General features: G+C 61.0%; 55 protein-coding genes (1 of these 55 running past the window's edge). 22 read left to right on the forward strand and 33 right to left on the reverse strand.

The features are described from left to right. Nucleotides 1–575 precede the first annotated feature (575 nt). The gene (locus KGB29_RS09075) at nucleotides 576–863 is read left to right on the forward strand and encodes a DUF6124 family protein (protein ID WP_150815374.1); all 288 of its coding nucleotides are present in this window, start codon (nucleotides 576–578) and stop codon (nucleotides 861–863) included. 180 nt (nucleotides 864–1043) lie between these two features. Here KGB29_RS09075 and ilvD read toward each other — a convergent pair whose 3' ends face one another. From ilvD to KGB29_RS09090, 3 genes are all read right to left on the reverse strand, one after another. After that, entirely contained in the window at nucleotides 1044–2885 is a 1842-nt protein-coding gene (gene ilvD / locus KGB29_RS09080; RefSeq protein ID WP_102670604.1) for a dihydroxy-acid dehydratase, read from the reverse strand. Between the two features lie 356 nt (nucleotides 2886–3241). Continuing rightward, complete coding sequence (locus tag KGB29_RS09085) at nucleotides 3242–3700, reverse strand: REP-associated tyrosine transposase (protein WP_150814807.1); 459 nt, start codon at nucleotides 3698–3700, stop codon at nucleotides 3242–3244. Between the two features lie 205 nt (nucleotides 3701–3905). Further along, on the reverse strand, nucleotides 3906–5102 hold the full coding sequence (locus KGB29_RS09090) for a class I SAM-dependent rRNA methyltransferase (protein WP_057712894.1): 1197 nt from the start codon (nucleotides 5100–5102) through the stop codon (nucleotides 3906–3908). 153 nt (nucleotides 5103–5255) lie between these two features. On the opposite strand from KGB29_RS09090, the gene KGB29_RS09095 reads away from it, so the two are divergent. Continuing rightward, on the forward strand, nucleotides 5256–6125 hold the full coding sequence (locus tag KGB29_RS09095) for an HDOD domain-containing protein (RefSeq protein ID WP_218544051.1): 870 nt from the start codon (nucleotides 5256–5258) through the stop codon (nucleotides 6123–6125). Nucleotides 6126–6167: 42 nt separating this feature from the next. Continuing rightward, complete coding sequence (gene mutM, locus KGB29_RS09100) at nucleotides 6168–6980, forward strand: bifunctional DNA-formamidopyrimidine glycosylase/DNA-(apurinic or apyrimidinic site) lyase (RefSeq protein WP_150814810.1); 813 nt, start codon at nucleotides 6168–6170, stop codon at nucleotides 6978–6980. Nucleotides 6981–7106: 126 nt separating this feature from the next. Here the strand turns inward: mutM and KGB29_RS09105 are convergent, their stop codons facing one another. From KGB29_RS09105 to KGB29_RS09125, 5 genes are all read right to left on the reverse strand, one after another. Beyond that, on the reverse strand, nucleotides 7107–7358 hold the full coding sequence (locus KGB29_RS09105; protein WP_003195146.1) for a YfhL family 4Fe-4S dicluster ferredoxin: 252 nt from the start codon (nucleotides 7356–7358) through the stop codon (nucleotides 7107–7109). Nucleotides 7359–7555: 197 nt separating this feature from the next. Then, complete coding sequence (coaD, locus tag KGB29_RS09110) at nucleotides 7556–8035, reverse strand: pantetheine-phosphate adenylyltransferase (RefSeq protein WP_046039203.1); 480 nt, start codon at nucleotides 8033–8035, stop codon at nucleotides 7556–7558. A 115-nt stretch (nucleotides 8036–8150) separates the two neighbouring features. Continuing rightward, nucleotides 8151–9746, reverse strand: a complete 1596-nt coding sequence (locus KGB29_RS09115) for a GMC family oxidoreductase (protein ID WP_150814812.1) — start codon at nucleotides 9744–9746, stop codon at nucleotides 8151–8153. A 152-nt stretch (nucleotides 9747–9898) separates the two neighbouring features. Then, nucleotides 9899–10444 carry a twin-arginine translocation pathway signal protein gene (locus KGB29_RS09120; RefSeq protein ID WP_150814813.1) on the reverse strand — a complete coding sequence of 182 codons (546 nt, stop codon included), beginning with the start codon at nucleotides 10442–10444 and terminating at the stop codon, nucleotides 9899–9901. Between the two features lie 28 nt (nucleotides 10445–10472). After that, on the reverse strand, nucleotides 10473–11903 hold the full coding sequence (locus KGB29_RS09125; protein WP_150814814.1) for a coniferyl aldehyde dehydrogenase: 1431 nt from the start codon (nucleotides 11901–11903) through the stop codon (nucleotides 10473–10475). 145 nt (nucleotides 11904–12048) lie between these two features. On the opposite strand from KGB29_RS09125, the gene KGB29_RS09130 reads away from it, so the two are divergent. Further along, complete coding sequence (locus tag KGB29_RS09130; RefSeq protein WP_150814815.1) at nucleotides 12049–12720, forward strand: TetR/AcrR family transcriptional regulator; 672 nt, start codon at nucleotides 12049–12051, stop codon at nucleotides 12718–12720. Between the two features lie 32 nt (nucleotides 12721–12752). Further along, nucleotides 12753–13607, forward strand: a complete 855-nt coding sequence (locus tag KGB29_RS09135) for a sulfurtransferase (RefSeq protein ID WP_150814816.1) — start codon at nucleotides 12753–12755, stop codon at nucleotides 13605–13607. A gap of 121 nt (nucleotides 13608–13728) precedes the next feature. On the opposite strand, the gene KGB29_RS09140 is transcribed toward KGB29_RS09135, so the two are convergent. From KGB29_RS09140 to KGB29_RS09165, 6 genes are all read right to left on the reverse strand, one after another. Then, nucleotides 13729–14568: an AraC family transcriptional regulator gene (locus KGB29_RS09140; RefSeq protein WP_150814817.1), complete on the reverse strand. Its 840-nt coding sequence runs from the start codon at nucleotides 14566–14568 to the stop codon at nucleotides 13729–13731. Between the two features lie 3 nt (nucleotides 14569–14571). Next, on the reverse strand, nucleotides 14572–15558 hold the full coding sequence (locus KGB29_RS09145; protein WP_150814818.1) for a hydrolase: 987 nt from the start codon (nucleotides 15556–15558) through the stop codon (nucleotides 14572–14574). A 208-nt stretch (nucleotides 15559–15766) separates the two neighbouring features. Beyond that, entirely contained in the window at nucleotides 15767–17020 is a 1254-nt protein-coding gene (locus KGB29_RS09150) for a M16 family metallopeptidase (protein ID WP_150814819.1), read from the reverse strand. Nucleotides 17021–17161: 141 nt separating this feature from the next. Further along, the gene (gene rsmD, locus KGB29_RS09155; protein WP_150814820.1) at nucleotides 17162–17776 is read right to left on the reverse strand and encodes a 16S rRNA (guanine(966)-N(2))-methyltransferase RsmD; all 615 of its coding nucleotides are present in this window, start codon (nucleotides 17774–17776) and stop codon (nucleotides 17162–17164) included. Next, nucleotides 17776–19266: a M16 family metallopeptidase gene (locus KGB29_RS09160; protein ID WP_090451958.1), complete on the reverse strand. Its 1491-nt coding sequence runs from the start codon at nucleotides 19264–19266 to the stop codon at nucleotides 17776–17778. Before KGB29_RS09160 ends, rsmD begins: the two co-directional genes overlap by 1 nt. Then, nucleotides 19259–20614, reverse strand: coding sequence for a M16 family metallopeptidase (locus KGB29_RS09165; protein ID WP_057712905.1), 1356 nt, complete (start codon nucleotides 20612–20614; stop codon nucleotides 19259–19261). The genes KGB29_RS09160 and KGB29_RS09165 overlap by 8 nt, the downstream gene beginning before the upstream one ends. A 342-nt stretch (nucleotides 20615–20956) precedes the next feature. Here KGB29_RS09165 and ftsY point away from each other — a divergent pair, with 342 nt between their 5' ends. From ftsY to rpoH, 4 genes are all read left to right on the forward strand, one after another. Further along, nucleotides 20957–22498, forward strand: a complete 1542-nt coding sequence (ftsY, locus tag KGB29_RS09170) for a signal recognition particle-docking protein FtsY (protein WP_223511023.1) — start codon at nucleotides 20957–20959, stop codon at nucleotides 22496–22498. Then, complete coding sequence (gene ftsE, locus KGB29_RS09175) at nucleotides 22495–23166, forward strand: cell division ATP-binding protein FtsE (protein WP_007975383.1); 672 nt, start codon at nucleotides 22495–22497, stop codon at nucleotides 23164–23166. The genes ftsY and ftsE overlap by 4 nt, the downstream gene beginning before the upstream one ends. After that, entirely contained in the window at nucleotides 23163–24185 is a 1023-nt protein-coding gene (ftsX, locus tag KGB29_RS09180; protein WP_057712907.1) for a permease-like cell division protein FtsX, read from the forward strand. The genes ftsE and ftsX overlap by 4 nt, the downstream gene beginning before the upstream one ends. A gap of 120 nt (nucleotides 24186–24305) precedes the next feature. Further along, nucleotides 24306–25160 (forward strand): RNA polymerase sigma factor RpoH, encoded by an 855-nt coding sequence (rpoH, locus tag KGB29_RS09185; RefSeq protein WP_007975386.1) that lies wholly within the window; start codon nucleotides 24306–24308, stop codon nucleotides 25158–25160. A 202-nt stretch (nucleotides 25161–25362) separates the two neighbouring features. On the opposite strand, the gene mtgA is transcribed toward rpoH, so the two are convergent. Next, complete coding sequence (gene mtgA, locus KGB29_RS09190) at nucleotides 25363–26085, reverse strand: monofunctional biosynthetic peptidoglycan transglycosylase (RefSeq protein WP_057712908.1); 723 nt, start codon at nucleotides 26083–26085, stop codon at nucleotides 25363–25365. 74 nt (nucleotides 26086–26159) lie between these two features. On the opposite strand from mtgA, the gene KGB29_RS09195 reads away from it, so the two are divergent. The 4 genes from KGB29_RS09195 (at nucleotide 26160) to trmB (ending at nucleotide 28402) form a co-directional block, all read left to right on the forward strand. Next, nucleotides 26160–26540, forward strand: a complete 381-nt coding sequence (locus tag KGB29_RS09195; RefSeq protein ID WP_057712909.1) for a DUF423 domain-containing protein — start codon at nucleotides 26160–26162, stop codon at nucleotides 26538–26540. 71 nt (nucleotides 26541–26611) lie between these two features. Beyond that, nucleotides 26612–26812, forward strand: coding sequence for a sulfur carrier protein ThiS (gene thiS / locus KGB29_RS09200; protein ID WP_007953386.1), 201 nt, complete (start codon nucleotides 26612–26614; stop codon nucleotides 26810–26812). A gap of 60 nt (nucleotides 26813–26872) precedes the next feature. Then, nucleotides 26873–27667 carry a thiazole synthase gene (locus KGB29_RS09205; RefSeq protein WP_007975390.1) on the forward strand — a complete coding sequence of 265 codons (795 nt, stop codon included), beginning with the start codon at nucleotides 26873–26875 and terminating at the stop codon, nucleotides 27665–27667. Nucleotides 27668–27676: 9 nt separating this feature from the next. After that, complete coding sequence (trmB, locus tag KGB29_RS09210; protein WP_057712910.1) at nucleotides 27677–28402, forward strand: tRNA (guanosine(46)-N7)-methyltransferase TrmB; 726 nt, start codon at nucleotides 27677–27679, stop codon at nucleotides 28400–28402. A 132-nt stretch (nucleotides 28403–28534) separates the two neighbouring features. Here trmB and KGB29_RS09215 read toward each other — a convergent pair whose 3' ends face one another. The 10 genes from KGB29_RS09215 to KGB29_RS09260 form a co-directional block, all read right to left on the reverse strand. Then, entirely contained in the window at nucleotides 28535–28858 is a 324-nt protein-coding gene (locus KGB29_RS09215) for a DUF3392 domain-containing protein (protein ID WP_102670623.1), read from the reverse strand. Nucleotides 28859–28867: 9 nt separating this feature from the next. Continuing rightward, nucleotides 28868–30073 (reverse strand): radical SAM family heme chaperone HemW, encoded by a 1206-nt coding sequence (hemW, locus tag KGB29_RS09220; protein WP_150814822.1) that lies wholly within the window; start codon nucleotides 30071–30073, stop codon nucleotides 28868–28870. Beyond that, complete coding sequence (gene rdgB, locus KGB29_RS09225) at nucleotides 30070–30666, reverse strand: RdgB/HAM1 family non-canonical purine NTP pyrophosphatase (protein WP_007987823.1); 597 nt, start codon at nucleotides 30664–30666, stop codon at nucleotides 30070–30072. Before rdgB ends, hemW begins: the two co-directional genes overlap by 4 nt. Then, nucleotides 30663–31097: a DUF4426 domain-containing protein gene (locus KGB29_RS09230; protein WP_057712913.1), complete on the reverse strand. Its 435-nt coding sequence runs from the start codon at nucleotides 31095–31097 to the stop codon at nucleotides 30663–30665. The genes rdgB and KGB29_RS09230 overlap by 4 nt, the downstream gene beginning before the upstream one ends. Nucleotides 31098–31123: 26 nt before the next feature. Continuing rightward, nucleotides 31124–31744, reverse strand: coding sequence for a methionine biosynthesis protein MetW (gene metW / locus KGB29_RS09235; RefSeq protein ID WP_056726485.1), 621 nt, complete (start codon nucleotides 31742–31744; stop codon nucleotides 31124–31126). 7 nt (nucleotides 31745–31751) lie between these two features. Beyond that, complete coding sequence (gene metX, locus KGB29_RS09240) at nucleotides 31752–32891, reverse strand: homoserine O-succinyltransferase MetX (RefSeq protein WP_150814823.1); 1140 nt, start codon at nucleotides 32889–32891, stop codon at nucleotides 31752–31754. 181 nt (nucleotides 32892–33072) lie between these two features. Beyond that, a complete protein-coding gene (locus KGB29_RS09245; RefSeq protein ID WP_090451949.1) occupies nucleotides 33073–33369 on the reverse strand; it encodes a DUF167 domain-containing protein in 297 nt (98 codons plus the stop codon). A 4-nt stretch (nucleotides 33370–33373) separates the two neighbouring features. After that, nucleotides 33374–33964: a YggT family protein gene (locus KGB29_RS09250; protein ID WP_057712914.1), complete on the reverse strand. Its 591-nt coding sequence runs from the start codon at nucleotides 33962–33964 to the stop codon at nucleotides 33374–33376. Between the two features lie 10 nt (nucleotides 33965–33974). Continuing rightward, a complete protein-coding gene (gene proC / locus KGB29_RS09255) occupies nucleotides 33975–34793 on the reverse strand; it encodes a pyrroline-5-carboxylate reductase (RefSeq protein ID WP_090451947.1) in 819 nt (272 codons plus the stop codon). A gap of 35 nt (nucleotides 34794–34828) precedes the next feature. Next, nucleotides 34829–35515: a YggS family pyridoxal phosphate-dependent enzyme gene (locus KGB29_RS09260; protein ID WP_057712916.1), complete on the reverse strand. Its 687-nt coding sequence runs from the start codon at nucleotides 35513–35515 to the stop codon at nucleotides 34829–34831. Nucleotides 35516–35571: 56 nt separating this feature from the next. Between KGB29_RS09260 and KGB29_RS09265 the strand changes: the two genes are divergently transcribed. Continuing rightward, nucleotides 35572–36606, forward strand: a complete 1035-nt coding sequence (locus KGB29_RS09265) for a type IV pilus twitching motility protein PilT (RefSeq protein ID WP_090451945.1) — start codon at nucleotides 35572–35574, stop codon at nucleotides 36604–36606. A 131-nt stretch (nucleotides 36607–36737) separates the two neighbouring features. On the opposite strand, the gene KGB29_RS09270 is transcribed toward KGB29_RS09265, so the two are convergent. Beyond that, a complete protein-coding gene (locus KGB29_RS09270; RefSeq protein WP_057712918.1) occupies nucleotides 36738–37358 on the reverse strand; it encodes a C40 family peptidase in 621 nt (206 codons plus the stop codon). 251 nt (nucleotides 37359–37609) lie between these two features. Here KGB29_RS09270 and KGB29_RS09275 point away from each other — a divergent pair, with 251 nt between their 5' ends. Next, complete coding sequence (locus tag KGB29_RS09275; protein ID WP_057712919.1) at nucleotides 37610–38038, forward strand: NINE protein; 429 nt, start codon at nucleotides 37610–37612, stop codon at nucleotides 38036–38038. 115 nt (nucleotides 38039–38153) lie between these two features. On the opposite strand, the gene KGB29_RS09280 is transcribed toward KGB29_RS09275, so the two are convergent. From KGB29_RS09280 to gshB, 7 genes are all read right to left on the reverse strand, one after another. Further along, a complete protein-coding gene (locus KGB29_RS09280; protein WP_150814824.1) occupies nucleotides 38154–39425 on the reverse strand; it encodes a dihydroorotase in 1272 nt (423 codons plus the stop codon). Continuing rightward, nucleotides 39422–40441, reverse strand: a complete 1020-nt coding sequence (locus KGB29_RS09285; RefSeq protein ID WP_046039254.1) for an aspartate carbamoyltransferase catalytic subunit — start codon at nucleotides 40439–40441, stop codon at nucleotides 39422–39424. Before KGB29_RS09285 ends, KGB29_RS09280 begins: the two co-directional genes overlap by 4 nt. Before the next feature lie 27 nt (nucleotides 40442–40468). Continuing rightward, nucleotides 40469–40972, reverse strand: coding sequence for a bifunctional pyr operon transcriptional regulator/uracil phosphoribosyltransferase PyrR (gene pyrR / locus KGB29_RS09290; protein WP_102670634.1), 504 nt, complete (start codon nucleotides 40970–40972; stop codon nucleotides 40469–40471). Between the two features lie 79 nt (nucleotides 40973–41051). Next, nucleotides 41052–41489, reverse strand: a complete 438-nt coding sequence (gene ruvX, locus KGB29_RS09295; protein ID WP_056726497.1) for a Holliday junction resolvase RuvX — start codon at nucleotides 41487–41489, stop codon at nucleotides 41052–41054. Next, on the reverse strand, nucleotides 41489–42061 hold the full coding sequence (locus KGB29_RS09300; protein ID WP_057712922.1) for a YqgE/AlgH family protein: 573 nt from the start codon (nucleotides 42059–42061) through the stop codon (nucleotides 41489–41491). Before KGB29_RS09300 ends, ruvX begins: the two co-directional genes overlap by 1 nt. Nucleotides 42062–42242: 181 nt before the next feature. Beyond that, a complete protein-coding gene (locus KGB29_RS09305) occupies nucleotides 42243–43142 on the reverse strand; it encodes an energy transducer TonB (protein ID WP_057712923.1) in 900 nt (299 codons plus the stop codon). 64 nt (nucleotides 43143–43206) lie between these two features. Beyond that, on the reverse strand, nucleotides 43207–44160 hold the full coding sequence (gene gshB, locus KGB29_RS09310; protein WP_150814825.1) for a glutathione synthase: 954 nt from the start codon (nucleotides 44158–44160) through the stop codon (nucleotides 43207–43209). Nucleotides 44161–44508: 348 nt separating this feature from the next. On the opposite strand from gshB, the gene pilG reads away from it, so the two are divergent. From pilG to mdcA, 7 genes are all read left to right on the forward strand, one after another. Continuing rightward, on the forward strand, nucleotides 44509–44913 hold the full coding sequence (gene pilG / locus KGB29_RS09315) for a twitching motility response regulator PilG (RefSeq protein ID WP_090451937.1): 405 nt from the start codon (nucleotides 44509–44511) through the stop codon (nucleotides 44911–44913). A 57-nt stretch (nucleotides 44914–44970) separates the two neighbouring features. Next, nucleotides 44971–45336, forward strand: a complete 366-nt coding sequence (pilH, locus tag KGB29_RS09320) for a twitching motility response regulator PilH (protein WP_007897961.1) — start codon at nucleotides 44971–44973, stop codon at nucleotides 45334–45336. 10 nt (nucleotides 45337–45346) lie between these two features. Beyond that, nucleotides 45347–45886, forward strand: coding sequence for a chemotaxis protein CheW (locus KGB29_RS09325; RefSeq protein ID WP_150814826.1), 540 nt, complete (start codon nucleotides 45347–45349; stop codon nucleotides 45884–45886). 153 nt (nucleotides 45887–46039) lie between these two features. Beyond that, nucleotides 46040–48100 carry a methyl-accepting chemotaxis protein gene (locus KGB29_RS09330; protein WP_150815085.1) on the forward strand — a complete coding sequence of 687 codons (2061 nt, stop codon included), beginning with the start codon at nucleotides 46040–46042 and terminating at the stop codon, nucleotides 48098–48100. Nucleotides 48101–48137: 37 nt separating this feature from the next. Continuing rightward, nucleotides 48138–54158 (forward strand): Hpt domain-containing protein, encoded by a 6021-nt coding sequence (locus KGB29_RS09335; protein WP_150815084.1) that lies wholly within the window; start codon nucleotides 48138–48140, stop codon nucleotides 54156–54158. After that, a complete protein-coding gene (locus tag KGB29_RS09340; RefSeq protein WP_090451931.1) occupies nucleotides 54151–54612 on the forward strand; it encodes a chemotaxis protein CheW in 462 nt (153 codons plus the stop codon). Before KGB29_RS09335 ends, KGB29_RS09340 begins: the two co-directional genes overlap by 8 nt. A 225-nt stretch (nucleotides 54613–54837) precedes the next feature. After that, on the forward strand, nucleotides 54838–55778 hold the 5' portion of the coding sequence (gene mdcA, locus KGB29_RS09345) for a malonate decarboxylase subunit alpha (protein ID WP_150815083.1). The gene runs 730 nt beyond the window's last position; only the first 941 of its 1671 coding nucleotides appear in the window; the start codon lies at nucleotides 54838–54840; its stop codon lies off the right edge, out of view.

Genomic DNA, 55778 nt, shown 5'->3' on the forward strand with positions numbered 1-55778 from the left:
TCAAGCACCATGCTGGCAGCATGCAGCTTGAACTCGCGGGTATAGACCTTTCTTTCGTTCATGGAACCTCCAAGTTGGCGAAATCATATCGCCCTTAAGAGGTGTCCGGAATTATTAGGCCAGTTCAAGCTCGCTCCTACAGTTTGATCAGTGTTGTTCCCCAATCCAGTGATCAAAGCAGATCCCCTGTGGGAGCGGGCTTGCTCGCGAAGAGGCCAGTCGGTGCAATGAAAGCCTCTGTTTGATCGCCATCTCCTGACAGTCGCAACCTACGCTTTCTTGCGTAAGGGACTACGACTACGCCAGAATCCGCCGGCTTGTGCGCCTTACTCCCGGACTCTACCGTCTACCTGTCGCTGAACATCAGCGATCGGGTTTGGTAGCCCGGACATTCGGCGCATTGCGTCACCTCATATAGGGTTTCTTTGAAGCCCGTGATTTATGGTGGCCATGCGTAGGGCGCCTTCGGGTGCGCCGGTTTCCAAATGTCCGGTCTACCAACCTGCGTATGGCCATCACCCTTCGTTTGGTAGCGAGGTCGATGGCTCCTCTTTATACATTTGGGAGTTTCATCAATGCTGAAAATCACCCCCGATCCGCCGGACACCAACAACCTTTCCACCCAAATCAACGCCACCCCACGAAAACCCAGCCGAACATTCCTCATCGCACCGGGCCTCGACACCGAAACCCTGTTGGCCCACGCCTGCGAATCCCTCGCCTCGGCCAATGTCATGGCCAGCGACTTCGCCGGCCTGCTGGAAGGCTCCCAACGCAGCACGATGCTGGGGATTGCGCAGGTCATCATGCTGGGCGAGCTGGCGGTGAATCAGGCTCTCGATAATCTCGATCCGCAGGAATAGTTCTGCCCTTGTAGGAGCGAGCCTGCTCGCGATGGTCGTCAACGATAACGCTGGAAGCCTGACACCCAGCGGCGTTCTCCAGTCCATCGCGAGCAGGCTCGCTCCTACAGGTGAAAGGTGACCGGCAGAAACAAAAATGCCCCGCACTTGGCGGGGCATTTTTTGTTCAACGGTTAAGCCTTACAGCCCGTCGAGCATCGCCTTGTTACGCACAGCACCCTTGTCGGCGCTGGTGGCCAGCAGGGCGTAGGCTTTCAGGGCGGTGGTCACTTTACGTGGACGCACTTCCACCGGTTTCCAGCCTTTCTTGTCCTGCTCGACCCGGCGTGCCGCCAGTTCTTCGTCGCTGACCAACAGGTTGATCGAGCGGTTCGGAATGTCGATCAGCACTTTGTCGCCGTCCTGCACCAGGCCAATCGCGCCGCCGGCAGCCGCTTCAGGCGAAGCGTGGCCGATGGACAGACCGGAAGTACCGCCGGAGAAACGACCGTCGGTGAGCAGGGCGCAGGCTTTGCCCAGGCCTTTGGATTTCAGGTACGAAGTCGGGTAGAGCATTTCCTGCATGCCCGGGCCGCCTTTCGGGCCTTCGTAGCGAATGATGACGATGTCGCCTTCTTTCACTTCGTCGGCGAGGATGCCGCGTACGGCGCTGTCCTGGCTTTCGAAGATCTTCGCGTTGCCTTCGAACACGTGGATCGATTCGTCGACGCCAGCGGTTTTCACCACACAGCCATCCAGAGCGATGTTGCCGTAGAGGACGGCCAGGCCGCCTTCTTGCGAGTAGGCGTGCTCGACACTGCGGATGCAGCCGTTTTCACGGTCGTCGTCCAGGGTTTCCCAACGGGTCGACTGGCTGAACGCGGTTTGCGTCGGGATGCCCGCAGGACCGGCCTTGAAGAAGTGGTGCACGGCTTCGTCGGTGGTCTGGGTGATGTCCCACTTGGCGATGGCTTCTTCCATGCTGCGGCTGTGCACGGTCGGTAGCTGGGTGTGCAGCAAGCCACCACGGGCCAGCGAACCGAGGATGCTGAAGATCCCGCCGGCACGGTGCACGTCTTCCATGTGGTACTTCTGGATGTTCGGCGCGACCTTGCACAGTTGTGGCACGTTGCGAGAAAGACGGTCGATGTCGCGCAGGTCGAAATCGATCTCGGCTTCCTGGGCGGCAGCCAGCAAGTGCAGGATGGTGTTGGTGGAACCGCCCATGGCGATGTCCAGGGTCATGGCGTTTTCGAATGCCTGGAAGTTGGCGATGTTGCGCGGCAGTACCGACTGGTCGTTCTCGCCATAGTAACGCTTGCACAGCTCGACGATGGTGCGGCCGGCCTGCAGGAACAGCTGCTCGCGGTCGCTGTGGGTGGCCAGGGTCGAACCGTTGCCCGGCAATGCCAGACCCAGAGCTTCGACCAGGCAGTTCATCGAGTTGGCGGTGAACATGCCGGAGCACGAACCGCAGGTCGGGCAGGCGCTACGCTCGTACTCGGCGACTTTCTCGTCAGAAGCGCTGGAGTCGGCGGCGATCACCATGGCGTCGACCAGGTCGAGGCCGTGGGAAGCGAGTTTGGTCTTGCCGGCTTCCATCGGGCCGCCGGAGACGAAGATCACCGGGATGTTCAGGCGCAGTGACGCCATCAGCATGCCAGGGGTGATCTTGTCGCAGTTGGAGATGCACACGATGGCGTCGGCGCAGTGGGCGTTGACCATGTACTCGACGGAGTCGGCGATGATCTCGCGACTCGGCAGCGAATACAGCATGCCGTCGTGGCCCATGGCGATGCCGTCGTCCACGGCGATGGTGTTGAATTCTTTTGCCACACCGCCAGCGCGTTCGATCTCGCGGGCGACCAGTTGGCCCAGGTCCTTGAGGTGGACGTGGCCCGGTACGAACTGGGTGAAGGAGTTGGCAATGGCGATGATCGGCTTCTTGAAGTCGTCATCTTTCATCCCCGTGGCGCGCCACAGAGCGCGGGCGCCGGCCATGTTGCGGCCGTGGGTGGATGTTTTCGAGCGGTAATCAGGCATGAAGCACTCCGGGCGGCTAATCAGGTATCAAAAGGGAAGTGAGCTTCTATTGACGTCTGGAACACTCAGAAATGGCCGCGTGTCCGGAAGTTGCCGATAACTTTGCGGGATCGCCGCGCGCTTCAGCTTGAGCTCATAAACCCGCCGGGGATGACTGGCGATGAATGTTCGCGATTCTACACGGCTGGCGGCTGGAGGGAATGGCTGCAAGCATTCACAAGACGTTCGGCGACCACCCCTGTAGGAGCGAGCTTGCTCGCGACGAACCCGAGAACGCTGCGGGGTGCCAGGCTTCCCGCGTCATCGTTGACCACCATCGCGAGCGAGCTCGCTCCTACAGGGATTAGCGTTGTGCATCAGAGCCAGATGGCGTCCCACAGTGGGTAGTCTCCAACCCGAGTCACAAGCCCGGCACGCAAAGGGTTGGCGATGATGTATCGGGCTGCTGCTTTCAGGTCTTCCTCGCGGCGCAGGGCCCGGTCGAAGTAGCCTTTTTGCCATACAGCGGCACAATGGCCTCGCTTCTGATTAATGAGTCGAGTGCAACGAGATTTGGTGGATTGCACCAGCTTCGGCAAATCACCGCTGTGCAATTCAACCAGCCAGTGAAAGTGATCGGGCATGACCACCCAAGCTATAGACGTGGCAAAGCCGGCCTCCTGAGCCCTTCTGAACTCGTGCACCAAAAAGCGGCCAGTGCGCCAATCCTGGAAGATCGGTTGTCGTTCATGGGTGACTGCGGTCAGGTGGTAGATCCGACCGGGTTGCGAGAAACGGCCTGCGCGTAATCGATGGGCATTTGGCGTGTTGGACATTCCGTTGTCCTCTTCGAAGATATGAAGAGAAAACGGTAGGCGTGGGGCGAGCGGTTGTCGTTTTGACAGTGGAACAGAATGTGTCCTGCACCTGTAGGAGCGAGCCTGCTCGCGATGAACCCGAGAACGCCGCGGGGCATCAGGTTCCCCGCGTTATCGTTGACGACCATCGCGAGCAAGCTCGCTCCTACAGTGGTCTGTGTTGTTAGCTGTTTGGCAACAACCGGCAGGTAATGCTCTTGATGTAGCGGGTTTCCGGGATGGCCGGATGCACCGGATGATCCGGACCCTGGCCGCCGCGCTCTAGCATCTGGATATTGCGGTCCAGGTGGCGGGCGCTGGTCAGCAGGATGTTCTGCAGGTCGTCTTCCGGCAGGTGCATCGAGCAGGATGCGCTGACCAGGATGCCGTCCTTGGTCAGCAGGCGCATGGCTTGCTCGTTCAGGCGGCGGTAGGCGCCTTCGCCGTTTTTCATGTCTTTCTTGCGTTTGATGAACGCCGGCGGGTCGGCCACGATCACGTCGAAGCGTTCTTCGCTGGCTTTCAGCTCTTTGAGGGCTTCGAACACGTCGCCTTCGATGCAGGTCATTTTTTCGGCGAAGCCGTTCAGCGCGGCGTTGCGCTCGACGCCGTCGAGGGCGAAGGCCGACGCATCGACGCAGAACACTTCACTGGCGCCGAACGCGGCAGCCTGCACGCCCCAGCCACCGATGTAGCTGTAGAGGTCCAGTACGCGCTTGCCCTTGGCATAAGGCGCCAGGCGTGCGCGGTTCATGCGGTGGTCGTAGAACCAGCCGGTTTTCTGACCCTGGATGACTGGCGCTTCGAATTTCACGCCGTTCTCTTCGAGGGCAACCCACTCCGGCACCAGGCCGAACACGGTTTCGACGTAGCGGTTGAGGCCTTCGGCGTCACGGGCAGCGGAGTCGTTCTTGAACAGAATGCCGCTTGGCTTGAGCACTTGGGTCAGCGCCGCGATCACGTCGTCTTTATGGGCTTCCATGGTCGCCGATGCGATCTGCACCACCAGGATGTCGCCGAAACGGTCAACCACCAGGCCTGGCAGCAGGTCGGAATCGCCGTAGACCAGGCGATAGAACGGCTTGTCGAACAGGCGCTCGCGCAGGGACAGGGCCACGTTCAGGCGGTGCACCAGCAGCGATTTGTCCAGCGGCAGCTTGATGTCGCGCGACAGCAAACGGGCGCAGATCAGGTTGTTCGGGCTCATGGCGACGATGCCCAGAGGCTTGCCGCCGGCGGCTTCGAGGATCGCCTGGTCGCCGGCCTTGAAACCGTGCAAAGGCGTAGCGGCTACATCGATTTCGTTGCTGTAGACCCACAAGTGACCGTTGCGCAGACGACGGTCGGCGTTGGCTTTGAGGCGCAGGCTAGGCAGGGACATGTCGTCGCTCCGGAAAAAAGAGCGGGAGTATAGCGTGTTGAGGCCCCGGATTGGCCTGCAAGTGGACATGTGGCGAGGGTTGTCTTGCGATTTGGTATGTCGGATCCAACTTCATAAAGGTTAGAATCGCCGTCTGACCCAGAGTGTGCACACATGTCCCAAGAGCTGACTTCCGAACAGATCCAACAAGCCCTGCAGGGCATCAGCGTACCGGCCCAGCCGCAAATCATGGTGGATTTGCAGATGGAGCAGTACATGCCCGACCCGGATCTGGAAGTCATCGCCAAGCTGATCTCCCAGGATCCGGGACTTTCCGGTTCCCTGCTGAAGATCGTCAATTCGCCGTATTACGGGCTGAGCAACAAGATTGCTTCGATCCAGCGCGCGGTGAACCTGCTGGGCAGCCGTTCAATCATCAACCTGATCAATGCGCAGTCGATCAAGGGCGAGATGAATGACGACACCATTGTCACCCTGAACCGTTTCTGGGACACCGCTCAGGACGTGGCCATGACCTGTCTGACCCTGGCCAAGCGCATCGGCATTGAAAATGGCGATGAAGCGTATGCCCTGGGCCTGTTCCACGACTGCGGCGTGCCCTTGATGCTCCAGCGTTTCCCCGACTACATGGGCGTTCTGGAGCAGGCCTATGCCAACGCCAGCGCCGAATGCCGGGTGGTGGACACGGAGAATCAGGTGTTCAATACCAATCACTCGGTGGTCGGGTATTACACGGCCAAGTCCTGGCGTCTGCCGGAACATGTGAGTGCTGCGATCGCCAATCACCACAATGCCCTGGCGATATTCAGTGATGAATCTTCGCGCAACAGTTCGTTGAAGAACCTGCTGGCGATCCTGAAGATGGCCGAGCATATTTGCGCGTCGTACCGGGTGCTGGGCAATCAGGCCGAAGATCACGAGTGGAGCAGCATCGCGCCGCTGGTGCTCGATTATGTCGGCCTCTCGGACTACGACTTCGAGACCCTCAAACAGACGATCCGCGACCTCGGCACTCATCGCTGAGTGTCGGAACCTTCCAGGCCATGCGCCTGATCCGAGAGCACCATGCCTGAATTGCCAGAAGTCGAAACCACCCGTCGCGGTATCGCGCCGTTCCTGGAAGGCCAGCGGGTCAGCCGGGTGATCGTGCGTGAACGCCGCTTGCGCTGGCCAATTCCAGAGGACCTTGATGTGCGGTTGTCCGGGCAGCGCATCGTACTGGTGGAGCGTCGCGCCAAGTACCTGCTGATCAATGCCGAAGTCGGCACCTTGATCAGCCATTTGGGCATGTCAGGCAATTTGCGTCTGGTGGAGGCCGGGCTGCCGGCGGCCAAGCATGAGCATGTGGACATCGAACTGGAGTCGGGTCTGGCCTTGCGTTACACCGACCCACGGCGTTTCGGCGCAATGCTCTGGAGCCTCGCCCCGCTCAATCACGAATTGCTGATCCGCCTGGGGCCGGAACCACTGACCGACCTGTTCGACGGCGAGCGCCTGTTCCAGCTGTCCCGTGGACGTTCGATGGCGGTCAAGCCGTTCATCATGGATAACGCGGTAGTGGTGGGCGTCGGCAATATCTACGCGACCGAAGCGTTGTTCGCTGCCGGGATCGACCCGCGTCGCGAAGCCAAGAGCATTTCCCGTGCGCGTTACTTGAAGCTGGCCATCGAGATCAAGCGCATCCTGGCGGCCGCTATCGAGCGCGGTGGTACCACGCTGCGGGACTTTATCGGTGGCGACGGTCAGCCTGGTTATTTCCAGCAGGAACTGTTCGTGTACGGCCGTGGTGGTGAGCACTGCAAGGTCTGTGGCACGGGCCTTCGGGAAGTGAAACTCGGGCAGCGTGCCAGCGTTTTTTGCCCGCGCTGCCAGAGCTGACAGTCAGTTACAGCTTCAGTGAGGCTGATGACGCCTTCGCGAGCAAGCCCGCTCCCACAGGGGGAACGCATTCCAGATGTGGGAGCGGGCTTGCTCGCGAAGGCGGCCTGAAAGTCGCCGAATGACTTAAGCCTTGCCGGTAATCTTGCGGTACTTCTCCATCAACTGTTCTTCAGTCTCCGGATGAGCTTCGTCCAGTGGAATGCAATCCACCGGGCAGACTTGCTGGCACTGCGGTTCGTCGTAGTGGCCGACACACTGGGTGCACAGGTTCGGGTCGATCACGTAGATCTCTTCGCCTTGGGAAATGGCGGCGTTCGGGCACTCGGGTTCGCAGACGTCGCAGTTGATGCAATCGTCGGTGATGATCAGGGACATGCTAACTCCAGCCGGGGCGGCAGGCCCGGGCGCAATAAACCAATGCGTCTAATTGTGCCGCATTGGCGCCTGCGTTGCACGCAGGTGCGACGTACTGTAGGAGCCAGCCTGCTGGCGATGAAGCCGAGAACGCCGCGGGGTGTCAGGTTTCCCGCGTTATCGTTGACGTCCATCGCGAGCAGGCTCGCTTCTACAGATTACTTCTTGAAGCGTTCGGTCAGTGCGTCCGCCACCACAGGGTGCACGAACTTGGTGATATCGCCGCCCAGGGCTGCGATTTCACGGACCAGCGTCGAGGAAATGAACGAATAACGCTCGGACGGGGTCAGGAACAGGCTTTCCACGTCCGGCGCCAACTGGCGGTTCATGTTGGCCAGCTGGAATTCGTATTCGAAGTCCGACACCGCGCGCAAACCACGCAGGAACACGTTGGCATTCTTCTCTTTGGCGAAGTGCGCCAGTAGCGTCGAGAAGCCGACGACTTCAACGTTCGGCAGATGTTTAGTCACCTCGCGCGCCAGTTCTACCCGTTGTTCCAGAGGAAACAGCGGGTTTTTCTTCGGGCTCGCGGCGACGGCGATGATCACGTGATCGAACAGGCGCGAGGCGCGTTCGACCAGATCGCCATGGCCCTTGGTAATAGGGTCGAAGGTACCTGGGTACAACACTCGGTTCATCGCGTCGTCCTGGCGGGAATCCGTTGGGGAGTCGGATGGTATCGCAGCCTTCCCGGTCGGCCAAGTCGCCTGTTGGGTAAGAAAGCACTATAGACGATGGGAATAATCGTTATTTTCATGGGTTTTTTAAACGTTCAGCCAGGGATGTCGCCAGTTGCGCCGTCAGTCCATAGACCGACAGCTGCGGATTGGCGCCAATGCTGGTGGGGAACAGCGAGCCGTCGTGGATCGACAGATTGCCCAGTTGATGATGCCGGCCGAGGCTGTCGGTCACTGCGATTGTCGGGTCTTCACCCATGGCGCAACCGCCCATCACATGGGCACTGCCCAGGCGTGTGCGATACAACTCCAGGCTCAGGCCGTCGATCAGCGTGCGCGCTTCGGCGAGGGTCTTCACGTAGCGGGCGTCGGCGTGCATCGGCATCACGGCCTTGGCGCCACCGGCAAACTGGATCTCGGCCATGGTATGGAAGGCCCGGCGCAATCCATCCCAGGCGTAAGGCGAGAGCTGATAATCCAGCACCGGCGTGTCATCGCTGCGCAATTCGACGCTGCCACCGGGGCTGTCCGGGTGAAAACCGTCCCGCAGCAACGCCAGCATGGCGTGGGTATGGGCCAGATTGGCCATGTGTTGCGAGTTTTCCTGGCCGAAACCACCGAGCAATGTCGTGGCCAGCGCCGGGTGCAGAGGCGGGACTTCCAGTTTGTAGGACATTTTGCCCGTGGTGCCGTCCTGCCATTGGAAATGGTCGGAATAGATCGACTGCGGCGCGCCGTAGAAGGGGTTGACCACTTCGTCGAACAACGCGGCGGACATGTTTACCGGGTGCAGGAATGTGCGTTTGCCCAGGCGCTTGTGCGGGTCGGGTGCCCCGGAACGCATCAGCAAGGCCGGGCTGTTGATGCCGCCACCGGCCAGCACGAAATGCCGCGCCTTGACCGTGATGGTGCGTCCGGTCGGTGCGACGCAGCGTTCATCCATCGCCGAACATTGCAGGCCGGTGACCTTGTCGCCGCTGATCGTGAGTTTTTCGGCGCGGGCCAGGTAAAGCAGCTCACCGCCTTTTTCCAGTGTCGCCGGAATGGTGGTGACCATCATCGATTGCTTGGCGTTGGTCGGGCAGCCCATGCCGCAGTATCCGAGGTTCCAGCAGCCGCGAACGTTGCGCGGGATGACGTGCCATGAGTAATTCAGTGCTTCGCAGCCCTTGCGGATCACATCGTTGTTGGCGTTGGGCGGCACCATCCACGGCGCGACGCCCAGGCGTTGCTCCATTTTCTCGAACCACGGCGCCATTTCCGCCGGGCTGTGGCCCTTGACGTTGTGCTCTTTGGCCCAGTGTTCCAGGGTCGGCTCCGGGGTACGGAAACTTGAGGTCCAGTTGATCAGCGTGGTACCGCCCACCGCCCGGCCCTGGAGGATGGTGATCGCGCCGTCCTTGCTCATGCGGCCAATGCCTTCCTGATAAAGGTTGGCGTAGGCCTCATCTTCGAGCAGCTTGAAGTCGCTGCTGGTCTTGAGAGGGCCTTCCTCGATCAGCAATACCTTGTATCCGGCTGCGCTGAGGATTTCGGCGGTGGTGCCGCCGCCGGCACCGCTGCCGATGATCGCCACGTCCGCTTCGAGTGTAAGGTCCTGGGTCAGTTGCGAGCCGTTGTAGGTTTTCCAGCCTCGGGCCATGCCTTCGCGGAACGGATCGGGTACGGGCATTTTCGGATTCTCTTTTTATTGTTGGAGTAGGCGGTGAAGCGGCTGACGCTATCGCGGGCAAGCCCGCTCCCACAGGATCGAGTCGTTCACAAAAGGTGCGGCCACCTCAAACCTGTGGGAGCGAGCTTGCTCGCGATGGAGGCGACTCGGTATCAGACGGTTGGCGGCCCGGGATACCCGCAATGCGCCCACGATTCCTTGCGGCCGTACCAGGCCATCATCACCAGTTGCAGCAAGGAGCTGTGGCCCATGCGCAACAGGCTCAACGAGCTGTTTTCCCAGCGATCGAGAAAGGCTCGGATGTCGTTGGCACTGGCGTTTTCCCAGCTGCCCCAGATCCCGGTCAGCGGTCCGCGGGTCACGGCCATTCCCAGCACATCGAACAGTTGTTGAGTCAGCTTGAGCATTTCCGGCGACAGGTGGGCCAGGCTGTAATCCAGGCTTTTCAGCGTGCCATCGACAGCCTCGGGCATCCGTTCGGCGGTCACGGCACCCTCGAGCATGACCGGGATCAGCGCCCGCAAAAACAGCAGGTCGCCGCTGCGTAACGTGACGAAGCCATTGGCCGGGACGCTCGACGAACATCCGCTGAGGCTGGCTCCGAGTCCGGCGGTGGCGAGGAAAGCTGTGGCGCCGAGGCTGAATTTAAGCAACCCGCGCCGTGACAGCGCGGGTGTATCGGACAGGCTGGGGGTCATTATTGTTATTACCCGACGGTGATTATCGTTAGCGGATGAACAGCTTCTGGATCAGCTTCTGAATCGACTTGCCGTACGGCGGATAGATCAACTTCGCGGCGTTGAACCGTTGTTTGATCAACACGCCCTTGGCTTTGCTGAAGGTCAGAAACCCTTCATGTCCGTGATAGTGGCCCATGCCCGAGGCACCAATGCCACCAAACGGCATGTCGTCCTGGGCGACGTGCAGCAGGGTGTCGTTCAGGCACACGCCGCCGGAATGGGTTTCGTGCAGCACGCGCTGTTGTTCGCGCTTGTCGTAGCCGAAGTAATACAGCGCCAGTGGGCGAGGGCGCTGGTTGATATAGGCAAATGCCTGCTCCAGATCCTTGTACGGCACGATCGGCAGCAGCGGCCCGAAGATTTCGTCCTGCATCACCGTCATCTCGTCCGTGACATTGAGCAGCAGGCTATGGCTCATGCGGCGGCCCTGGCCCTGGTCGAACAGCGGCATCAGCAACGCACCCTTGCTGGTGGCGTCACTGACGTAGCCGTTGAGACGCGCCAGTTGTCGCTCATTGATGATCGCGGTGTAGTCCGGGTTGTCGGCCAGCGTCGGATAAAACCCACGGACGGCTGTGCGATAGGCTTCGACGAAAGCTCCGACGCGATTCTCCGGCACCAGCACATAGTCCGGGGCCACGCAGGTCTGGCCGGCATTCAGGGTCTTGCCGAAGGCGATGCGCTCGGCGGCGTCCTTGAGCGGCACATCCCGGGAAACGATGGCCGGGGATTTGCCGCCCAGTTCCAGGGTCACCGGGGTCAGGTTTTCCGCGGCGGCGCGCATGACGTGTTTGCCGATGCTGGTGGCGCCAGTGAACAGCAGGTGATCGAACGGCAGGCGTGAAAACGCCACGCCCATATCAGCCTCGCCCAGGACCACGCAAACCAGGTCTTCGGGGAAGATTCGCGCCAGCAGTTGCTTCATCAGCAGGCCGGTCGCGGGGGTCGACTCACTGAGCTTGAGCATCACCCGATTGCCCGCCGACAGCGCGCCGACCAACGGACCGATGGCCAGATACAGCGGGTAGTTCCACGGCACGATGACCCCGACCACGCCCAGCGGTTGGTAAACCACTTTGGCCGAAGCCGGCTGGAAAGCGGCGCCCACTTTGCGTCGCGAGGCTCGCATCCAGCCCTTGAGGTGTTTGCTGGCGTAATGGATGCCGTGCAGGCTGGGCATCAGTTCCGCGAGCAGGGTTTCATCGGCGCTGCGATGGCTGAAGTCCTGGCTGATCGCATCGATCAGGGCCTGGCGTTCATTGCTCAACAAATCCTTTAGCGCCTTGAGCCATTGCTGGCGCTGCGCGGCCGGTGGCATCGGGTTGGCGGCGTACGCGGCACGCTGGGCGTCGAACAGGGCCTGAAGCTCTTCCAGCGGCTGCTGTAGGTTCTGCAGGTAGGAAATTTCAGCAGTCATGGTCGGCTCCGGATTTATTGTAATGAAGCACTTTCTAGAGTCTATGCTCTAAAAAGTCAAATGACATCCTGGAACAGCTTTGTTTTATCCGCTCGCGGATAGATCTAAGATGCCCGTCAACGCACTCTGAATTAAAGCTCAAGCCATGGCCCCACGGATCAAAACCAGCGAGCGCATCGTGCAGAACAGCCTGGAGCTGTTCAACCAGCAGGGCGAGCGCAGCATCAGCACCAACCACATCGCTGCCCATATGGAAATTTCCCCGGGCAACCTGTACTACCACTTCCCGAACAAGCAGGCGATCATCGCGGTGCTGTTCAGCGAGTACGAAAGCCTGGTGGACAGCTTCCTGCGCCCGCCCCAGGGTCGTGCCGCCACGGTGGAAGACAAACGCTTCTACCTCAAGGAGCTGCTGTCGGCGATGTGGCGCTACCGGTTTCTGCATCGCGATCTCGAACATTTGCTCGACAGCGATCCGGACCTGGCCGACCGCTATCGACGTTTCTCCCAGCGCTGCCTGATACAGGGGGCGGCGATCTACGAAGGTTTCGTCGCCGCCGGCATCCTGAAGATGGACAAGGTGCAGATCGAGTCCCTGACGCTCAATGCCTGGATCATCCTCACGTCCTGGGTGCGCTTCCTGTGCACCACGCGGGAGAACTCCAGCCACTTGAGCGAGCAGGCCATTAAACGCGGGGTGTACCAGGTGCTGGTGCTGGAGGCCGGGTTCGTTACGGACCAGGCCCGCGATGCGGTCAGCGCCTTGTTCGAAGAGTTTTACGTGCCCCTGGCCCAGGCACTGGAAGAAGTACAGTAGGATCAAGGCCGAGTTAATCACAGGAGCCCGCTATGCCCATTGCGCAACTGATCAGCCCGCAAGCACTGGACCTGAAAAAGGACCAGCCGGGGCTGGTGATTCTGGATTGTCGTTTTGCCCTCGAAGACCCGGATTACGGTCAGCGCAGCTATGCCGAAGGGCACATCGCCGGTTCGAGCTATGCCGACCTCGAGCGTGACCTGAGTGGCGCCGTGGTCAAGGGCGTGACCGGGCGTCATCCGTTGCCCGAGCCGGCGCAACTGATCGAGCGCCTGCAAGCCTTTGGCATCAATGCCGATAGCGAAGTGGTTCTGTATGACGACGGTCCGGGGGCCTATGCGGCGCGGGCCTGGTGGTTGCTGGCATGGTTGGGCAAGCGCGACGGTGTGTTCATCCTTGATGGCGGTCTGAAGGCCTGGCACGCGGCCGGTTTGCCGCTGAGCCTGGATGCGCCGGCGATGCCCTGTGGCTCCTTCACCGGCAGTCCTGATACGGCGTTGCTGATCAGTGCCGAGCAGCTGCAAAAGCGCCTTGCACGGCCGGAACTGACCCTGCTCGATGCCCGCGCACTGCCGCGCTTCAAGGGTGAGGTGGAACCGATCGATCCGATTGCCGGGCACATCCCCGGCGCCCAGTGTGCTGCGTTTACCGAGAACCTGGGCAGCGACGGGCGCTTCCTGTCGGCCGATCAGCTCAAGCAGCGTTTTGCCGCGAAACTGGGCGATCGTTCGCCAAATGATCTGGTGGCGTACTGCGGTTCCGGCGTGACGGCGTGCCACAACCTGTTTGCGTTGTGTCTGGCCGGTTATCCGTTGGGTTCGTTGTATGCCGGGTCGTGGAGCGAGTGGATCAACGAGCCTGCGCGGGGCATTGCCACCGGCGAATGAACGCCACATAACCCTGTGGGAGTGGGCTTGCTCGCGAAAGCGGTGTGACAGTCAAAGAAGATGTTGACTGAACCACCGCTTTCGCGAGCAAGCCCGCTCCCACATTGGTGTTTCGTCGCTATCAGGATCCGGGTAACTGCCGGGCTGTGCGATACGCCCCCGGTCCAACCCCATACACCTGCTTGAACTGCCGGCTCAGATGGCTCTGGTCGGCAAACCCCAGTTGCATCGCGACTTCCAGCGGCAGACAACCACTTTGCAGCAAGGCCCGCGCCCGGGCGATGCGCTGTTGCATCAGCCAGGTGTGCGGCGGCATGCCGGTGGCCCGGCGGAACACCCGGGCGAAATGGAATGGCGAGAGATTGACCGCCGTCGCCAGCGCTTCCAGTGAGGGCGGTGCTGCCAATTGCGAGTGCAGCAATTCCTTGGCCAGGCTCACGGCCCGGTGTTCCTTGCCGGGTTTGCCGGCATCAGGCACCGCCGCATGACGCTGCAACAGCGACAGCACCAGTTCACGCCAGACCGTTTGTTGCTGCAATGCGCTGGCGGGGCTTTCCAGCAAGCGGTGAAGTTGGCAGAACCCGTTCACCAGATCCTGGTCGCGATACAGCGTGGCACCGAAGGCCGGCAAGTGGTGGGTTGGCAGTTCGAGTTCGGCCAGCAGCGAGGTCATCTGCCCGCTGTCCGGATAGAACGCCCGGTAAAGCCAGCCATCCTCGGTGCCTTTGTGACCGGTGTGCAGTTCATCAGGGTTGATCAGCACCAGCGTGCCGCTGCCCGCCAGGTGTTCGGCGCCGCGATAGCGATAACGCTGGGCGCCGGCCATGATCATGCCGATCACATAGCCGTCATGCACATGTGGGGCGAAACGATGGTCGATGTAGCGGGCGGACAGTAACTCGACCCCGGCCAGTGGCGGGGTTTGCCAGAAGTGGATCGATTCGCCTTGGTCAGCGTCCATGATTCAAGAGCGCCCTATGGCGGCCAGCCACTCGGGGATGCGTCGTTCCAGGTAGTAACCCGGTTGCCTGAGCGTACCGTCGACGAAGCCGACATGCCCGCCATTGGCTTGCAGTTCGAATTGCGTGCAAGCGGACAACTCATCGACCTGCGGCAGGCTGTGGGGAAACACGAAGGGGTCGTCGGCGGCCTGAATCATCAAGGTCGGCGTACGAATTTCGCCAAGGAAATAGCGGCTGGAGGCGCGGCGATAGTAATCCTCGGCATCGGCGAAACCGTGCAGTGGTGCAGTGACGCGTCCGTCGAAATCCCAGAACGTGCGCATGTTTTCCAGGGATCCGAGGGCCGCCAGGGCTGCCAGGCCCTCCTCGCGTCCGTCATGCTGGAATTGCCGCTGCTTGTTCTTGATGTAGGCGACCATCTCGCGCATGAAATGCGCCTGGTAAACCTTGGAGAAGCCTTGCCCGATACGGTCGGCGCACTGGTCCAGGCAGAACGGCACCGACACCGCCACGGCGCCCGTCACGCCGCTGTCGCTGCCGGTTTCGCCCAAATGCTTGAGCAGGACATTACCGCCCAGGGAGTAACCCACCGCATACAGTGGCGCGAGAGGCCGTTTGGCCCGCAAGTGCCTGATGGTTTCGGCCAGGTCTTCGCTGGCGCCGGAATGGTAGCTGCGCGGCAACAGGTTGGGTTCGCCCGAACAGCCGCGCCAGTTCAGTGCGACGCTCGCCCAGCCTCGGTCACCCAGGGCTTTTTGCATGCCGGCGACATAAGGCGAATTCGAGGACCCGGTGAGCCCGTGCAATACCAGCACCAACGGTGCGTCGGCGCTGTGCGGGCCGTGCCAGTCGAGATCGAGAAAATCGCCGTCTTCAAGCCATAGACGCTCGCGTTCGCGACCGATGTGCACGGTTTTACGCCACAGCGGCCCCCACAAGGTTTGCAAGTGCGGATTGCCGAGGCCGAAGGCGGGGGTGAAGGTTTTCATGGGGAATGGGGGGGCTTGTAGTGAGACATTCTGTTCAATTGCAGACCGCTGCTTGCGAAATGCAGAGGAACTCATGGGGCGTGTGGTGCTCGCCGCAAGTTGCTAACTTGCCATAAACCACGAGGGTTCGCGACCGGCAAGAGAAGCCCCTGCGCAATGGTCGCACAGGGGCTGGTTTTCAGGGGCTGATGATTACACCGGGGTTTCGTTACGCCGAGGTCTTTTTCTCGATGGGAAACACATGTGCCACGGTTGCGCGTTCGCGAGTGAAGTAGGCGTTGGCGGCGTGCTGAATATCCTGCGCCGTGACGCTGCGTAATTGCGCGACCTCAAGATCGATCAACTGCCATGGCTGAGCCGATCCAAAAAGATAGCCGATACTACTCGAGTGTCCTTGAGGGGTGTCGTAGAGCGCCAGTCGGGTAGTACTTTCTTGAACGATGGCGGGTTCGATGTCCTCGGCTGTGAACGGCACGCGCTTGATGTCATCCAGTAATGCCCACAGATCAGCTTCGGCTTGCTGCGGATCACCCTTGAAGTAGAAAGCGAGGGTGAATTGATTATTGGCTCGACAGAGTCGAAAGACATTCGCAAAGATTGTAGAGCGGTCGTCATTCTCGAATGACTTCAGGCGTGCAGAGGACTCAAGCAGGGAGGACAATACTTCCAGTGCCCTGACGGATTGCGGGTCGGGTGCGTTCTCCATCCCAGGTGTGTTGAATATGACGAGCATCAGCGGGTATTCGGTTTCCAGAAATTGCGTTATCTGGCGGTAGCCGGGTTCTGACGGTCCTTTTATCAAGGGCCTGAAGGGAGCGATACGCTGGTCCTCCGATCCAAAGTGTCGCTCGACCAGTCGTTTTGCCTCTTCAGCCTCGACATCGCCGACAATCACCAGGCAGGCATTACTGGGGCAATACCGGTTCTGGCGCCAGTTTCTGAGGTGTTCGAAGGTCAGTCGTTCAAGATTGTCGGCAATCGTTTCCCGGGGCCTGTAGTAACTATGCCCGGTGGTTACCAGTGCGTCGATTTCCGGACTGAAACTGACTGGAGATATGAACAAGGACTTTTCCTTGTTGCGCAGAAGTTCCTCGTCCAGACAGGTGCGCAGCAATTCATCCGATAGTTCGTCCGTCATGATGGTCGACTGGATTTTGAGAGCGCTTTCCAGGTGTTCGGGGGCGATCAGTAGGCTGTCGCTCAACTTTACAGAGCCTCCGAAGCTTTGATGAATGGCTCCGGTCTCTTTGATGAAGTCGTCATAGTCACGCATCAGTGCATCTTGTAATACAGCTGTGACCCCGAAGTCTTCGGGGCGCTCGTCATCAGTTCCTACGGCAAAAACCAGTGTGATTCCGACCTGAGGGGTTCTGTGATCCTCGCGGACAATGACCCTAAGGCCATTGTCGAGGGTGAACTCATGGGTGGGGTTGGGCGTTCGTTCAGTCATTAGCTTGTTCATCCGTTAATCATCCATTGCATCCATGCGAGACATTTCGCACGTTTACGATGAGCCAGAAACAGAGAAACAAACCACTTCAGATGTGTTGCGTTTTAAGAAACAGCCGTTGTGCCGTGCAGGCCAGCGGCCTGCCCGTGCGCTTTATTCAGCGGGTTTTTCAGCGAGGCGCTGCCACAACGAGTAATACACGCGCCCGGATTTCTGCTCCCGGTGCAGGCGCCAGTTCTGCGGCAGGCCCAGGGTCGACGGCGCCGACTCGCTTTCGGTGTACACCCAGGCGTCTTCGGCCAGCCATTGGCGCTCTTCGAGCAACTTGCAAACGGCGGGCAGCAGGTTCTGGTTGAACGGTGGATCGAGGAACACCAGGTCGTAGGCCGTTGCGGTCTGGGTTTCCAGGTAGCGCAGGGCGTCGGCGGTCTGGACCTGGCCGTTGGTGCAGCGCAATGTGCCCAGGTGTTCCTTCAGGCTGGACACCGCGATGCTGCTGGCGTCCAGCGCCTGGCCCATGGCCGCGCCACGGGACAGGGCTTCGAGGAACAGCGCGCCGCTGCCGGTGAACGGGTCGAGCACCTTGGCGCCCGGCACGTAAGGCGCGAGCCAGTTGAACAGGGTTTCACGCACGCGGTCCGGCGTCGGGCGCAGGCCCGGGGCGTCGGGGAAGCTCAGCTTCCGGCTGCGCCATTCGCCGCCGATGATGCGCAGCTGGTTCACGCCGTTGTGGACGTTGCGGGCAGGTTTTTTCGAATGAGTAGCCATTAATGCTCCGGAACCCCGAGCGGCTGCTCGGAAGGTTTATCAGTAGGGGCCGGTAACGGCTTTTGCGGCACGGTCGGGCCAGCGCTGACGATGACCATCTTGTTCGTGCTCAGGTGTTTGTTCATGGCGGCTTTGACCTGCTCGACGGTCAGGGACTGGGACTGTTGCATGAAGTCCTCCAGGTGACTCAACGGCAAGTTGTAGAAACCGATGGCGCCCAGTTGGCCGACGATATCGGCGTTGCTGGCGGTGGACAGCGGGAAGCTGCCGGCCAGTTCGCGCTTGGCGTCGTCGAGCTCTTTTTCGGTCGGGCCGGTTTTAAGGTAGTCGGCCAGCACATCCTGCACCAGTTTCAGGGTGCCCTCGCTCATCTCGGCGCGGGTTTGCAGGTTGATCATGAACGGGCCACGCGCCTGCATCGGCGTAAAGCCCGAATACACGCCGTAAGTCAGGCCACGCTTCTCGCGCACTTCGCTCATCAAGCGGGTGCCGAAGCCGCCGCCACCGAGAATCTGGTTACCCATGGACAATGCCGCGTAGTCCGGGTCATCGCGATCGATGCCCAGTTGCGCGAGCATCAGGTTGGTTTGCTTGGACGGGAACTCGATATGGCCGACGCTGGCCTTGGGCTCAGCGGGTTGCGCAATTTTCGGCAAGGCCGGGCCTTTGGGCAGGGCGCCGGAAACCTGGGCGGCAATCGCTTCGGCTTCCGTGCGGGACAGGTCGCCGACCAGTGCGATCACCACGTTACCGGCTGCGTAGGCTTTCTCGTGGAAAGCACGCAGCTGGGCCTGGGTAATCGCCGGTACGGTTTTCGCCGTGCCGTCGCTGGCGTGTGCATACGGGTGATCACCGTACAAGCGGTTCATCAGCTCCAGGCTCGCCAGTTTGCCGGGGTTCTGTTTCTGGTATTCGAAACCGGCAAGCATCTGGTTCTTGATGCGGGCCAGCGAATCGGCAGGGAAAGTCGGCTTGCCGATGACTTCGGCGAACAGCTTCAGGGCCGGCTCGCGCTTGTCCTTGGCACTCAGGCTACGCAGCGAAGCGATTGCCATGTCCTTGAACGCGCCGTTGCCGAAATCGGCGCCCAGGCCTTCGAAGCCCTGGGCAATGGCACCGACGTCTTTGCCGGCCACGCCTTCGTTGAGCATGGCGTTGGTCAACACCGCCACGCCCGGTGCATCGCCGTCCTGGCTGCTACCGGCAGCGAAGATCAGGCGCATGTCGAACATCGGCAGCTCATGGGCTTCGACAAACAGCACCTTGGTGCCTTCGGCGGTGTTCCAGGTCTGCACGTCCAGCTTGCGGTGGTTCGGTGCCTTGCCGTTGAGTTCGGTCAGCGACTGCAGTTTCTGACTGGCCTTGGCCTTGTCGAGGGCTTCGCTGGCATTGGTTTCGACAGAGCGCGACAAATAGAACGCTGCGGAACCGATAACGGTGACGGCGATCAGGCCGATCAGGGCCAGGCGGGAGGGTTTACGCTCACTCATGAGTCGTCTCCAGAGGCAGTACATGGGCGACGCTGAGACGTTCGCGAGTGAAATACAGCTTGGCGGCTTTCTGGATATCTTCCGGCGTGACGCTTTCCAGATCGGCCAGTTCGGTGTCCATCAGTTTCCATGACAGGCCGACTGTTTCCAGTTGGCCGATGGCGGTGGCCTGACTGGTGATCGAGTCGCGCTCGAAGACCAGGCCGGCGATGACTTGTGCGCGTACGCGCTCCAGCTCTTCAGCGGTTGGCGCCGTGGTTTTCAGCTGGTCGAGCAGCTTCCACAAACCGGCTTGCGCCTGGGCGATGGTCTTGTGTTTCTGCGAGTTTGGCGATGCCGACAGGGTGAAGAGACTGTCGCCACGGGTATAGGCGTCGTAACTCGACGAGCCGCCGGACACCAGTTCTTCTCCGCGCTCCAGTTGCGTCGGGATACGTCCGCTGTAGCCGCCGTCGAGCAGTGCCGAGATCAGGCGCAGGGCATTGACCAGGCGCTTGTCTTCGGCTGTGGCGATGCTCGGCACGTTGAAGGCCAGCATCAGGCTAGGCAGTTGGGTCTGCACGTGCAGGGTGATCTGGCGCTCGCCCGGTTCGGCCAGTTCCAGCGGTTTTTTCGCGGCGGGCACTTCACGCTTGGCGATCGGGCCGAAATAGCGTTGGGCCAGGGTTTTGACTTCGTCCGGGGTGACATCGCCAACCACCACCAGAGTGGCGTTGTTAGGCACGTACCAGGTTTCGTACCAATGGCGCAGCTCTTCGACTTTCATCCGCTCAAGGTCGGCCATCCAGCCGATGGTCGGCGTGTGATAGCCGCTTGCCGGGTAAGCCATGGCCTTGAAACGCTCGTAGGCCTTGGCCATCGGCTTGTCGTCGGTACGCAGGCGACGCTCTTCCTTGATGACCTCGATTTCCTTGGCGAACTCGTCGGGCGGCAGGCGCAGGCTGGCCATGCGGTCGGCTTCCAGTTCGAAGGCCACACCCAGGCGATCCCGGGCCAGCACCTGGTAATAGGCGGTGAAATCATCGCTGGTGAATGCGTTCTCTTCGGCGCCGAGGTCGCGCAGGATCAGCGAGGCTTCGCCGGGGCCGACTTTCTCGCTGCCCTTGAACATCATGTGTTCCAGGGCGTGGGACAAGCCAGTATTACCCGGTGTCTCGTAGCTGGAGCCGACCTTGTACCAGACCTGGGAAACTACCACGGGCGCACGGTGGTCTTCGCGCACGACCACCTTCAAGCCATTGTCGAGAGTGAATTCGTGGGTGGGTTGCGGGTCGGCAGCCAGGGCCGAAAGGGGCAGGCAAACTGTGCTGAGCAGCAGGCCTGCGGCGCGGCGGGCAAGAGCATTCATTCGTTTTCAAACCTTTGGGGCTGCCCGCTTGTTCTTAGCGTCAGCGGGCGAGAGGGTGCTAGGATACTGATCCGTTTTACTGGCGGCCACGCCTATCAGGCCTTTGCGTTTGATCAGGTTGTATGGGTTTGCAGCAGAAGGTTGGAATTTATCAACTAAACTCTGCTTTTTCGCCGATTTTGCTGCTTTAGTCCTTCGTAAAAACGTTTCCGTGAGGTGCCGTTCGCACCTCGACAAAATGTTGCGCGTGAACAAGCTGGGTCAATCGCAGTCTGTTCTGCATCGAATATTTAATTGCCGGGGCGCCATTGGCGCGTCGCTACCGTGAGATAGCCGTCCTCCATGTTTGGTTCCAACGACGACAAGAAGACCCCAGCTGCGGCTGGCGAGAAGAAAAGCCTGTTCGGATGGCTGCGCAAAAAGCCGCAGGAACCCGTCGTCGAACAGCCACAAGCCATTCCTGAACCTGCGCCGACGCCGGTCCCGGTAATAGAAGAAACGCCCGCGCCGGTTGTTCTGCCGATTGCCGAGCCGTCGCTGCAACCCAAGGTTGAAGCCGTTCCCCAGCCAGTCAGCGAAATCGTCACCGAACAGCCTCCGGTCCCGACGGCCGAACCGTGGTTGACCCTGCCAGTGGCCGAAGAACCCGTGGCATTGGTCGAAAATGACCTGGCTCCTCACGTGACACCACCGATTCCGGCTCCGGCAGCGTTTACGCCTGCACCGGTTCACGCGCCTGTGGTCGAACCGATTGTTCAGCCAGTCGTCGTGGCCGAGCCTGTGCCCGTTGTCAGTCAGCCAGAGGTTCCGGTATTCGTTGCTCCGGTTGCTCCGGTTGCTCCGGTTGCTCCGGTTGCTCCGGTTGCTCAAGCACCGGCACCCGCTCCGATTCCTGAGCCGATCGCGGCGCCCGTCGAAGCCCCGGTCGAGCCGGTACGCACCGAAGAAACCAAAGCCGGTTTCTTCGCCCGCCTCAAGCAGGGCCTGTCCAAGACCAGCGCCAGTATCGGCGAAGGCATGGCCAGCCTGTTCCTGGGCAAAAAGGTCATTGATGACGAGTTGCTCGAAGACCTCGAAACCCGTTTGCTGACCGCCGACGTGGGTGTCGAAGCCACCTCGGTGATCATTCAGCGCCTGACGCAGAAGGTTGCGCGCAAGGAGCTGGCCGATGCCGATGCCCTGTACAAATCCCTGCAAGCCGAGCTGGCAGCGATGCTCAAGCCTGTCGAGCAGCCGCTGAAAATCGCCTCGCAAAACAAGCCGTTCGTGATTCTGGTCGTCGGCGTCAACGGTGCCGGCAAGACCACCACCATCGGCAAGCTGGCGAAGAAACTGCAGCTGGAAGGCAAGAAAGTCATGCTCGCCGCCGGCGACACCTTCCGTGCCGCGGCGGTGGAGCAATTGCAGGTATGGGGTGAGCGCAACAAGATCCCGGTGATCGCGCAGCACACTGGTGCCGACTCGGCCTCGGTGATCTTCGACGCCGTGCAGGCCGCCAAGGCTCGTGGCATCGATGTGCTGATCGCCGACACCGCCGGTCGCCTGCACACCAAAGACAACCTGATGGAAGAGCTGAAAAAAGTTCGTCGGGTGATCGGCAAGCTCGACGCCGACGCACCTCACGAAGTGCTGTTGGTGCTCGACGCCGGCACCGGCCAGAACGCCATCAACCAGGCCAAGCAATTCAACCAGACCGTCGAACTGACCGGCCTGGCGCTGACCAAGCTCGACGGTACCGCCAAAGGCGGGGTGATTTTCGCCCTGGCCAAGCAATTCGGCCTGCCGATCCGCTACATTGGCGTCGGCGAAGGCATCGACGATTTGCGTACCTTTGAAGCAGAACCCTTTGTCCAGGCATTGTTTGCCGAGCGGGAGCGTTCATGATTCGTTTCGAACAGGTCGGTAAGCGCTACCCGAACGGTCACGTCGGCTTGCATGAGCTGAGCTTTCGAGTCCGTCGTGGCGAGTTCTTGTTTGTCACCGGCCATTCCGGCGCCGGTAAATCCACGCTGTTGCGCCTGTTGCTGGCGATGGAACGCCCGACCAGCGGCAAGTTGCTGCTCGCCGGGCAAGACCTGAGCACCATCAGCAACGCGCAGATTCCTTTCTTGCGTCGGCAGATCGGTGTGGTGTTCCAGAATCACCAGTTGCTGTTCGATCGCACGGTGTTCAATAACGTCGCGTTGCCTTTGCAGATCCTGGGGCTGTCCAAGGCCGAGATCGCCAAGCGCGTGGACTCGGCACTGGAGCGCGTGGCGCTGTCGGATAAAACCGATCTGTACCCGGGTGACCTGTCCACCGGTCAGCAGCAGCGCGTCGGCATCGCCCGCGCCATCGTTCATCGTCCGGCCTTGCTGCTGGCGGATGAGCCGACCGGTAACCTCGACCCGCGCCTGGCCGCCGAGATCATGGGTGTGTTCGAAGACATCAATCGCCTGGGGACCAGCGTGCTGATCGCCAGTCACGACCTGGCCCTGATCGCCCGCATGCGCCATCGCATGCTGACCTTGCAACGCGGTCGATTGATCGGTGACGGGGAGGCTGCGGTATGAGTGCAACACGTAGCCCCAAGGTTTCCGAGCGTGTGGCCCCGAAGGCCGCCGATCCGCAGCCGCAAAAGAAAAAGCACGACGATGACGACGGGCCGGACTTTGCCACGTTGTTCCGCGCCTGGATCGAAAGTCATCGCGCCAGTCTGGTGGACAGCCTGCGCCGCCTGGGCAAGCAGCCTATCGGCAGTTTCTTCACCTGCATGGTGATGGCGGTAGCACTGAGTTTGCCCATGGGGCTGTCACTTTTGCTAAGTAACGTCGAGCGTCTGGGTGGTTCCTGGCAGCGTGCGGCGCAGATTTCCCTGTATCTGGACCTTGAGGCCAAGCCGGCCGAAGGCGAAGCGCTGCGCGATCAGATCAAGGGTATGCCTGGCGTCGCCGAGGCCGAGTACGTTGGCCGGGATCAGGCGCTGGAAGAGTTCCAGCAACAGTCCGGGCTGGGCGAGGCGCTCAAGGAGTTGCCGGAGAACCCGCTGCCGGGCGTGGTCCTGGTGACGCCGACTGAAGTCGACAAGCCGGCCCTTGAAGCATTAAGACAAAAACTATCCGAGCTGCCGAAGGTACAACAGGCGCAACTTGATTTAGTCTGGGTTGAGCGTCTGGCAGCCATCCTCAAGCTGGGTGACCGTTTTGTCTTCGGTCTGACCGTGCTTCTGGTTTCTGCATTACTTTTGGTGATAGGCAATACCATTCGTCTTCATATTGAAAACCGCCGCACAGAGATAGAAGTGATTAAACTGGTCGGCGGCACTGACAGCTATGTGCGCAGGCCCTTTCTGTATATGGGCGCGCTGTATGGCTTCGGTGCGGGGATTCTGTCCTGGGGCGTTCTGGCGTTCGGCCTTGATTGGCTGAACGACGCGGTGGTGGGGCTGGCCGGTTTGTACGGCAGTGATTTTGCGCTGGCTGGAGTGCCAGTTGCCGACGGTCTGTCTCTCTTGCTTGGCGCGGTGCTGTTGGGGTATATCGGTGCATGGATTGCAGTCGCACGCCACCTGAGGGAGCTTGCGCCTAAGTAGTATCATTTTGCTCGTATTGACCTTTCAGCGTTTTTGGGTTTTTGGGAACTTGTCTTTCGGTTTCCGGTCAATTTTCGCAGTGCTGAACTGCACGAGTTTGTAAGTCGGAGGTTTTTTCGTATGACCAATTCTTTGCAACCTGCATATGCTCTGGTCCCGGGTGCGAACCTGGAGGCCTATGTGCACACCGTCAACAGCATTCCATTGCTGTCGCCGGAGCAGGAGCGTGAACTGGCCGAGAGTCTCTATTATGAGCAGGATTTGGGGGCGGCTCGGCAGATGGTGCTCGCCCACCTGCGTTTTGTCGTACATATCGCCCGTAGCTATTCCGGCTACGGCCTGGCTCAGGCTGACCTGATCCAGGAAGGCAACGTCGGCCTGATGAAGGCCGTGAAGCGCTTCAACCCGGAAATGGGCGTGCGCCTGGTGTCCTTTGCCGTGCACTGGATCAAGGCGGAAATCCACGAGTTCATCCTGCGCAACTGGCGCATCGTGAAAGTCGCGACCACCAAGGCCCAGCGCAAGTTGTTCTTCAACCTGCGCAGCCAGAAGAAGCGTCTGGCCTGGCTGAACAACGAAGAAGTCCATCGCGTAGCGGAAAGCCTGGGTGTAGAGCCTCGGGAAGTACGCGAGATGGAAAGCCGCCTGACCGGCCATGACATGGCCTTCGACCCGGCTGCCGAAGCGGACGACGACAGTGCATTCCAGTCGCCGGCCAACTATCTGGAAGACCACCGGTACGATCCGGCCCGTCAACTGGAAGATGCCGACTGGAGCGACAACTCCAACCACAACCTGCACGAAGCGCTGGAAGTGCTGGACGACCGCAGCCGTGACATCCTCTACCAGCGCTGGCTGGCGGAAGAAAAAGCCACGCTGCACGACCTTGCGCAGAAGTACAACGTGTCGGCCGAGCGTATTCGTCAGCTTGAGAAAAGCGCGATGAACAAGCTCAAGTTGTCGATCGCTGCGTAACTGGCGAGCAGGCAATAAAAAACGCCCCGATCATTGATCGGGGCGTTTTTGTTTGTGCCTACTATTCCTGATTCGCGCCCCAATCCCTTTAGGAGCGAGCCTGCTCGCGATGGTCGTGAACGATAACGCGTAAAGCCAGATGCCCAGCGGTGCCCTTGGGTTTTTCGCGAGCGGGCTCGCTCCTACAGGGGAAGGTGTCTTTTTATTGGGCCCAAGGCGCCCGGCGCGAATCGTTCAGCCCGACCAGATAGCTGTCGCCACCTAACTGGCTCATCTGTCGCCGAATCCAGCCTGCGCGTCGCGCCACGTAAGCGGTCGGATGGCTCGCACTCCACACGCGAGGGTTGGGCAGTACAGCGGCCAACAAACTCGATTGCTGACGGCTGAGGTTCCTGGCGCTCACGCCAAAATGATGCCGGGCCGCCGCTTCGGCGCCAAACACGCCGTCATCCCACTCGACACTGTTGAGGTACACCTCAAGAATCCGTTGCTTGGGCCAGAACACTTCGATCAGTCCGGTGAACCAGGCTTCCAGGCCTTTGCGCAGCCAGCTGCGGCCAGACCACAGGAACAGGTTTTTCGAGACTTGCTGGCTGAGGGTGCTGGCGCCACGGATCGAACCGCCGCGCTCGTTATGGGCAAACGCCGCCTGAATCGCGCCGATATCGAAGCCCCAGTGCTCCGGGAATTTCTGGTCTTCGCCGGCAATCACCGCGACTTTCAGGTCATCGGAGATTTCGTCCCAGGGTTTCCAGGTCCGTTGCAGGTCGATGGGTTCGCCGTCAAACCAGGATTCGATCTTGCGCTCGACCATCAGCGTCGTCCCCGGTGGCGGCACCACGCGAAAGATCAGCACCAGCAATACGCTGCCACCCATGAACCAGAGCACGGCCTTGGAGAAATGACGGAAATAGATACGCAGCATAGAGATGGCTTGGCCGAACCCGTTGAGCGGGCCATTATACAGACCCTTTGGATCGAAACTGACTGGAGTTCTGCATGCTGCGTGGCTTTCTGATGCTGGCCGCTTTTTTCGGCTTCACCGGTGTCGGCCTCGGGGCCTTTGCCGCCCATGGCCTGAAAAACCGTCTGACACCTGAATATCTGACGATTTTTCATACCGGCGTCACTTACCAACTGGTGCACACCCTGGCGCTGCTGGGCGTGGCGCTGCTGGCCACGCAGATTCCCGGCCGTTTGCTCACGTGGGCCGGCGCATCCTTTGCCATCGGCATCCTGCTGTTCTCCGGCAGCCTGTACGTGCTCACGCTGACCGGTATCAGCAAGCTAGGCATCGTCACCCCGTTCGGCGGCCTGGCCTTCCTCGCGGGCTGGCTCTGCCTGGGCCTCGCCGCCTGGCGCTTGCCGCTGACCACTTGACGCTTATTGCTGACCTTTAGGTCACGATCGGGCTAGAATGCCAGCCCCTAAAAATGATGGCGGCATCCGGCATGCGCATTCAGTTGAACGGCGAATCCTTTGAACTGCCCGACGGTGAAACCGTTGCGGCCCTGCTGACCCGTCTGGACCTGACCGGACGCCGGGTGGCGGTCGAACTCAATCTGGATATCGTCCCGCGCAGTCAGCACGCAGACACCACGTTGAACGACGGCGACAACGTCGAAGTGGTGCACGCCATCGGCGGCGGCTAGCAGCCTCGCCCCAGTGGCCACAGAATTCTGCAAGTACCTCACCCCTACAGAGGATTTCCCATGAGCATCGTTCGCAGCGACAAGCCTTTCGTCCTGGCCGGTCGTACTTACCAGTCGCGTTTGCTGGTCGGTACCGGCAAGTACCGTGACATGGAAGAAACCCGCCTGGCCATCGAAGCCTCGGGTGCCGAGATCGTCACCTTCGCCGTGCGCCGCACCAACCTTGGCCAGATCGAGGGCGAGCCGAACCTGCTCGAAGTGCTGTCGCCGGATCGCTACACCTTCCTGCCGAACACCGCCGGTTGCTATGACGCTATCGAGGCTGTGCGCACCTGCCGCCTGGCTCGTGAGCTGCTCGATGGCCACAACCTGGTCAAGCTGGAAGTGCTGGCGGATCAGAAAACCCTGTTCCCCAACGTGATCGAAACCCTGAAGGCCGCCGAAACGCTGGTCAAGGAAGGCTTCGACGTGATGGTCTACACCAGTGATGATCCGATCATCGCCCGTCAGTTGGCGGAAATCGGTTGCATCGCGGTGATGCCGCTGGCCGGTCTGATCGGCTCCGGTTTGGGGATCTGCAATCCATATAACCTGCAGATCATCCTCGAAGAAGCCAAGATCCCGGTGCTGGTGGATGCTGGTGTCGGTACTGCTTCCGACGCCACTATCGCCATGGAACTGGGTTGTGATGCCGTGCTGATGAACTCGGCCATCGCCCACGCCCAGCAGCCGGTCATGATGGCCGAAGCCATGAAACACGCGATCGTCGCAGGCCGCCTGGCCTACCTCGCCGGCCGCATGCCGAAAAAACTCTATGCCAGCGCCTCTTCGCCGCTGGATGGTCTGATCAAGTAAGAGCCATTGATGACTGAATCGAACGACACGCCTATCCAGACGGAAGAAGGCGACGAGCGCCAACACCGCCGCATCAAGAGTTTCGTGATGCGCGCCGGGCGCATGACCGAAGGCCAGCAAAAGGGCCTGGAGCAGGGCACTCCGCTGTTCGTGCTGCCGCTGGCCGACGCGCCGGTGGATTTCGACCAGGTGTTCGGTCGCTCGGCACCGCGCTCGCTGGAAATCGGTTTCGGCATGGGCCATTCGCTGCTGGAAATGGCAGCGGCTGCGCCGGATCAGGATTTCATTGGCGTTGAGGTTCACCGTCCGGGTGTCGGTGCGCTGCTCAATGGCGTGCTGACACAAGGCCTGACCAACCTGCGGGTCTACGATTGCGATGCGATCGAAGTGCTCAACCGCTGCGTGGCCGATAACAGCCTCGATCGCCTGATGCTGTTTTTCCCGGACCCGTGGCACAAGAGCCGTCACCACAAGCGTCGTATCGTTCAGGCGTCCTTCGCTGAGTTGGTGCGCAGCAAGTTGAAGGTTGGGGGCATTCTGCACATGGCCACCGACTGGGAACCGTACGCCGAATACATGCTGGAAGTGATGAACGTCGCGCCGGGTTACCGCAACCTCGCCGAAGACGGCAAGTGCGTACCACGCCCGGCCGAGCGCCCGATCACCAAGTTCGAACGCCGTGGCGAACGTCTTGGGCATGGGGTGTGGGATCTGAAGTTCGAGAAGCTGGCTTAACACTTACACGGTAAAAAAATGTGGGAGCGGGCTTGCTCGCGAAGGCGTCGTGTCAGTCGACATTAATGTTGTCTGATACACCGCTTTCGCGAGCAAGCCCGCTCCCACAGTTGTTTTAGGGTGTGGCTGAGATCAGCGGCGGTCAGCGACCACGCCAATCAACACCAGCACCACCAGCAAAACCGGCGCCAGGCTGTAGTTGTTGAACTGGCTCAAGCCGCGCACGACCCAAGGCGTGGCATAGATCAGTGCCGCACCGCTACCAACCATGCACAGCAGTGACATCAGCGGTACGCGCAAGGCGCCGGCGATGCTGCCCAGGCGTTGCTCGACCCAGCCTTTGAAATCCGCACCAAACAGCACCAGCAGGCAGCCCACCAGGGCCAGGGCGATTTCCGAGAGGTTGCTGCGGCTCCAGCGAGACACGGTGGCAAGCAGGTCGAGTACCAAATCCATTCGATTTCCTTATGTCAGAAATTTCTGCAGCAAGTCGTTGAGGAAGAGTTGTCCGCGCTCGGTGGCTACCAGACGTGAAGGTTCGACCCGCAACAGGCCGCTTTGTTCGGCTTCACGGCGGCCTTCAGCGAGGCTTTCCAGCGTCATGCCGGTACGTTCCGGGTACAGCCGCGATTCGACGCCTTCAGTCAGGCGCAGCGCGTTCATCAGGAACTCGAACGGCATCTCTTCATTGGTTAGCGCTTTCTCGCCGGCCTTAAAGCTTTTCGCCGGATTCAGGTAATCCTTGGGCAGGCGGGTCTTCCAGGTGCGAATGATGCGCCCGTCCGGATGGCTGAGCTTGCCATGGGCGCCGGCGCCGATGCCAATGAAGTCGCCAAAACTCCAGTAATTGAGGTTGTGGCGCGCCGGGCGACCGGGCAGGGCATAGGCCGAGACTTCGTATTGCACGTAACCATGTTCAGCCAGCAGTGCTTGCCCTGCCTCCTGAATGTCCCACAGCGTGTCGTCTTCCGGCAGAGTCGGTGGCTGGTTCCAGAATACTGTGTTCGGTTCCAGGGTCAGTTGATACCACGACAGGTGAGTCGGTTTCAGGGCGATGGCTGTGCGCAGGTCCGCCAAGGCATCGTCCAGGGACTGATTCGGCAAGCCATGCATCAAGTCCAGGTTGAAGTTGTCGAACCCGGCCTGCCGTGCCATACCGGCGGCGCGTACGGCTTCGTCACCGTTATGAATCCGTCCCAGGGCCTCGAGCTTTTCTTGCTGAAAGCTCTGAATACCGATCGACAGGCGATTGATCCCCAGTTTCCGGTACGCCACGAACTTGTCTTGCTCGAACGTCCCCGGATTGGCTTCCAGGGTGATTTCGATGTCGCTGGCAAACGGAATGCGCTGTTCGACGCCTTTGAGCAAGCGACCCAGCGAATCAGCGCTGAACAGGCTTGGCGTGCCGCCACCAAAGAAAATCGAGCTCAGCTCACGACCATAAACGGCGTGCAGGTCCTGATCGAGATCGGCCAGCAATGCGTCGACGTACTCTTCTTCCGGCAGCACGGGGCTGGCGGTGTGGGAGTTGAAGTCGCAATAAGGGCATTTGCGCACGCACCACGGGATGTGGATATACAGCGCCAGCGGCGGCAGCACTGGCAGGGCCGCCCGAGGCGATAGAGCATCGCCGCCGAAGATCAGCGGCGAAGCGGATGATTCACGGGTCATTTCAAGCCCAGACGCTGGCGCAGCAGATCCATTGCACGGGCGCGGTGGCTGATCTGGTTCTTGTCGCCTGGGCTCAGTTCGGCGCTGGAGCAATCGCGCTCCGGCACCCAGAACAGCGGGTCGTAGCCAAAACCGTGTTCGCCGCTGGCCTGGGTCAGGATTCGCCCGTGCCACAAACCTTCGCAGAGAATCGGCAACGGATCATCGGCGTGGCGCACCAGTGCCAGCACGCATACGAACTGCGCGCCACGTTCGGCTTCAGGCACGTCTTTCAACACGTCGAGCAGCTTGGCGTTGTTCGCCGCATCGCCCTTGCCATCGGCATAACGCGCCGAGTAGATACCGGGCGCGCCGCCAAGGAAATCCACCGCCAGCCCGGAATCGTCGGCCAGCGCCGGCAGGCCGGAAATGCGGGCGGCATTGCGGGCCTTGAGGATGGCGTTCTCGACGAACGACAGACCAGTTTCTTCAGGCTCGACGCTGCTGAATTCGCCGATCGAGCGCAGGTGCACCGACTCGCCGAGCATGGCCTGGAGTTCCTTGAGTTTGCCGGCGTTATGGCTGGCCAGTACGAGTTGCGTGAAGTTGATCATTGGCCAGGGAAGAGCTCTTGGTTGAAATTGATGGTGTTGATCTTGTCGCCGGTCTGCACCTTGATGTTGAAGGTGCGGATTTCCTGCTGCGGTACCGGGTATTGGGCGATGTAGTAAATCGCTCCTTGCTCGGTGACCTGCTTGAAGTTCAGTGTGTAGCTTTGGCTGGTCAGGTCTTTGACGGTGCCGCTGACGTCGGCCGCCATCGGCGTGCCGGCCTTGATCACCGAAATGTTGATCACGCCCTGATCCTTGCTGCGGGTCAGCTGGGCGGCCTTGGCAACGTCCGGTAGCAGGTAGGTGGAGTTGAAGGTGTTGTAGTGCACCGTCACGTCGCCGAAGGTTTCCTTGCGTTCGCTCTTGATGGCGTCGGCGGCCATGGCGGTGACGCTCAGGCAGGCAGTGAGTAGAAACAACGCTAGACGACCCATGATCGTTCTCCTTGAAGTAGGGTGGATCAGACCGCGACCTTGTGGTCGGAAAGTCCCGGACTGCTGACGCGGTAGATACCGATCTCACCTAACAGATTAGGCCATAGCTTGCTGGCCCACCCGTGCCGATGCTGTTGATCCACGGCCAGCCGATCAATGACCTTCGCTTCACGTTCGCGACACAAGGCTTCAAAGTCGGCGAAGGTGCAGAAGTGAATGTTCGGCGTGTTGTACCAGGTGTACGGCAGGAACTCGGAAACCGGCATGCGGCCCTTGCTCGCCAGGTACCAGCGGCACCGCCAGTGGCCGAAGTTGGGGAAGGTGATGATGCACTGGCGACCGACGCGCAGCATTTCCTCGAGGATCCTGTCCGGGTAGTGCACCGCTTGCAGCGCCTGGGTCATGACCACGACATCGAAACTGTTGCTGGCAAAGTTGCCCAGGCCCTTGTCCAGGTCCTGTTCGATGACGTTGATGCCCTTGGCCACGCACTCGGCGATATTGTCGGCGTCGTTTTCCAGGCCATAACCGGTGACTTGCTTGTTATCGCGCAGCCAGGTCAGCAGTTCGCCATCGCCGCACCCGAGGTCGAGCACGCGGCTGCCGGCGGGGATCCATTCCTGGATGATTTCCAGATCAGCTCTCATGGCTTTCTCACAACGTAATGCGGTTCATGTAATTGCCGAATGCCTGCAGGTAGCGCGGGATCGGAATCAGGAAGGCGTCGTGGCCTTGCGGAGCGTCGATCTCGAGGTAGCAGACGTCCTTGCGCGCGGCCATCAGTGCGTCCACCAGTTCCCGCGAGCGGGCAGGGGAGAAGCGCCAGTCGGTGGTGAACGACATCACGCAGAACTTGGCCTTGGCGCCTTCAAAGGTTTTTGCCAGGTTATCGTCGAAGTTCGCCGCCGGATCGAAGTAATCGAGCGCTTTGGTCATCAACAGATAGGTGTTGGCATCGAAGCGCCCGGAGAACTCTTCGCCCTGATAGCGCAGGTAGCTTTCCACCTGGAACTCGACGCTGTGGAAGTCGTAGTTGAGCTTCTCGCTCTTGAGCCCGCGGCCGAATTTCTCGCCCATGGAGTCGTCGGACAGGTAGGTGATGTGCCCGACCATCCGCGCCAGCATCAGGCCGCGCTTGGGGATCACGTTGTGTTCCTGGAACGAACCGCCGTGGAATTCCGGGTCGGTGAGGATCGCCTGGCGCGCCACTTCGTTGAACGCGATGTTCTGCGCCGACAGCTTGGGTGCCGAGGCGATGGCCAGGCAGTGACGGATGCGGTCAGGGTAAGTGATGCTCCATTGCATCGCCTGCATGCCGCCGAGGCTGCCGCCGATCACGGCCGCGAACCGGGCGATGCCGAGACGGTCCGCCAGGCGCGCCTGGCTGTGCACCCAGTCTTCCACGGTCAATACCGGAAAGTCGGCGCCGAACGGCTTGCCGGTGTCCGGGTTGATACTGCTCGGGCCGGTGGAACCGTTGCAGCCGCCGAGGTTGTTCAGGCTGACCACGAAGAACTTGCTGGTGTCGATCGGCTTGCCGGGACCGATGCAGCTGTCCCACCAACCGGGTTTGCGGTCGTCGGCGCTGTGGTAGCCGGCGGCGTGGTGATGGCCGGACAGGGCGTGGCAGATCAGCACGGCGTTGCTCGCCGTGGCGTTGAGCGTGCCGTAGGTTTCGTAGATCAGGTCATAGGCCGGGAGCGAGCGACCGCAGGCCAACGCCAGGGGTTCGCTGAAGTGCGCCACTTGCGGCGTCACCAGACCAACAGAATCGGGGGGAAAGGCAGCTGGCATCGACCCTGCTCTCATTGAAATGAGGCGTAAGTCTAAAGACCGCTGGGGTTAGCGGCAAGCAACGATCGGGCCTGATTTCATTCAGCAGAACCGCGGTGCGGCCTTCGCGAGCAAGCCCGCTCCCACAGGATTGATGCGGTCCATGTGGGAGCGAGCTTGCTCGCGATGAACGATGACGCGGTCAGCCTGCGGGACGCACCAGATCAGGCAAGTCCGGCAACTTCTTCGGCGAGCAGATTCGCACCCGTTTCTGCCGGTTCAACTCGCCACTGATCAGGCTGACCTGGCTCTTGGACACGCCAAAGGCCTTGGCCAGAAACGCCATCAGATGCGCGTTGGCCTTGCCCTCGACCGGCGGCGCGGTCAGGCGGATCTTCAGGCGATCGCCGTGCAGCCCGCAGAAGTCATCACTGCGGGCTGCCGGTTGCAGGTGACACTCCAGAATCAGGTCGTCACCGTCCCAGCGAAACCAGCTCACCCGGTCAGATCAACACGCGGAGGATTTGCGGCATCATGGTCATGGCGGCGAGGTTGTTGATCACCAGCATGTCGATCAGCTTGAGTGCCAGGAACGCAAAGATCGGCGACAGATCCAGGCCGCCCAGGCTCGGCAGGAACTTGCGGAACGGCGCCAGGGCCGGTTCGCAGACGTCGTTCACCAGCTCGGCGCCCGGGTTATGGCTGCCCGGGGCGACCCAGGACAGGATCACGCTGATGATCAGGGCGAAGAAGAAAATCTTCATGAACAGCGCGGTCACGCCGATGATCGACCAGATCAGCAATTGCAGCGGGTTGCCGATGGTGCCGTAGGTCAGCAGCAGGGTCAGGGCCATCAGCGCCAGTTGCACCAGGATCGCCAGCACCAGCGAGGACATGTCCAGGCCGAACACGCTCGGGATGATCCGGCGCAGCGGCTTGAGCAGCGGCTGGGTGGCCTTGACGATGAACTGGCAGATCGGGTTGTAGAAGTTCGCCCGCACCAGTTGCAGTACGAAACGCATCAGCACGATCAGCAGGTACAGGCTGCCGAGGGTTTGCAGCACGTAGACTGCTGCGGTGTTCAATCCAATCATGAAAAGCTCCTTATTGACCCAGTTGTTCGGCCATCTCGGCCGAGCGATGCGCGGCAGCGCCGAGTGCTTTTTCGACCAAGGCTTCAAAGCCATTGGCCTGGAACGACTTGATTGCAGCTTCCGTGGTGCCGGCAGGCGAGGTGACACGGCGGCGTAACTCGGCCGCGTCGACGTCGCTGGAGACTGCCATATGTGCGGCGCCCAGGGCGGTTTGCAAGGTCAGTTGCGCAGCGATGTCCGCTGGCAGGCCGAGTTTCACGCCGGCGGCGGTCATGGCCTCGATCAGCAGGAAGAAATACGCCGGGCCCGAGCCGGAAACGGCGGTGACGGCATCCAATTGCTGCTCGTCATTCAGCCATAGGGCGATGCCCACCGCGGACAGCAGTTCCTGGGCCTGCTGACGCTGTTCGGCTGACACTTCGGTTGTTGCGAACAGGCCGCTCGCACCCTGACGCACCAGCGCCGGGGTGTTGGGCATGCAGCGCACGATCGGCTGGGCGCCGAGCCAGTTGTTCATGCTGGCGCAGGTGATGCCTGCGGCAATCGAAACCACCAGTTGATGGGGCTTGAGGCTTGGGCGAATGGCTTCGCACACGGCTTTCATCGCCTGGGGTTTGACCGCCAGCACGACCACGTCGGCACCGTCGATGGCCTGGGCGTTGTCGGCAAAGGTTTCTATGCCGTGTTCAGCGCTCACGCGGGCACGGGTTTCTTCGCCCGGATCGCTGGCGCGGATCTGTGCTGCTTCCAGACCCTTGGCCCGCAGGCCGCCGATCAGACTGGCGGCCATGTTGCCGGCACCGATAAAGGCAATGCGTGTCTTGCTCATGTCAGGTCCTTATAAAGAGAAGAGTCAGCCATTTTTCAAGGCTGGCCGTAGTCGCGGGCGCCAAACAGGGCGGTACCGATCCGCACCCAAGTGGCGCCTTGGGCGATGGCCGATTCGAGATCGTGGCTCATGCCCATGGAAAGTGTGTCGAGCGGCAGGTTCAGGCTGGCTTGCAGGCTTTGCACGGTAGCGAAAGCGGCATCCTGGGTGGCGCGATCTTCCGTCGGCTCGGGGATTGCCATCAACCCGCGCAGTTTCAGGCGCGGCAGGGCGCAGATGGCGTTGGCCAGGGCCGGCAGATCGGCCGGGGTGCAGCCGGACTTGCTGGCCTCGCCGCTGACATTGACCTGAATGCAGATGTTCAAGGGCGGCAAATCGGCGGGACGTTGTTCGGACAGCCGCTGTGCGATTTTCAGGCGATCCACGGAATGTACCCAGTCGAAGTGCTCGGCGATAGCGCGAGTCTTGTTCGATTGAATGGGGCCGATGAAGTGCCAGATCAAGGGCAGGTCGGCCAGTTCGAGTTGCTTGCCCAACGCTTCCTGAAGGTAGTTCTCGCCAAAGTCGCGCAGGCCGGCGGCGTAGGCTTCACGCAGGTCTTGAGCGGGTTTGGTCTTGCTCACAGCCAGCAACTGGACGCTGTTTTCGGCGCGGTTCGCGGCAAGTGTTGCGGCATGTATGCGCGAACTAACCTGAAGAATGTTGTCTGCTATGGTGGACATCAAGAGGCGCCAGCGGTCTGAAGGTTCGCGGCATTCTACTGGAATTGAGAGGCGCTATGGATATCACTGAGCTGCTGGCATTCAGCGCCAAACAGGGGGCATCCGATCTGCACTTGTCCGCCGGCCTGCCGCCGATGATTCGCGTCGACGGTGATGTGCGACGCATTAATCTGCCGGCCCTGGATCACCAACAGGTGCAGACTCTGATCCATGCCATCATGAATGACGCCCAGCGGGTGGAGTTCGAAAAACATCTGGAAACCGACTTTTCCTTTGAAGTACCCGGCGTGGCGCGTTTTCGGGTCAATGTGTTCAACCAGAACCGTGGCGCGGGCGCGGTGTTTCGCACCATCCCGGCGAAAGTGCAGAGCATGGATGAACTGGGCATGGGCGACGTGTTCCGCAAGATGACCGACGCTCCCCGTGGCCTGGTGCTGGTAACCGGCCCGACCGGTTCCGGTAAGTCCACCACGCTGGCGGCGATGATCGATTACCTCAATACCCATCGTCATCACCACATCCTCACCATCGAAGACCCCATCGAGTTCGTTCACGAGTCGCGCAAATGCCTGATCAATCAGCGTGAAGTCCATCGTGATACCCGTAGTTTCGCCACCGCCTTGCGTTCGGCGCTGCGGGAAGACCCGGATGTGATCCTGGTGGGGGAGATGCGCGATCTGGAAACCATTCGCCTGGCGTTGACCGCGGCCGAAACCGGCCATCTGGTGTTCGGCACGCTGCACACCACGTCGGCGGCGAAAACCATCGACCGGGTGGTCGATGTGTTTCCGGGGGACGAGAAGTCGATGGTGCGCTCGATGCTCTCCGAGTCGCTGCTGGCGGTGGTGTCCCAGACCCTGGTGAAGAAAATCGGCGGCGGACGCATCGCGGCCCACGAGATCATGCTGGGAACATCGGCGATCCGGAACCTGATCCGCGAGGACAAGGTGGCGCAGATGTACTCGGCGATTCAGTCGGGAGGGTCGTTGGGGATGCAGACGCTGGATATGAGCTTGAAGGACCTGGTGACCAAGGGGTTGGTCAGTCGTGACCATGCGCGGGAGAAGGCGCGGTCGCCGGATAATTTTTGAGGAGGATTTGAGGTGCTTTCAAGGGCCTCTTCGCGAGCAAGCCCGCTCCCACATGGACTGCATCAATCCTGTGGGAGCGAGCTTGCTCGCGATGGGGTCATCATGTTCGATGCAGATTCAGGGCGCTGAAATCAGCGCTGAACAACCCGCAACGCATTCTGTTCTTTCGGCAGAACCCGCTTGGCAACCACGTAGTGGTTTTCCCAGTACGGTTTCTTCAAAGTGTCGATGGACACCGACTTGCCACGACGTGGTGCGTGGATGAAGCGGTCGTTACCCAGGTAAATGGCAACGTGATTGACCCGACGACTCTTGATGTTGAAGAAAATCAGGTCGCCCGGCTTCAGGTCGTTGCGATCGACTTTCTCCCCATGACCGCTGGCCATGGCGTTGGAGGTGCGTGGCAGGTCGAACGTGGCGTCGTTGAACGCGTATTTCACCAGGCCGCTGCAATCGAAGCCTTTGCTTGGGCTGCTGCCGCCCCAACGATAAGGGGTACCGAGGACGTTCACGGCGCGGCTAAGCACGTCGCTGCTTTCCTTGGTGCCCATCGGTGGAACCAGGCCGCTTTTGCTGCTGGCCAGGCTTGGAGCATATTTAGCGGATTTCTTGTCTTTGCTCGAAGGAGCAGAGGCATGGGATTTTGGGGTGTAACCATTAACGTTTGGAAGACGTTGCTCACGATTGGTGGCGTGGGCGGCCAGTGGCATCAAAAGGCAAATGGTTAGCCATGTCTTGAAAAATGAACGCATTAGGCAAGGCTCTTAATAGGTTAGCGCGCAACTTTATAACAGCTTTTTTGCCGCTTCCGAGGCCGTTGGTCGATTCAATCCGGGGGGCAATGGTGGCAAAAAAGCGGCAAAATGGTGCAATTGTCGGACAGGAGTCCGGTGTTACAAGGCTTTGACGGGAGTGAAGGTAGCACTTGCCATACGTCGGGTGCCTGTAAAAAAGTCACAAAGAATTAAAGAATATTTATCTATCGTGTGAATCGAGGTCATTCATGAACCCCTATCAACAGGCTGTCCAGCAGCAAGACACCCACAGCAAAGTGATCGGTTACCTGCTGTGGATTTTCGGTTTTACCGGGGCTCACCGCTTCTATTACGGCAGGCCGGTGACCGGGACGATCTGGTTCTTCACCTTCGGCTTGCTGGGGATCGGTTGGCTGATCGACCTTTTCTTGATCCCGTCCATGGACCGTGAAGCGGACCTGCGGTTCACCGCAGGCCCCGTCGAATACAACGTGGCGTGGATCCTGCTGACGTTTCTCGGGGTGTTCGGCGTGCACCGGATGTATCAGGGGAAATGGATCAGCGGGTTGCTATACCTGTTGACGGGCGGGTTGTTCTTTCTCGGGGTGCTGTATGACTTCTGGACGTTGAATGACCAGGTTTCTGTGCGTAATGCGCAGAACAGAGGCGCCTTCTAAATCGTCTTCGCGAGCAAGCCCGCTCCCACATTTGATCTTTGGTGTTCACAAATACTGTGTTCATCGCAGAACCAATGTGGGAGCGGGCTTGCTCGCGAATGCAGGCGACGCGGTCTTAAGCCTGGTGGCTGATCCGTCCATCCACCAGGGTGTAACGCACCACACCCGGCAGGCTATGGCCAATGAACGGGCAGTTTTCGCCCTTGGACAGCCATGTTTCACCGGCCACGGTCGAGGCCGCAGGGTCGAACAGCACGATGTCCGCCGCGCCACCTACCGCCAGTTTGCCTGCCGGCAGGCGCAGGGCCTCTGCAGGGCCGACGCTCAAGCGCTTGATCAGTGTCGGCAGGTCCAGCAAGCCGTCTTCGACCAGGGTCATTGCCAGTGGCAATAGCAGTTCAACGCTACTGATGCCCGGCTCGGTCGCACCGAACGGTGCCAGTTTGGCGTCACGCTCATGGGGTTGGTGATGACTGGAGATGGCCGAGATCACGCCCGACTTCACCGCTGCGCGCAGGCCGTCGCGGTCGGCGCGGGTGCGTAGCGGTGGCTGGACGTGATACAGGCTGCTGAAGTCGATCAGGGCTTCGTCGGTCAGGATCAGCTGGTACAGGGCGACATCCGCTGTCACCTTCAGGCCCCGGGCCTGGGCCTGGGCGATCAACTCTACGCCGCGTGCGCTGGTGAGCTGGCTGAAGTGCGCGCGCACGCCGGTCTGTTCAACCAGCAGCAGATCCCGGGCCAGGGCGACGGTTTCAGCGCTTTCCGGGATGCCCGGCAGACCAAGGAAGCTGGCGGTCGGGCCTTCGTGAGCCAGGCCGCCCTCGGCCAGGTCGTAATCCTGGGAGTTGAAAATCACCGTCAGGTCGAAAGTCGCTGCGTAGTCCAGCGCGCGGCACAGGGTGCGGGTGTTGCGGAAACTCTCCAGGCCGTTGCCGAAGGCCACGCAACCGGCATCGCGCAATGCTACGAGCTCTGCCAGCTGTTCACCGTCCAGGCCTTTGCTCAGGGCGCCGATCGGGAAGACTTTGGTGTTGCCGGCCTCGCGGGCACGGTCGAGGATCAGTTCGGCCACCGCCGAGGTGTCCAGCACCGGTTTGGTCTTTGGCGGGCAGCACAGACTGGTCACGCCGCCAGCCGCCGCCGCGCGGGTTTCGCTGACAATCGAGCCTTTGCGGCTGTAACCCGGCTCGCGCAGGGCAACGTTGAGGTCGACCAGGCCGGGAGCGGCCACCAGGCCTTTGGCGTCAATCGTGTCGACGGCGACAAAACCGGCTGGCGCCGCGCCAAGGGCGACGACTTTGCAGGCTTCAATGTGGATATCGGTCACTTGATCCAGGCCGCTGGCCGGATCGATCACGCGGGCGCCGAGAATGCTGAGCTTCACTGGGCTTTCTCCTGCTCGAATTGGCCTTGCTCGAATTGGCGTTGCGCAGTCTGCCCGCTCATGGCCATGGACAGTACCGCCATACGAATGGCGATCCCGTAGGTCACCTGGTTGAGGATCACCGAGTGCGGGCCGTCGGCCACCGCAGACTCGATTTCCACGCCACGGTTGATCGGCCCCGGGTGCATCACGATGGCATCGGGCTTGGCGCCGGCCAGGCGCGCGGTGGTCAGGCCGAACAGGCGGTAGAACTCGCCTTCGCTCGGCAACAGGCCGCCGGTCATGCGTTCACGCTGCAGGCGCAACATGATCACCACGTCAACGTCCTTCAGGCCTTCGGTCATGTCGGTGTAGACCTTCACGCCGTATTGCTCGATGCCGATCGGCAGCAGGGTTTTCGGCGCAATCACGCGAATATCCGGGCAACCCAGGGTTTTCAGGGCCAGCATGTTCGAACGCGCAACCCGCGAGTGCAGGATGTCACCGACGATGGCCACCGAAAGGTTTTCGAACCCGCCCTTGTGCCGGCGGATGGTGAGCATGTCGAGCATGCCCTGGGTCGGGTGAGCGTGCCGGCCGTCACCGCCGTTGATGATCGCCACTTGTGGGCAAACATGTTCGGCGATGAAGTGCGCGGCACCCGAATCGCCGTGGCGCACGACGAACATGTCGGCAGCCATGGCTTCCAGGTTGCGCAGGGTGTCGAGCAGGGTTTCGCCCTTGCTTGCCGACGATGTCGACACGTTGAGGGTGATCACGTCCGCCGAGAGGCGCTGGGCCGCCAGTTCGAAGGTGGTACGGGTACGGGTGGAGTTCTCGAAGAACACGTTGCACACGGTCTTGCCGCGCAGCAGCGGGACTTTCTTCACGGCCCGGGCGCCGACTTCAAGGAAGGAGTCGGCAGTGTCGAGGATTTCCGTCAACAGTTCGCGGCGCAAACCGTCGAGCGAGAGGAAGTGGCGCAGCTGGCCCTGATCATTGAGCTGCAGCGGGCGCTTGGTTTCTAGAGGCGTCATCGCAAGGGGGACTCTCAATAGGGCGAATTAAAGGGCGAGGTCTTGCAGTTCGAGCGCGAGCTCGGGACCGGACAGCTTCACCCGTTCGTGGGCCGCCAGCGACAGGGTCGCGCCAACCACGTTCGGGCGGATCGGCAGTTCGCCGGCGTCCAGGTCCAATAGGCACACCAGCGTTACGCTGGCCGGGCGGCCGTAGTCGAAAAGTTCGTTCATGGCGGCGCGGATGGTCCGGCCGCTCATCAGCACGTCGTCGATCAGCACCAGGTGCTGGCCTTCGATCTCGAACGGCAACGCCGAAGGGCGAACCTGCGGGTGCAGGCCGTTCTGGCTGAAGTCGTCGCGGTAGAAGGACACGTCCAGGGTGCCGAGGGGGGCATTGCTGCCCAGCTCGTTGAGCAGAGCCTGGGCCACCCAGACGCCGCCGGTGCGGATGCCGATGAAACGCGGGTCGCTGATGCCTCGTTTGGCCAGATAGGCGTCAAGTCGGGTCGCCATCTGGCTGATCAGTTCGGCGGGATTGGGCAGGCTCATGGTTGCTCCTTCTTGGGCCCGAGCCAGCCTGTGCGGGAAGTGGCTCGGGTTGTAGCTAAGAGAGACGCACAGCGGCTCTTCAGGATTCAAACAGTGCGGTGTTTTCGTCGAGCCAGCCTTGCAGCAGCAGAGCGGCGGCGATGGCATCGACCGGGTTGTCGCGGTAACTGCCTTTCTGGCCGCCACGAGCCAGGCGTTCGCCCTTGGCCTCGAAGGTGGTCAGGCGTTCATCGTGGGTATAGAAGGGCAAATTGAAGCGGCCGTTCAGGCGCCGGGCGAACTTTTCCGCGCGGGCGCACATGTCGCTGGGCGTACCGTCCATGTTCAACGGCAGGCCGACCACCACGGCATCGGGTTTCCACTCTTTTATGAGGGCTTCGACCTGGTTCCAGTCAGGAATGCCATTCTGCGCCTTCAGGGTGCACAGCTCGCGGGCCTGACCGGTAATCACCTGGCCGACCGCAACGCCGATCTGTTTGGTGCCGTAGTCAAAACCCAGAATCAGCTTCAGGGCCATCAGGCGTGCCCCGCCTGACTGGTCAGCAGGCTGAGGTTGACGCCCAGGTGCTTGGCTGCCGCTTCCAGACGCAGTTCGCTGCTGGTGTTGAACAGGATGTCCGCGTCGAACGGGCAGTTCAGCCAGGCGTTCTGCGCCAGTTCGGCCTCCAGTTGCCCGGCTTCCCAACCGGCGTAGCCGAGGGCGATCAGGCTTTTTGCCGGGCCGACGCCGTCAGCGATGGCGAACAGCACGTCCTGGGAGGTCGACAGGGCCAACTCGTCTTCCAGATCAACGGTCGCCTGGAAACTCTGGCCCTTGGGGTGAAGGACGAAACCGCGATCAGTCTGAACCGGGCCACCGATGAAGATCGGTACATGCTGGCAGAGCGCTGGAGGTTCGATTTCCGGGCGCAATTGCTCAAGGATATCGGCCAGGTTCAGATCTTGCGGACGGTTGACCACCAGCCCCATGGCGCCATTGGCCGTGTGCTCGACGATGTAGGTCAAGGTGTGCGCAAAGTTCGGGTCGGCCATGTGCGGCATGGCGATCAGGAATTGATGCTTGAGGTAGCTGGGGCTGACGTTTTTCATGACCGCTAGTGTGGCGTTCGAGGGGCGAACTGACAAGCTGGGGATGCCGCAATTTGGCTGTCGACACGGATCAAATGTGGGAGCGGGCTTGCTCGCGAAGACGTCGTGTCAGTCTACATCTATATTGATTGACCGACCGCATTCGCGAGCAAGCCCGCTCCCACAGGGGGTTTGCTGTGAATCAATTGCTTGAGAGTCTATCCCCTCGGGCAAATTTCCAGGTGCGGATGATCTCCAGCCGGTCAATATCCGACAAGTCCCCGGTAAACGGTGCAAACGGTGCCGCCAGCCGGACGATCCGTTGCGCCGCCTGGTCCAGCAGCGGCTGGCCTGAAGATTCCAGCACCAGTACTTCATACAACGAGCCATCACGGTTGATCGACACCATCAAACGCAAGTTGCCGTAGATCTGTTTGCGCCGCGCTTCATCGGGGTAGTTGAGGTTGCCGATGCGCTCGACTTTCTTGCGCCATTCGTCCTTGTACCAGGCGCCCTTGTCGCGCATGGTCGAGGCCGCGCTCAAGCGGTGAATGCGCGGGCGCTTGGCGTACAGCTGTTGTTCGGCGGCCAGTTCCGCTTCCAGGCTGGCGATGTCGCTGGACAGTTGCTCGCTGTCGAACGTCGGCGCCTGGACCTGGGTTTTTACCTCGGTCTTGGGCTCCTCGGTCTTGGCGGGGGCTTTTTTCGGCTTCGGCGCCACGGTGGTCACGGCAGCCTTGGGCGGGGCTTCCTGCACTTCAGGCTTGGCAGCCGGCGGTGGCGTGACTTTTTGTACCTTGTTGTCCTGGAACGGCGCGACCTCGGTGGTCTTGGGAATCGCCTTTTTATCCAGGGTGCCGCTACCTTGCTGATTCTCCTGGGCCAGGAAATCGGCTTTCTCGGGCTTTTTTTCGCTTTTGAAGGTGGCGAGGGTGATTTCCAGGGTTTTGCTGATCTGCTTGGGCTCGACCACTGCAAACCCGACACCCAACAGCAAGGCCAGGTGGATCAGCGCTGCCAGAAACAGGGTAAAACCGAGGCGATCGACCGGGCGCACGCCACGGTGGGCGAGTTCGGCAGGCAGATCGGACGGGAGTGTCATGACAAGGAAACCAACATCGCGTTTTCACAGGCCGCGCATGATAACGCAATGTTGGTTTGGCTAATCAACGTGCCTTGAGCTTCTGATCGATGGCATCCATCAGCATGCCGCCGATGTCGGTGCCAAACGCGTTATCAATCTCGCGAATGCAGGTCGGGCTGGTGACGTTGATCTCGGTCAAGTGCTCGCCGATCACGTCCAGGCCAACGAACAGCAGGCCTTTTTCACGTAAGGTCGGGCCGACTTGCGCGGCGATCCAGCGGTCCTTGTCGGTCAGCGGGCGGGCTTCGCCACGCCCCCCGGCAGCGAGGTTGCCACGGGTTTCGCCCTGGGCCGGAATCCGCGCCAGGCAATAATCCACAGGCTCGCCATCGATCATCAGGATGCGCTTGTCGCCATCCTTGATCGCCGGCAGGTAGGCCTGGCCCATGATCTGCTGGGCGCCGAGGGCGGTCAGGGTTTCGAGGATAACCGACAGGTTCGGATCGCCCGCGCGGTGACGGAAAATCGACGTGCCGCCCATGCCGTCCAGCGGCTTGAGGATCACATCGCCGTGTTTGGCGGCGAACTCACGCAACACGTCGGCGCGGCGGCTGACCACGGTCGGCGGTGTGCACTGCGGGAACAGCGTGGCGAACAGCTTCTCGTTGCAGTCGCGCAGGCTTTGCGGTTTGTTGACCACCAGCACGCCGGCGCGCTCGGCCTGCTCCAGCAAATAGGTGGAGTAGACGAACTCCAGGTCGAACGGCGGATCCTTGCGCATCAGGATCACGTCCAGATCGCTCAGCAGTGCGTCGCTTTCGGCGCCCAGTTCGAACCATTTTTCCGGGTTGGCGAAAACCTGCAACGGACGCATCCGGGCTCGGGCCTGGCCTTCGCCCTGATACAGGTCGCGCTGTTCCATGTAGAACAGCTCCCAGCCACGCTTCTGCGCGGCCAGCAGCATGGCCAGCGAGCTATCCTTTTTATAGGAAATGCTGGCGATAGGGTCCATGACAATCCCGACGCGAACGCTCATGGGTGTTTCCTCGAAATTTGGGGGGCTATTTCGATCTCTGTAGGAGCGAGCTCGCTCGCGATGAACCCGAGAACAACACGCTTATCCAGCCAGCACGCGTTATCGTTGACGGCCATCGCGAGCGAGCTCGCTCCTACAAAAGATCAGCGTATAAAAGTGGCGTCAGAGTGGCGCTGAGTGTGTTCCCGGTCAAGGAAAAACCACCTTGCGGGTCGGCCGATAGATTGGTGTTGGAGACTGTGCTAAAAAGGCTGCCATGTCGTGCCGGCCCTTGAGCACCAAGGGTTTCGAGCCGCGTTAACCGGCAAACGGACAATTTGTTTCGCAAAGGCGACGGTAGAGCATTTTATGGAACAGCACCCCAGCGCCTTGAAGGTCATGGTGATCGACGATTCGAAGACGATCCGTCGCACCGCCGAAACGCTGCTCAAGAACGTGGGTTGTGAGGTCATCACGGCCATCGACGGTTTTGATGCCCTGGCCAAGATTGTCGACAACCATCCCGGCATCATCTTCGTCGACATCATGATGCCGCGCCTGGATGGTTATCAGACCTGCGCCCTGATCAAGAACAACAGCGCGTTCAAGTCCACGCCAGTGATTATGCTGTCGTCCAAGGACGGGCTGTTCGACAAGGCCAAGGGGCGCATCGTCGGCTCCGACCAGTTTTTGACCAAGCCTTTCAGCAAGGAAGAATTGCTTGATGCGATCCAGGCCCATGTTCCTGGCTTCGCCGCCGTTTTGCCGCAGTAGGACACGCACAGTGACGCTCGGCCATCGGGCCAGGCGTCGACAAGAATGGGGAAGACCATGGCACGTATTCTGATCGTCGATGATTCGCCGACCGAAATGTACAAACTGACCGGCATGCTGGAAAAGCACGGTCATGAAGTGTTGAAAGCCGAAAACGGCGCCGACGGCGTGGCCCTGGCCCGCCAGGAAAAGCCCGATGCGGTGCTGATGGACATCGTCATGCCAGGCCTCAATGGCTTCCAGGCCACCCGCCAGTTGACCAAGGACCCGGAAACCGGGCACATCCCGGTGATCATCATCACCACCAAGGATCAGGAAACCGACAAGGTCTGGGGCACGCGCCAGGGCGCCAAGGACTACCTGACCAAGCCGGTTGATGAAGACACCCTGATCAAGACCCTGAACAACGTGCTGGCCGGTTGATCGTCAGGCCATGAACGAGTCGCTGACGGCTTTCGAACTGCTGCTGCAGATCGACCAGCGCTGTCGTTTGCTGGCGGCGGACTTGCCGTCCCAGCCGGCCCGGCGGGACAGTTGGAGCGGCATCGGTTTTCGCCTGGGCGAGCACTGGTATGTCGCGCCCATGAGCGAAGTCAGCGAAGTCTTGCACGAGCCGCGCTGCACTCAGCTACCGGGGGTCAAACCCTGGGTCAAGGGTGTCGCCAACCTGCGCGGACGTTTGCTGCCGGTCATGGACTTGTGCGGCTTCTTCGGGCACGAGCTTTCGGCGGTACGTCGACAGCGGCGGGTGTTGGTGGTGGAACATGAAGAGGTGTTTGCCGGGTTGCTGGTCGATGAAGTCTTCGGCCTCCAGCACTTTGCCCGGGACAGCCTGGAGCCGGTGCCGGTAGACGAATTGAAGGGGCCGGTGGCGACGTTCGTCAAAGGCCGGTTTCAGCGTGAGCAGTGCTGGCAGGTGTTCAGCCCGTTTGCGTTGACGCAGTCCCAAGGGTTCATGAGCGTCGCGGTGTGACAGGAACAACAGAGATCCAATGTGGGAGCGGGCTTGCTCGCGAAGGCGGCAGTCCATTCAACATTGATATTGGCTGATCTACCGCTTTCGCGAGCAAGCCCGCTCCCACAGGTTTGCGGGCAAGCCAAAAAGTGGGTTAACAGGCGAGGACCGATGATAAAAGCAAAAGCAGGCAAGCCAATGGAAGGGTCGCGCAGCCGGTCGCAGATTATCGTGCTGTTCATCGCGCTGATCGTCTTCATCATGCTGCTGTTCGCCAACTTCGCGTACCTCAACACCCAGGCTATCTACGACAAACAGTACATCGGCCACGCCGGCGAACTGCGCGTGCTGTCCCAGCGTATCGCCAAGAACGCCACCGAAGCCGCCGCCGGCAAGGCTGCCGCGTTCAAGTTGCTCAGCGATGCGCGCAACGATTTTGCCCGGCGCTGGGGTTTTCTGAAGAAGGGTGACCCGGCCACGGGCCTGCCGCCGGCCCCCGCCACCGTGCGTCCGGAGATGCGGGCAGTGCAACAGGACTGGGAGCGGCTGCTGAAGAACACCGATGCGATTCTCTCCAGCGAGCAAACCGTACTGTCGCTGCATCAGGTCGCCGCGACCCTGGCCGAAACCGTGCCGCAATTGCAGGTCGAGTACGAGAAAGTCGTCGAGACTCTCCTGCAGCGGGGCGCCCCGGCGACCCAGGTGGCCATGGCCCAGCGCCAATCGCTGCTGGCCGAGCGGATCCTCGGCGCAGTCAACACGGTGTTGGCCGGCGACGAAAATTCACAGCAGGCCGCCGATGCGTTCGGACGTGACGCAACGCAGTTCGGCAAGGTGCTCAACGGCATGCTCCAGGGCGACCCGGCGCTCAAGGTCAGCCAGGTCGAAGACCGCGACGCCCGTGCGCGACTCGCGGAAATCTCCGAGCTGTTCGAGTTCGTCTCGGGCTCGGTGGACGAGATCCTCGAAACCTCGCCGGAGCTGTTCAAGGTCCGCGAATCGGCCTCGAACATTTTCAGCCTGTCGCAAACCCTACTCGACGAAGCCTCACACCTGGCCAGCGGTTTTGAAAACATGGTCGGCGGGCGAACCACCGACACCATTGGCGGCTATGTGCTGGGCCTGTTGGCGCTGGCTTCGATCATCCTGATCGGTTTGGTGATGGTGCGCGAAACCAATCGTCAGTTGCGTGAAACCGCCGAGAAAAACGAGCGTAACCAGAACGCGATCATGCGTTTGCTCGACGAGATCGAAGACCTGGCCGACGGCGACCTCACAGTGACGGCCTCGGTAACCGAAGACTTTACCGGCACCATCGCCGACTCGATCAATTACTCCGTCGACCAGTTGCGCGATCTGGTCGCAACCATCAACCTCACCGCCGGCCAGGTGGCCGCCGCCGTGCAGGAAACCCAGGCCACTGCCATGCACCTGGCCCAGGCGTCGGAGCACCAGGCCCAGCAGATTTCCGAAGCGTCGATGGCGATCAACGACATGGCCGAGTCCATCGACCAGGTGTCGGCCAACGCGGCGGAATCTTCGGCGGTTGCCGAACGCTCGGTGGAAATCGCCAACAAGGGCAACGAGGTGGTGCACAACACCATCCACGGCATGGACAACATTCGCGAGCAGATTCAGGACACCGCCAAACGCATCAAGCGCCTGGGCGAGTCTTCTCAGGAAATCGGCGACATTGTCAGCCTGATCGATGACATTGCCGATCAGACCAATATCCTGGCTCTCAACGCGGCCATCCAGGCGTCCATGGCCGGTGACGCCGGTCGCGGTTTCGCCGTGGTCGCCGATGAAGTGCAGCGCCTGGCCGAGCGCTCGTCCGCCGCCACCCGGCAGATCGAAACCCTGGTGCGGGCGATCCAGACCGATACCAACGAAGCGGTCATCTCCATGGAACAAACGACGACCGAAGTGGTGCGTGGCGCCCGTCTGGCGCAGGATGCCGGTGTGGCCCTGGAAGAAATCGAAGGCGTCTCCAAGACTCTAGCGGCGTTGATCCAGAGTATTTCCAATGCGGCGCAACAGCAGACGTCGTCGGCCGGTCAGATTTCCCTGACAATGAACGTGATCCAGCAGATCACCTCGCAGACATCGTCGGGTTCCACCGCCACGGCCGACAGCATTGGCAACCTGGCGAAAATGGCCAGTCAGTTGCGTCGTTCGGTGTCCGGTTTCACCTTGCCGGATGCCAAGGCGCAGGTTGTGGACAAAGCTTGAACCGCCCATGGGTATCTGAATTGTGATTGGAGTGGTTATGGGTGATCGGCACGACTATGTGGCCCTCGAGTGGGTCAAGGGCGAGATTGCCGAAACGCTGAAACAGGCTCATCACGCGATTGAAAACCTGCTCGATGACCCGCAGGCGACGCAAGCGCTGGATGCAAGCCTTTCGTGCATCCACCAGGTTCATGGCAGTTTGCAGATGGTCGAGTTCTACGGCGCGGCGTTGCTCGCCGAAGAAATGGAACAGCTGGCCATGGCCTTGCAGGGCAACCGTGTCAGCCATCGCGACGAGGCGTTGCACCTGTTGATGCAGGCCCTGGGGCAGTTGCCGATCTACCTGGACCGGGTGCAAGGCGCGCGCCGCGATTTGCCACTGGTGGTGTTGCCACTGATCAACGACCTGCGCAGCGCCCGCGGCGAAAGCCTGCTGTCGGAAACCAGCCTGTTCAGCCCGCAATTGCCCGAGTTGCCAGCGTTGGACGTACAAGCGCTGGCGCAGCTGGAACCGGCCGAATTGCCCGGTGTGCTGCGAAAGCTGCGGCAGATGCTGCAAATGGCGCTGGTCGGATTTTTGCGTGAACAGGACAACGACACCAACCTCGATTACCTGGCCAAGGTATTCACCCGCCTCGAAGCACTGTGCGACAACGCCCCCCTGAGCCCGTTATGGCAGGTGGCATCGGCGCTGGTCGAAGGCATGCAGGGCGGTGCGATCGCCAATAGCCCGGCCTTGCGCAGCCTGTTCAAGGATGCCGACAAGGAACTCAAGCGCCTGCTCGAACAAGGCATGCCCGGCATCAACCAACCGGCCCCGCCGGAGCTGCTCAAGAGTTTGCTCTTCTATATTGCCAAGGCCGAACATCCCACCGGGCAGATGCTGACCATGAAAGAACGCTACTCACTGGACGACGCGCTGCCCGACAGCGTGATGGTCGATGAAGAACGCGCGCGCCTGGCCGGTCCCGACCGCGACGCCATGCGCTCGGTGCTGGCTGCACTGTGCGAAGAGCTGGTGCGGGTCAAGGAGCGCCTGGACCTGTTCGTGCGCAGTGACCGCCAGCACACTTCCGACCTCGACAGCCTGCTGGCGCCGCTGCGGCAAATCGCCGACACCCTGGCGGTCCTGGGCTTCGGCCAGCCGCGCAAGGTGATCATCGATCAATTGGCGGTGGTGCTCAGCCTCGCTCAGGGTCAGCGCGAACCCAACGATGCGATCCTCATGGACGTTGCAGGGGCCTTGTTGTACGTCGAAGCGACGCTGGCCGGCATGGTCGGTACCGTGGAGCCGGAGAGCCAGGACGACAACCGCCTGCCCACCACCGACCTGACGCAGATCCATCAGATCGTGATCAAGGAGGCCCGCATCTGTTTGCAGCAGGCCAAGGACATGATTGTCGACTACATCGACGCCGATTGGGACCGCCAGCATTTGCAGGCGTTGCCGGCCTTGCTGACCCAGGTGCGCGGGGCGCTGGCGATGATTCCGTTGAGCCGGGCGGCGAGCCTGGTCGAAACCTGCAACCACTTTATTCGCGAGCACCTGTTGCTCGAGCCGGGTCAACCGGGCTGGCAGGAACTGGACAGTCTGGCCGATGTGATCACCAGCATCGAGTACTATCTCGAACGCCTCGGTGATGACCCGCAAGCGCAGGGCGAAAACCTGCTTGATGTCGCGGAAAAAAGCCTGGCGAACCTCGGTTTTTTCCCCAGTGAGCAGCATGTGCCAGTGCTTGATGATGTGCTCAACCCGACCCAGGCGCAGGTCATGCAGATGATGCAGGAGCTGGAGGATCCACAGGTCGTCCAGACCTTGGCCGATGTGCTCGCCAGTCCGGTTTCGACTCTGAATCCGCCCGCGCTGAACACCCCGGGCAGCCTGCTGCCGCCACCCGCAGGCGAAGAGCCGGTGGACGAAGAACTGCGCGAAGTGTTCCTCGAAGAAACCGACGAAGTCCTGGAGATCCTGCGCGATTACTTGCCGCGCTGGTCCGCCAACCCAGACAACCGCTCGGCCCTGAGTGAGTTGCGCCGCGCCTTCCATACCCTCAAAGGCAGTGGCCGCATGGTGCGCGCCCTGGTGCTGGGCGAGCTGGCCTGGGCCGTGGAAAACCTGCTCAATCGCGTACTGGAGAACAGTGTGGAGCCGGGTGCTACGGTGCAGCAACTGATCGGCGATGTGCTGCATCTGCTGCCGGAGCTGGTGGCTGAATACGCCGCCAATGCCCAGCGTCAGCGCAACGATGTCGATCAGTTGGCCGCCCGCGCCCATGCCCTGGCCAAGGGCGATGAACCGGTGTCCGATGAGGATACGCAAGATGTCGCGGCCCTCGACCCGCTGTTGCTGGAGATCTTTCGCAAAGAGGCCGAAACCCACTTGGGCAGCCTCAATCGCTTCCTTGATCAGGCCGCCGAGCATGTGCCGTTGCAGGCCAGCGACGAATTGCAGCGCGCCTTGCACACCCTCAAGGGCAGCGCCTCCATGGCCGGCGTGTTGCCGATTGCCGAACTGGCCGCACCGCTGGATCAACTGGCTCGGGAATACAAGGCGCACCTGATCGCACTGGATCTGGATGAAGTCGAATTGTTACTGGAGGCAGAAGGACTGTTTCGCCTCGGCTTGCGCCAGCTCAAGCGCGATCCGCTGGCGGAAATTCCCGGTGCCCGGGGTTTGACCGAGCGCGCCAGGGCGCAGCTGGCCGAGCGCCTGGAAAACCTCCTGAGCACACCGAACACCGGGCTGCGAATCAAGCGCGACCCGCAACTGATCAACAACTTCCTCGCCCAGGGCATGGACATCCTGCTGGACGCCGAAAGCCTGTTGCAGCGTTGGCAGCAACACCCCGGCGAACGTCAGGAACTCAGCGCGCTGCTGGACGAATTGACCACACTCGGCGAAGGCGCCCATCTGGCCGACCTGCACCCGGTGGACGAGTTGTGCGAAGCGTTGCTCGACCTGTACGGTGCCGTGGAAGAAAGCAGCCTGGCGGTCAGCGAGCGGTTTTTCCATGAAGCACAGGGTGCCCACGAAGCACTGATCAACATGCTCGACGAACTGGCCGCCGGGCAGGAAGTCAGCCCGCAGCCGCTACGGATCAGGGCCTTGCGCGAGCTGCTCGACGAGAGCCTTGACCCGTCGGCAATGGGCTTGATCCGCAGCGATGGCAGCCGAAGCCTGAGCATCCGCGAACTGGGTTCTGCCACCGAGGAACTTGAGCGCACGCTACCCCCTGCCCCTGTAGGAGCGAGCTCGCTCGCGATGGACTCAAATGCGCCGCGCTTATCCAATGACAACGCGTCATCGTTAACGCCCATCGCGAGCGAACTCGCTCCTACAGGAGAGGGGCGCGAGCTGGACGATGAAATCGTTGCGATCTTCCTTGAAGAAGCGGTGGATATCCTCGAAAGCGCCGGTCAGGCCTTGCAGCGCTGGTTGCGCGACTCGGACAACGCTGCGCCGCTGTCGTCCCTGCAACGGGATTTGCACACCCTCACAGGCGGTGCACGCATGGCTGAGGTCGGGCCGGTCGGCGATCTGGCCCATGAGCTGGAAAGCCTTTACCAGGGCCTGGTGGACCGTCGTTATGCCTTCAGCGATTCACTGGCGGTGCTGCTCAAACAGAGCCATGAGCGACTGGCGTTGTACCTTGAACAGTTGCAACTCAGCCAGCCGCTGGACGATTCCCGTGAGCTGATCGAAGCCATTCGTGCCTACCGTCAAGGGCATGCGGGTATCGCCGAGGGGGCCCGGCAGGCGACCGGCAGCGACACGGCTGCGCACGATACTGAATTGCTGGAGATCTTCCTCGAGGAAGGTTTCGACATTATCGAAAGCTCCGGGGCGGCGCTTGAGCGCTGGCAGGCCCAGCCTTCGAGTCGTCAGGAAGTGGAAACCCTGCTGCGCGACCTGCACACCCTCAAGGGCGGTGCGCGCATGGTGGAAATCGCCGCGATTGGTGATCTGGCCCATGAACTGGAGTTCCTCTACGAAGGCCTGTCCACCGGCGTGCTGCAACCGACGGAGCCGTTGTTCGCGCTGTTGCAGCGCAGCCATGACCGCCTGGCGCAGATGCTCGATGCGGCCCGCGCCGGTGAGCCGATGCCGCCGGCCGATCGCTTGATCGATGCGATCAAGAACTTCAGCCATCCGGCCGTGCCGGAAACGCTCGCGTCGGTTGCGCCGTCGGCCACGCCCAAGCCCGAGCCGCTGGCGCCGTCGTCCGATGCCGGCGCGGACATGGTCAAGGTCTCGGCGGAGTTGCTCGACGATCTGGTCAACCTGGCCGGTGAAACATCGATCTTCCGTGGCCGAATCGAACAACAGGTCAACGATGCGCACATCGCCCTGAATGAAATGGAGACCACTATCGAGCGGATGCGCGACCAGTTGCGCCGCCTCGATACCGAAACCCAGGGGCGGATCCTCAGCCGCCAGCAAGTCGAGGCCGAACGCCTGGGCTACGAGGAATTCGACCCGCTGGAAATGGACCGCCACTCACAGTTGCAGCAACTGTCCCGGGCATTGTTCGAGTCGGCTTCTGACTTGCTCGACCTCAAGGAAACCCTCGAGCGACGCAATCAGGACACGGAAAACCTCCTGCAACAGCAGGGCCGCATCAACACCGAACTGCAGGAAGGCCTGATGCGCACGCGCATGGTGCCGTTCGAACGCATGCTCCCGCGTTTGCAGCGCATCGTCCGGCAGGTGTCCAGCGAACTGGGCAAGGACGTGGACTTCATCGTCGACAACGCGGAAGGTGAAATGGACCGCAGCGTTCTCGAACGTATGGCCGCGCCGCTGGAACACATGCTGCGCAACGCCGTCGATCATGGCCTGGAGTCCGTTGAAGTGCGGTTGGCGGCGGGGAAGCCGGCCAAGGGGAAAATCACCCTCGATCTGCTGCGCGAAGGCGGCGACATCATTTTCGACATCCGCGACGACGGTGCCGGTGTACCGCTGGACGCGGTGCGGCGCAAGGCGATCAAGCGCGGCCTGCTCGCCCCGGACAGCATCATCAGTGATCACGACGTGTTGCAGTTCATCCTGCAACCGGGGTTTTCCACCGCCGAAAAAATCACCCAGATCTCCGGGCGCGGCGTCGGCATGGACGTGGTGCACGAAGAGGTGCGACAACTGGGCGGCACCATGAGCATCGACTCGGTGCCCGGGCAGGGCGTGCATTTCCGCATTCGCCTGCCGTTTACCGTATCGGTCAACCGGGCGTTGATGGTGCAGTGCGGTGAGGACCAATACGCGATCCCGCTCAATACCATCGACGGCATCGTTCGCGTTCTGCCCAATGAACTCGAAGGGTATTTCCGCTTCGATTCGCCAACCTACGAATACGCCGGCCAACATTACGAGCTGTGCTATCTGGGTGAGCTGCTGAAAATCAGCCCGCGCCCGAAGCTGTTGGGCCAGAGCCTGCCATTGCCGGTGTTGCTGGTGCAGTGCAACGAACGGCACATCGCGGTGCTGGTGGATGCCATGGCCGGCACTCGCGAAATCGTGGTCAAGAGCCTGGGGCCGCAATTTGCGGCGGTGCAAGGGGTATCCGGGGCGACGATTCTCGGGGACGGCCGGGTGGTGCTGATTCTGGATTTGCTGGCGCCGATCCGCGCCATGCAGGCCCGTGTGCCCCAGCGTCCGGCGGGGCAAGAGGTCGAGGTCGAACCGCATCGGCCGCTGCTGGTGATGGTGGTCGACGACTCGGTCACCGTGCGCAAGGTCACCAGCCGCTTGCTCGAACGCCACGGCATGAGCGTGCTGACGGCCAAGGACGGAGTCGATGCCATGCTGCTGCTGGAAGAGCACATGCCCGACCTGATGCTGCTGGACATCGAGATGCCGCGCATGGATGGCTTCGAAGTCGCGACCCAGGTGCGCAACGACGAACGCCTGCAACACCTGCCGATCATCATGATCACCTCCCGCACCGGACAGAAACACCGCGATCGCGCCATGGCCATTGGCGTCAACGACTACCTTGGCAAGCCGTACCAGGAATCGGTGCTGCTCGAAAGCATCGCCTTGTGGAGCAAGACCCATGCTTGAGCACCGCACCAGCAACCTCACCGGCCTGCTGCTGCCGTTGGCCGACCGCAACCTGATCCTGCCCAACGTCGCCGTTGCCGAGCTGATCGATTACCAGCAGCCGGGGACGTTCGACCTCGACACTCCGCCGTGGTACCTGGGCCTGGTGACATGGCGTGACCGGCAGATTCCGCTGCTGAGTTTCGAGTCGGCATGCGCGCAGAAAATCGTCATCGGCGAACGCGCGCGGATCGTCATTCTCAACGCCCTGGGCGGGCGCCCCGAGCTGAAATTCATCGCGCTGCTGGTGCAGGGGATTCCGCGCTCCTGCAAGCTCGATAGCCAGTTGAGTTACGTGGATGTGCCGTTGTGTCCGCTGGAGCAGGCGGCGGTACAGGTGGGCGAGCAAGTGGCCAAGGTGCCGGATCTGCTAGCGCTGGAGGCGTTGTTGGTGGATGCCGGATTGACCATCTGATCGCGGACTTGCGTTGACTGCACCGGCCTCTTCGCGAGCAAGTCGGATCGCCGCACCGCCGCTCCCACAGGGGACCGCATTCCAAAGTGGGAGCGGGCTTGCTCGCGAAAGCGTCAGTCCAGACAACCATTACCCTGAGCGTAACGATCCACCACTCTGCTTGATTGATACCCCCAACCAACACTCCTAAGGTGACCCCCACGACAGCGAACCCGTGGAGTGGTCATGACAACAACAATATCCCCCGACTCGCGATGGACGCGGCGGCGCAGCGAAAAGCAGCGGCGCCTCGAGCTGGTGCGAGGTCTTGCCGACGGTGTGGTGTTGCCCACCGACAACATCGTCGCGGCGCTTGAAGCGCTGATTCTGCCCGGCGACCGCGTGGTGCTCGAAGGCAACAACCAGAAGCAGGCGGATTTCCTTTCGCGCTCCCTGGCCAAGGCCGCCCCCGCGAAGCTGCATGACCTGCACATGATCATGCCCAGCGTCGGACGCTCCGAGCACCTGGATCTGTTCGAACGGGGTATCGCCCGCAAACTCGACTTCTCTTTCGCCGGCACCCAGAGCCTGCGCATCAGCCAGTTGCTTGAAGACGGCCTGCTGGAAGTCGGCGCGATCCACACCTACATCGAACTTTACGCACGGCTGGTGGTGGACCTGATTCCCAACGTCGTGTTGTCGGCCGGGTTCATGGCCGACCGCGCCGGCAACATCTACACCGGGCCGAGCACCGAAGACACCCCGGCGCTGATCGAGCCGGCGGCCTTCAGCGACGGCATCGTCATCGTCCAGGTCAACCAGTTGGTGGACGACGTCAGCGACCTGCCGCGCGTCGACATCCCTGCGTCCTGGGTCGACTTCGTGGTGGTGGCCGACAAGCCGTTCTACATCGAACCGCTGTTCACCCGCGACCCTCGGCACATCAAGCCTGTGCACGTGCTGATGGCGATGATGGCGATTCGCGGGATCTACGAAAAACACAACGTGCAGTCGCTCAACCACGGCATCGGTTTCAACACCGCTGCCATCGAATTGATTCTGCCGACCTACGGCGAATCCCTCGGCCTCAAAGGCAAGATCTGCCGCAACTGGACGCTCAACCCGCACCCGACGCTGATCCCGGCGATTGAAAGTGGTTGGGTCGAAAGCGTGCATTGCTTTGGCAC

Origin of the sequence: Pseudomonas sp. BF-B-30 (genome assembly GCF_019956305.1) — a bacterium.
GTDB lineage: Bacteria > Pseudomonadota > Gammaproteobacteria > Pseudomonadales > Pseudomonadaceae > Aquipseudomonas > Aquipseudomonas jessenii.

Excerpts from the sequence above, each read along its gene's own strand:
- coaD (WP_046039203.1), bottom strand. The coding sequence starts at position 8,035 with ATGAACCGAGTGTTGTACCCAGGTACCTTCGACCCTATTACCAAGGGC.
- pilH (WP_007897961.1), top strand. The coding sequence starts at position 44,971 with ATGGCACGTATTCTGATCGTCGATGATTCGCCGACCGAAATGTACAAA.
- gshB (WP_150814825.1), bottom strand. The coding sequence starts at position 44,160 with ATGAGCGTTCGCGTCGGGATTGTCATGGACCCTATCGCCAGCATTTCC.
- KGB29_RS09120 (WP_150814813.1), bottom strand. The coding sequence starts at position 10,444 with ATGACCCCCAGCCTGTCCGATACACCCGCGCTGTCACGGCGCGGGTTG.
- KGB29_RS09160 (WP_090451958.1), bottom strand. The coding sequence starts at position 19,266 with ATGAGTGAGCGTAAACCCTCCCGCCTGGCCCTGATCGGCCTGATCGCC.
- KGB29_RS09125 (WP_150814814.1), bottom strand. The coding sequence starts at position 11,903 with ATGACTGCTGAAATTTCCTACCTGCAGAACCTACAGCAGCCGCTGGAA.
- KGB29_RS09130 (WP_150814815.1), top strand. The coding sequence starts at position 12,049 with ATGGCCCCACGGATCAAAACCAGCGAGCGCATCGTGCAGAACAGCCTG.
- KGB29_RS09195 (WP_057712909.1), top strand. The coding sequence starts at position 26,160 with ATGCTGCGTGGCTTTCTGATGCTGGCCGCTTTTTTCGGCTTCACCGGT.
- ftsE (WP_007975383.1), top strand. The coding sequence starts at position 22,495 with ATGATTCGTTTCGAACAGGTCGGTAAGCGCTACCCGAACGGTCACGTC.
- proC (WP_090451947.1), bottom strand. The coding sequence starts at position 34,793 with ATGAGCAAGACACGCATTGCCTTTATCGGTGCCGGCAACATGGCCGCC.
- KGB29_RS09150 (WP_150814819.1), bottom strand. The coding sequence starts at position 17,020 with ATGAACAAGCTAATGACTGAACGAACGCCCAACCCCACCCATGAGTTC.
- KGB29_RS09165 (WP_057712905.1), bottom strand. The coding sequence starts at position 20,614 with ATGAATGCTCTTGCCCGCCGCGCCGCAGGCCTGCTGCTCAGCACAGTT.
- KGB29_RS09105 (WP_003195146.1), bottom strand. The coding sequence starts at position 7,358 with ATGTCCCTGATCATCACCGACGATTGCATCAACTGCGACGTCTGCGAA.
- KGB29_RS09095 (WP_218544051.1), top strand. The coding sequence starts at position 5,256 with ATGTCCCAAGAGCTGACTTCCGAACAGATCCAACAAGCCCTGCAGGGC.
- KGB29_RS09250 (WP_057712914.1), bottom strand. The coding sequence starts at position 33,964 with ATGATTGGATTGAACACCGCAGCAGTCTACGTGCTGCAAACCCTCGGC.
- KGB29_RS09270 (WP_057712918.1), bottom strand. The coding sequence starts at position 37,358 with ATGCGTTCATTTTTCAAGACATGGCTAACCATTTGCCTTTTGATGCCA.
- ftsX (WP_057712907.1), top strand. The coding sequence starts at position 23,163 with ATGAGTGCAACACGTAGCCCCAAGGTTTCCGAGCGTGTGGCCCCGAAG.
- KGB29_RS09135 (WP_150814816.1), top strand. The coding sequence starts at position 12,753 with ATGCCCATTGCGCAACTGATCAGCCCGCAAGCACTGGACCTGAAAAAG.
- ilvD (WP_102670604.1), bottom strand. The coding sequence starts at position 2,885 with ATGCCTGATTACCGCTCGAAAACATCCACCCACGGCCGCAACATGGCC.
- trmB (WP_057712910.1), top strand. The coding sequence starts at position 27,677 with ATGACTGAATCGAACGACACGCCTATCCAGACGGAAGAAGGCGACGAG.
- thiS (WP_007953386.1), top strand. The coding sequence starts at position 26,612 with ATGCGCATTCAGTTGAACGGCGAATCCTTTGAACTGCCCGACGGTGAA.
- rpoH (WP_007975386.1), top strand. The coding sequence starts at position 24,306 with ATGACCAATTCTTTGCAACCTGCATATGCTCTGGTCCCGGGTGCGAAC.
- KGB29_RS09340 (WP_090451931.1), top strand. The coding sequence starts at position 54,151 with ATGCTTGAGCACCGCACCAGCAACCTCACCGGCCTGCTGCTGCCGTTG.
- KGB29_RS09085 (WP_150814807.1), bottom strand. The coding sequence starts at position 3,700 with ATGTCCAACACGCCAAATGCCCATCGATTACGCGCAGGCCGTTTCTCG.
- ftsY (WP_223511023.1), top strand. The coding sequence starts at position 20,957 with ATGTTTGGTTCCAACGACGACAAGAAGACCCCAGCTGCGGCTGGCGAG.
- KGB29_RS09075 (WP_150815374.1), top strand. The coding sequence starts at position 576 with ATGCTGAAAATCACCCCCGATCCGCCGGACACCAACAACCTTTCCACC.
- KGB29_RS09300 (WP_057712922.1), bottom strand. The coding sequence starts at position 42,061 with ATGAAAAACGTCAGCCCCAGCTACCTCAAGCATCAATTCCTGATCGCC.
- rdgB (WP_007987823.1), bottom strand. The coding sequence starts at position 30,666 with ATGATCAACTTCACGCAACTCGTACTGGCCAGCCATAACGCCGGCAAA.
- KGB29_RS09145 (WP_150814818.1), bottom strand. The coding sequence starts at position 15,558 with ATGAAAACCTTCACCCCCGCCTTCGGCCTCGGCAATCCGCACTTGCAA.
- KGB29_RS09265 (WP_090451945.1), top strand. The coding sequence starts at position 35,572 with ATGGATATCACTGAGCTGCTGGCATTCAGCGCCAAACAGGGGGCATCC.
- KGB29_RS09275 (WP_057712919.1), top strand. The coding sequence starts at position 37,610 with ATGAACCCCTATCAACAGGCTGTCCAGCAGCAAGACACCCACAGCAAA.
- KGB29_RS09325 (WP_150814826.1), top strand. The coding sequence starts at position 45,347 with ATGAACGAGTCGCTGACGGCTTTCGAACTGCTGCTGCAGATCGACCAG.
- KGB29_RS09330 (WP_150815085.1), top strand. The coding sequence starts at position 46,040 with ATGATAAAAGCAAAAGCAGGCAAGCCAATGGAAGGGTCGCGCAGCCGG.
- hemW (WP_150814822.1), bottom strand. The coding sequence starts at position 30,073 with ATGACCCGTGAATCATCCGCTTCGCCGCTGATCTTCGGCGGCGATGCT.
- mtgA (WP_057712908.1), bottom strand. The coding sequence starts at position 26,085 with ATGCTGCGTATCTATTTCCGTCATTTCTCCAAGGCCGTGCTCTGGTTC.
- metX (WP_150814823.1), bottom strand. The coding sequence starts at position 32,891 with ATGCCAGCTGCCTTTCCCCCCGATTCTGTTGGTCTGGTGACGCCGCAA.
- pilG (WP_090451937.1), top strand. The coding sequence starts at position 44,509 with ATGGAACAGCACCCCAGCGCCTTGAAGGTCATGGTGATCGACGATTCG.
- pyrR (WP_102670634.1), bottom strand. The coding sequence starts at position 40,972 with ATGAGCCTGCCCAATCCCGCCGAACTGATCAGCCAGATGGCGACCCGA.
- mutM (WP_150814810.1), top strand. The coding sequence starts at position 6,168 with ATGCCTGAATTGCCAGAAGTCGAAACCACCCGTCGCGGTATCGCGCCG.
- KGB29_RS09260 (WP_057712916.1), bottom strand. The coding sequence starts at position 35,515 with ATGTCCACCATAGCAGACAACATTCTTCAGGTTAGTTCGCGCATACAT.
- KGB29_RS09230 (WP_057712913.1), bottom strand. The coding sequence starts at position 31,097 with ATGGGTCGTCTAGCGTTGTTTCTACTCACTGCCTGCCTGAGCGTCACC.
- KGB29_RS09285 (WP_046039254.1), bottom strand. The coding sequence starts at position 40,441 with ATGACGCCTCTAGAAACCAAGCGCCCGCTGCAGCTCAATGATCAGGGC.
- KGB29_RS09205 (WP_007975390.1), top strand. The coding sequence starts at position 26,873 with ATGAGCATCGTTCGCAGCGACAAGCCTTTCGTCCTGGCCGGTCGTACT.
- KGB29_RS09090 (WP_057712894.1), bottom strand. The coding sequence starts at position 5,102 with ATGTCCCTGCCTAGCCTGCGCCTCAAAGCCAACGCCGACCGTCGTCTG.
- KGB29_RS09335 (WP_150815084.1), top strand. The coding sequence starts at position 48,138 with ATGGGTGATCGGCACGACTATGTGGCCCTCGAGTGGGTCAAGGGCGAG.
- rsmD (WP_150814820.1), bottom strand. The coding sequence starts at position 17,776 with ATGGCTACTCATTCGAAAAAACCTGCCCGCAACGTCCACAACGGCGTG.
- KGB29_RS09115 (WP_150814812.1), bottom strand. The coding sequence starts at position 9,746 with ATGCCCGTACCCGATCCGTTCCGCGAAGGCATGGCCCGAGGCTGGAAA.
- ruvX (WP_056726497.1), bottom strand. The coding sequence starts at position 41,489 with ATGGCCCTGAAGCTGATTCTGGGTTTTGACTACGGCACCAAACAGATC.
- metW (WP_056726485.1), bottom strand. The coding sequence starts at position 31,744 with ATGAGAGCTGATCTGGAAATCATCCAGGAATGGATCCCCGCCGGCAGC.
- KGB29_RS09215 (WP_102670623.1), bottom strand. The coding sequence starts at position 28,858 with ATGGATTTGGTACTCGACCTGCTTGCCACCGTGTCTCGCTGGAGCCGC.
- KGB29_RS09305 (WP_057712923.1), bottom strand. The coding sequence starts at position 43,142 with ATGACACTCCCGTCCGATCTGCCTGCCGAACTCGCCCACCGTGGCGTG.
- KGB29_RS09140 (WP_150814817.1), bottom strand. The coding sequence starts at position 14,568 with ATGGACGCTGACCAAGGCGAATCGATCCACTTCTGGCAAACCCCGCCA.